General features: G+C 68.6%; 52 protein-coding genes (1 of these 52 running past the window's edge). 26 read left to right on the top strand and 26 right to left on the bottom strand.

What is annotated here, in order from left to right:
- Positions 1–58: 58 nt before the first annotated feature.
- Genes SNE35_RS28200 through fliF form a run of 6 tightly spaced genes read right to left on the bottom strand, consistent with a single transcriptional unit; the run spans position 59 to position 7,072 of the window.
- On the bottom strand, positions 59–1,516 hold the full coding sequence (locus SNE35_RS28200; protein WP_320426384.1) for a flagellar hook-length control protein FliK: 1,458 nt from the start codon (positions 1,514–1,516) through the stop codon (positions 59–61).
- Between the two features lie 28 nt (positions 1,517–1,544).
- The gene (gene fliJ / locus SNE35_RS28195) at positions 1,545–2,036 is read right to left on the bottom strand and encodes a flagellar export protein FliJ (RefSeq protein WP_320426383.1); all 492 of its coding nucleotides are present in this window, start codon (positions 2,034–2,036) and stop codon (positions 1,545–1,547) included.
- A gap of 23 nt (positions 2,037–2,059) precedes the next feature.
- Positions 2,060–3,481, bottom strand: coding sequence for a flagellar protein export ATPase FliI (fliI, locus tag SNE35_RS28190; protein WP_431312798.1), 1,422 nt, complete (start codon positions 3,479–3,481; stop codon positions 2,060–2,062).
- Positions 3,478–4,266 (bottom strand): FliH/SctL family protein, encoded by a 789-nt coding sequence (locus SNE35_RS28185; RefSeq protein WP_320426382.1) that lies wholly within the window; start codon positions 4,264–4,266, stop codon positions 3,478–3,480. The genes fliI and SNE35_RS28185 overlap by 4 nt, the downstream gene beginning before the upstream one ends.
- A 36-nt stretch (positions 4,267–4,302) precedes the next feature.
- A complete protein-coding gene (gene fliG, locus SNE35_RS28180; protein WP_320426381.1) occupies positions 4,303–5,298 on the bottom strand; it encodes a flagellar motor switch protein FliG in 996 nt (331 codons plus the stop codon).
- A gap of 13 nt (positions 5,299–5,311) precedes the next feature.
- Complete coding sequence (fliF, locus tag SNE35_RS28175; RefSeq protein WP_320426380.1) at positions 5,312–7,072, bottom strand: flagellar basal-body MS-ring/collar protein FliF; 1,761 nt, start codon at positions 7,070–7,072, stop codon at positions 5,312–5,314.
- 111 nt (positions 7,073–7,183) lie between these two features.
- Here fliF and fliE point away from each other — a divergent pair, with 111 nt between their 5' ends.
- The gene (gene fliE, locus SNE35_RS28170; RefSeq protein WP_320426379.1) at positions 7,184–7,507 is read left to right on the top strand and encodes a flagellar hook-basal body complex protein FliE; all 324 of its coding nucleotides are present in this window, start codon (positions 7,184–7,186) and stop codon (positions 7,505–7,507) included.
- Positions 7,508–7,522: 15 nt separating this feature from the next.
- Here fliE and SNE35_RS28165 read toward each other — a convergent pair whose 3' ends face one another.
- The 8 genes from SNE35_RS28165 to SNE35_RS28130 form a co-directional block, all read right to left on the bottom strand.
- Complete coding sequence (locus SNE35_RS28165; protein ID WP_320426378.1) at positions 7,523–7,972, bottom strand: hypothetical protein; 450 nt, start codon at positions 7,970–7,972, stop codon at positions 7,523–7,525.
- 184 nt (positions 7,973–8,156) lie between these two features.
- On the bottom strand, positions 8,157–8,954 hold the full coding sequence (locus SNE35_RS28160; RefSeq protein ID WP_320426377.1) for a flagellar brake protein: 798 nt from the start codon (positions 8,952–8,954) through the stop codon (positions 8,157–8,159).
- An 84-nt stretch (positions 8,955–9,038) separates the two neighbouring features.
- On the bottom strand, positions 9,039–9,395 hold the full coding sequence (locus SNE35_RS28155) for a flagellar protein FliT (RefSeq protein ID WP_488803605.1): 357 nt from the start codon (positions 9,393–9,395) through the stop codon (positions 9,039–9,041).
- Positions 9,396–9,431: 36 nt separating this feature from the next.
- Complete coding sequence (fliS, locus tag SNE35_RS28150) at positions 9,432–9,851, bottom strand: flagellar export chaperone FliS (RefSeq protein ID WP_320426376.1); 420 nt, start codon at positions 9,849–9,851, stop codon at positions 9,432–9,434.
- 201 nt (positions 9,852–10,052) lie between these two features.
- A complete protein-coding gene (gene fliD / locus SNE35_RS28145) occupies positions 10,053–11,501 on the bottom strand; it encodes a flagellar filament capping protein FliD (RefSeq protein WP_320426375.1) in 1,449 nt (482 codons plus the stop codon).
- Between the two features lie 99 nt (positions 11,502–11,600).
- Entirely contained in the window at positions 11,601–12,470 is an 870-nt protein-coding gene (locus tag SNE35_RS28140; RefSeq protein ID WP_320426497.1) for a flagellin domain-containing protein, read from the bottom strand.
- A gap of 194 nt (positions 12,471–12,664) precedes the next feature.
- A complete protein-coding gene (locus tag SNE35_RS28135) occupies positions 12,665–13,537 on the bottom strand; it encodes a flagellin N-terminal helical domain-containing protein (RefSeq protein ID WP_320426374.1) in 873 nt (290 codons plus the stop codon).
- A 213-nt stretch (positions 13,538–13,750) separates the two neighbouring features.
- Entirely contained in the window at positions 13,751–14,614 is an 864-nt protein-coding gene (locus SNE35_RS28130; RefSeq protein ID WP_320426373.1) for a flagellin N-terminal helical domain-containing protein, read from the bottom strand.
- Positions 14,615–15,027: 413 nt separating this feature from the next.
- Here SNE35_RS28130 and SNE35_RS28125 point away from each other — a divergent pair, with 413 nt between their 5' ends.
- The 3 genes from SNE35_RS28125 to flhC all read left to right on the top strand — a co-directional run bounded on the left by SNE35_RS28125 (position 15,028) and on the right by flhC (position 16,693).
- A complete protein-coding gene (locus tag SNE35_RS28125; RefSeq protein ID WP_320426372.1) occupies positions 15,028–15,540 on the top strand; it encodes a tetratricopeptide repeat protein in 513 nt (170 codons plus the stop codon).
- Between the two features lie 251 nt (positions 15,541–15,791).
- Positions 15,792–16,115, top strand: a complete 324-nt coding sequence (gene flhD / locus SNE35_RS28120; protein ID WP_320426371.1) for a flagellar transcriptional regulator FlhD — start codon at positions 15,792–15,794, stop codon at positions 16,113–16,115.
- Positions 16,116–16,156: 41 nt separating this feature from the next.
- A complete protein-coding gene (gene flhC / locus SNE35_RS28115; RefSeq protein WP_320426370.1) occupies positions 16,157–16,693 on the top strand; it encodes a flagellar transcriptional regulator FlhC in 537 nt (178 codons plus the stop codon).
- 21 nt (positions 16,694–16,714) lie between these two features.
- Here the strand turns inward: flhC and SNE35_RS28110 are convergent, their stop codons facing one another.
- From SNE35_RS28110 to SNE35_RS28100, 3 genes are read right to left on the bottom strand one after another with little or no spacing between them, the layout of a single operon-like run.
- A complete protein-coding gene (locus SNE35_RS28110; RefSeq protein ID WP_320426369.1) occupies positions 16,715–18,376 on the bottom strand; it encodes an O-linked N-acetylglucosamine transferase, SPINDLY family protein in 1,662 nt (553 codons plus the stop codon).
- On the bottom strand, positions 18,373–19,035 hold the full coding sequence (locus SNE35_RS28105) for a class I SAM-dependent methyltransferase (RefSeq protein ID WP_320426368.1): 663 nt from the start codon (positions 19,033–19,035) through the stop codon (positions 18,373–18,375). The genes SNE35_RS28110 and SNE35_RS28105 overlap by 4 nt, the downstream gene beginning before the upstream one ends.
- Entirely contained in the window at positions 19,032–19,673 is a 642-nt protein-coding gene (locus SNE35_RS28100; RefSeq protein WP_320426367.1) for a glycosyltransferase family 32 protein, read from the bottom strand. The genes SNE35_RS28105 and SNE35_RS28100 overlap by 4 nt, the downstream gene beginning before the upstream one ends.
- A 117-nt stretch (positions 19,674–19,790) precedes the next feature.
- Here SNE35_RS28100 and SNE35_RS28095 point away from each other — a divergent pair, with 117 nt between their 5' ends.
- From SNE35_RS28095 to vapC, 8 genes are all read left to right on the top strand, one after another.
- Entirely contained in the window at positions 19,791–20,861 is a 1,071-nt protein-coding gene (locus SNE35_RS28095; protein WP_320426366.1) for a glycosyltransferase family 2 protein, read from the top strand.
- Entirely contained in the window at positions 20,861–21,625 is a 765-nt protein-coding gene (locus SNE35_RS28090; protein WP_431312802.1) for a class I SAM-dependent methyltransferase, read from the top strand. Before SNE35_RS28095 ends, SNE35_RS28090 begins: the two co-directional genes overlap by 1 nt.
- 27 nt (positions 21,626–21,652) lie before the next feature.
- Positions 21,653–22,510, top strand: a complete 858-nt coding sequence (motA, locus tag SNE35_RS28085) for a flagellar motor stator protein MotA (protein ID WP_320426364.1) — start codon at positions 21,653–21,655, stop codon at positions 22,508–22,510.
- Between the two features lie 22 nt (positions 22,511–22,532).
- Positions 22,533–23,477, top strand: a complete 945-nt coding sequence (gene motB, locus SNE35_RS28080) for a flagellar motor protein MotB (RefSeq protein WP_320426363.1) — start codon at positions 22,533–22,535, stop codon at positions 23,475–23,477.
- A 43-nt stretch (positions 23,478–23,520) separates the two neighbouring features.
- Positions 23,521–23,913, top strand: coding sequence for a chemotaxis response regulator CheY (gene cheY, locus SNE35_RS28075; protein WP_320426362.1), 393 nt, complete (start codon positions 23,521–23,523; stop codon positions 23,911–23,913).
- A 13-nt stretch (positions 23,914–23,926) separates the two neighbouring features.
- Positions 23,927–24,565, top strand: coding sequence for a protein phosphatase CheZ (locus SNE35_RS28070; RefSeq protein ID WP_320426361.1), 639 nt, complete (start codon positions 23,927–23,929; stop codon positions 24,563–24,565).
- Between the two features lie 134 nt (positions 24,566–24,699).
- Positions 24,700–24,933 (top strand): type II toxin-antitoxin system VapB family antitoxin, encoded by a 234-nt coding sequence (vapB, locus tag SNE35_RS28065; protein WP_320426360.1) that lies wholly within the window; start codon positions 24,700–24,702, stop codon positions 24,931–24,933.
- Complete coding sequence (vapC, locus tag SNE35_RS28060; RefSeq protein WP_320426359.1) at positions 24,933–25,343, top strand: type II toxin-antitoxin system tRNA(fMet)-specific endonuclease VapC; 411 nt, start codon at positions 24,933–24,935, stop codon at positions 25,341–25,343. The genes vapB and vapC overlap by 1 nt, the downstream gene beginning before the upstream one ends.
- A 9-nt stretch (positions 25,344–25,352) precedes the next feature.
- Here vapC and SNE35_RS28055 read toward each other — a convergent pair whose 3' ends face one another.
- Genes SNE35_RS28055 through SNE35_RS28045 form a run of 3 tightly spaced genes read right to left on the bottom strand, consistent with a single transcriptional unit; the run spans position 25,353 to position 31,003 of the window.
- The gene (locus tag SNE35_RS28055) at positions 25,353–26,747 is read right to left on the bottom strand and encodes a DUF3999 family protein (RefSeq protein ID WP_320426358.1); all 1,395 of its coding nucleotides are present in this window, start codon (positions 26,745–26,747) and stop codon (positions 25,353–25,355) included.
- A complete protein-coding gene (locus tag SNE35_RS28050) occupies positions 26,744–29,497 on the bottom strand; it encodes a DUF2339 domain-containing protein (protein WP_320426357.1) in 2,754 nt (917 codons plus the stop codon). The genes SNE35_RS28055 and SNE35_RS28050 overlap by 4 nt, the downstream gene beginning before the upstream one ends.
- A gap of 54 nt (positions 29,498–29,551) precedes the next feature.
- Complete coding sequence (locus SNE35_RS28045) at positions 29,552–31,003, bottom strand: vWA domain-containing protein (protein WP_320426356.1); 1,452 nt, start codon at positions 31,001–31,003, stop codon at positions 29,552–29,554.
- Between the two features lie 120 nt (positions 31,004–31,123).
- Here SNE35_RS28045 and SNE35_RS28040 point away from each other — a divergent pair, with 120 nt between their 5' ends.
- From SNE35_RS28040 to SNE35_RS28010, 7 genes are all read left to right on the top strand, one after another.
- Positions 31,124–31,750, top strand: coding sequence for a sigma-70 family RNA polymerase sigma factor (locus SNE35_RS28040; RefSeq protein ID WP_320426355.1), 627 nt, complete (start codon positions 31,124–31,126; stop codon positions 31,748–31,750).
- Entirely contained in the window at positions 31,747–32,574 is an 828-nt protein-coding gene (locus tag SNE35_RS28035; RefSeq protein ID WP_320426354.1) for a hypothetical protein, read from the top strand. The genes SNE35_RS28040 and SNE35_RS28035 overlap by 4 nt, the downstream gene beginning before the upstream one ends.
- A 117-nt stretch (positions 32,575–32,691) precedes the next feature.
- Positions 32,692–33,894, top strand: coding sequence for a flagellar biosynthesis protein FlhB (flhB, locus tag SNE35_RS28030; protein ID WP_320426353.1), 1,203 nt, complete (start codon positions 32,692–32,694; stop codon positions 33,892–33,894).
- Positions 33,891–35,984, top strand: coding sequence for a flagellar biosynthesis protein FlhA (gene flhA, locus SNE35_RS28025; RefSeq protein ID WP_320426352.1), 2,094 nt, complete (start codon positions 33,891–33,893; stop codon positions 35,982–35,984). Before flhB ends, flhA begins: the two co-directional genes overlap by 4 nt.
- The gene (flhF, locus tag SNE35_RS28020; protein WP_320426351.1) at positions 35,981–37,735 is read left to right on the top strand and encodes a flagellar biosynthesis GTPase FlhF; all 1,755 of its coding nucleotides are present in this window, start codon (positions 35,981–35,983) and stop codon (positions 37,733–37,735) included. The genes flhA and flhF overlap by 4 nt, the downstream gene beginning before the upstream one ends.
- Positions 37,736–37,778: 43 nt before the next feature.
- On the top strand, positions 37,779–38,594 hold the full coding sequence (locus SNE35_RS28015; protein WP_320426350.1) for a MinD/ParA family ATP-binding protein: 816 nt from the start codon (positions 37,779–37,781) through the stop codon (positions 38,592–38,594).
- Between the two features lie 38 nt (positions 38,595–38,632).
- Positions 38,633–39,346: an RNA polymerase sigma factor FliA gene (locus tag SNE35_RS28010; RefSeq protein WP_320426349.1), complete on the top strand. Its 714-nt coding sequence runs from the start codon at positions 38,633–38,635 to the stop codon at positions 39,344–39,346.
- A gap of 30 nt (positions 39,347–39,376) precedes the next feature.
- Here the strand turns inward: SNE35_RS28010 and SNE35_RS28005 are convergent, their stop codons facing one another.
- Positions 39,377–40,306, bottom strand: a complete 930-nt coding sequence (locus SNE35_RS28005; RefSeq protein ID WP_320426348.1) for a LysR family transcriptional regulator — start codon at positions 40,304–40,306, stop codon at positions 39,377–39,379.
- Positions 40,307–40,425: 119 nt separating this feature from the next.
- Here SNE35_RS28005 and SNE35_RS28000 point away from each other — a divergent pair, with 119 nt between their 5' ends.
- Positions 40,426–41,169 carry an SDR family oxidoreductase gene (locus tag SNE35_RS28000; RefSeq protein ID WP_320426347.1) on the top strand — a complete coding sequence of 248 codons (744 nt, stop codon included), beginning with the start codon at positions 40,426–40,428 and terminating at the stop codon, positions 41,167–41,169.
- Between the two features lie 5 nt (positions 41,170–41,174).
- Here SNE35_RS28000 and SNE35_RS27995 read toward each other — a convergent pair whose 3' ends face one another.
- Together SNE35_RS27995 and SNE35_RS27990 are read right to left on the bottom strand one after the other, a co-directional pair.
- On the bottom strand, positions 41,175–43,313 hold the full coding sequence (locus SNE35_RS27995) for a prolyl oligopeptidase family serine peptidase (protein ID WP_320426346.1): 2,139 nt from the start codon (positions 43,311–43,313) through the stop codon (positions 41,175–41,177).
- Positions 43,310–44,299 (bottom strand): alpha/beta hydrolase, encoded by a 990-nt coding sequence (locus SNE35_RS27990; RefSeq protein ID WP_320426345.1) that lies wholly within the window; start codon positions 44,297–44,299, stop codon positions 43,310–43,312. The genes SNE35_RS27995 and SNE35_RS27990 overlap by 4 nt, the downstream gene beginning before the upstream one ends.
- Before the next feature lie 130 nt (positions 44,300–44,429).
- Here SNE35_RS27990 and SNE35_RS27985 point away from each other — a divergent pair, with 130 nt between their 5' ends.
- The 6 genes from SNE35_RS27985 (at position 44,430) to SNE35_RS27960 (ending at position 50,924) form a co-directional block, all read left to right on the top strand.
- Positions 44,430–45,191: an AraC family transcriptional regulator gene (locus SNE35_RS27985; RefSeq protein ID WP_320426344.1), complete on the top strand. Its 762-nt coding sequence runs from the start codon at positions 44,430–44,432 to the stop codon at positions 45,189–45,191.
- A gap of 54 nt (positions 45,192–45,245) precedes the next feature.
- Positions 45,246–45,878, top strand: coding sequence for an FMN-binding negative transcriptional regulator (locus SNE35_RS27980; RefSeq protein WP_320426343.1), 633 nt, complete (start codon positions 45,246–45,248; stop codon positions 45,876–45,878).
- Positions 45,879–45,919: 41 nt separating this feature from the next.
- Entirely contained in the window at positions 45,920–48,121 is a 2,202-nt protein-coding gene (locus tag SNE35_RS27975) for a TonB-dependent receptor (RefSeq protein WP_320426342.1), read from the top strand.
- A gap of 3 nt (positions 48,122–48,124) precedes the next feature.
- Positions 48,125–49,168: a histone deacetylase family protein gene (locus SNE35_RS27970; RefSeq protein ID WP_320426341.1), complete on the top strand. Its 1,044-nt coding sequence runs from the start codon at positions 48,125–48,127 to the stop codon at positions 49,166–49,168.
- Positions 49,169–49,207: 39 nt separating this feature from the next.
- The gene (locus SNE35_RS27965) at positions 49,208–50,557 is read left to right on the top strand and encodes a methyl-accepting chemotaxis protein (protein ID WP_320426340.1); all 1,350 of its coding nucleotides are present in this window, start codon (positions 49,208–49,210) and stop codon (positions 50,555–50,557) included.
- Positions 50,558–50,687: 130 nt separating this feature from the next.
- Positions 50,688–50,924: a hypothetical protein gene (locus tag SNE35_RS27960; protein WP_320426339.1), complete on the top strand. Its 237-nt coding sequence runs from the start codon at positions 50,688–50,690 to the stop codon at positions 50,922–50,924.
- A 42-nt stretch (positions 50,925–50,966) separates the two neighbouring features.
- Here the strand turns inward: SNE35_RS27960 and SNE35_RS27955 are convergent, their stop codons facing one another.
- The 3 genes in view from SNE35_RS27955 to SNE35_RS27945 are tightly spaced (at most 60 nt apart) and all read right to left on the bottom strand, a layout consistent with a single transcriptional unit that may run on beyond the window.
- The gene (locus SNE35_RS27955; RefSeq protein ID WP_320426338.1) at positions 50,967–52,673 is read right to left on the bottom strand and encodes a GGDEF domain-containing protein; all 1,707 of its coding nucleotides are present in this window, start codon (positions 52,671–52,673) and stop codon (positions 50,967–50,969) included.
- 4 nt (positions 52,674–52,677) lie between these two features.
- The gene (locus tag SNE35_RS27950) at positions 52,678–54,924 is read right to left on the bottom strand and encodes a putative bifunctional diguanylate cyclase/phosphodiesterase (RefSeq protein WP_320426337.1); all 2,247 of its coding nucleotides are present in this window, start codon (positions 54,922–54,924) and stop codon (positions 52,678–52,680) included.
- Positions 54,925–54,984: 60 nt separating this feature from the next.
- Positions 54,985–55,118 carry the 3' portion of an Hpt domain-containing protein gene (locus tag SNE35_RS27945; protein WP_320426336.1) on the bottom strand. 250 nt of this gene lie beyond the right edge of the window, so only the last 134 of its 384 coding nucleotides appear in the window; its start codon lies beyond the right edge, outside the window; it ends in the stop codon at positions 54,985–54,987.

Genomic DNA, 55,118 nt, shown 5'->3' with positions numbered 1-55,118 from the left:
GCGCGGCCATGCGTTAAAAAGCCCTGGAGGGGTCGCGCTTATCTTTCGCGAAGTAAAGCTAGGCGTACAAATCCACAACGCCGCGCACCGGACCGCCGCGAACGCCGCCCGCGCGGCTGATCGTCGACTGCACATCATCGGCGCCGGTCACGCGCTGAATCCTGCCGGTGCCGCCAGCGGAGGAGGCCGCGCCGTCGCGTGCCTGCTGCTGGAACGAACCGTTGCCGCTGCCGCCGCTGCCGCCACTGGCGGCCTGGAACACGCCGCCACCGCTGAGCGTGAGGCCGGTGTCGCGCAGGGCCGCGGCGAGGTCGGGCAGGCTGCGTTCGAGCACGGCGCGGGTTTCGGCCTGCTCGGCATGGAAGGACACCTGGGCCTGCTGGCCGTCGACGGTGATCCGCACCTGCACCGGGCCCATGTCGGCCGGATTCAGGTGCAGCTGCGCCTGCTGCACGCCCTGAGAGGCGAGCACGCTCAGCCGCGCCGACATCTCGGATGCGAAGCCGGGGTCCTGCAGCGGCTGCGACAGCACCAGCGAGCTCGGCGTGGACGCCGCGGGTGCGGCGGCGGCACCGGCCGCGGAATTCGTTGCGGCGGAAGGAAGGCCGGCCAGCGCAGCCAGCTGGGCCGATGCGCCGTGATCGACTGCGCCCGGGGCGATGCCCGCCACCGGCGAACCCGCGGCGGCCTGCTTGCCGGCGGCGCCGAGCATGCTGGCGAAGCTGGTCTGCGTCGCCGTGGTACCGGTTTGCTGTGTGCTTGCCTGCTGGCTGGCGTCGGCGGCGGCGTCCGCACCGGCGGCCTGACGGGACTGGGTGGCATCGCCGGCGCGGCCGCTCTGCTTGCCGGTGGCGGTACCACCGTCGGCCTCCGCCTGCAGCGCGGCGGCGGCCTTGTCGTTCAGCTGCGTGGCAGCCAGCACGGCGGCCGGGTCGAGCGTGGCGGTGGCGCCGGTATCGCCCGTGGTGCTGCGCGTTTCGGGGGCGGCGCAGTCTTCTTGCGTTGCGTCGGCCGGTGCGGACGAGTCGTCGTCGCCCGTTTTCTTGCCGCCCTTGCCCGATGCAAGCTTGGTGCTGAGCGCATCGGTGGCCGGTGCCGGCGCGCTCGTGGGCTGCGGCTTGGCGGTGGTGGCCTGCGTGTTGTTCGCATCGGCCTGCTGTGCCGTCTCGTTCGCAGCATCGGCGGCGGCGTCGTCGGTCGCGGCGGTGTCCGTCTTGGCCGGCGGATTCTTGACCGGCGTCGTCGTGGTGGTGCTCTGCTTGCGGGACATGCTCAGCCGCGCTTCCTCGCGCTGCATGTCGCTGGGGCCGTCCTTCGGCTGCTCGACCTGAACGATCGCCTTCGGCGGCGACGGCGGGGCGATCGGCTCGGAGCTGATCGACAGCTGCGCCGCGTGGCTGCGCAGCATGCGCTGGAAGTCCTGGTTGGCGCTATCGGCGCTGTTGTTGCCCGCGGCGGCGAGCAGGGCGGCAGCGCTGGTGCCGGTGGTGTTGTTCGAGGAGGCGATGCTGGTCATGTCTTTGTTCCTGCGCGGGGTCGGGCTCTCAGGCCTGCAGTCGGCTCAAGGGGTTGAAGCCGCCGTTGCCGCCCAGGGCGGTGCGGGCGGCCTGTTCGTCGCTCTGCTTCTGCTCCTGGCGGAGTGCGGCGCGGCCCATCTCGGCGCGGCGGCGTTCGATCAGCTTGCCGATGGCGGCGACGCGCATCTCCCTCTCGGCCAGCAGCGCGCGGGCGCGCTCGACGCGCACGTCGGCGTGCTGGGTGACGGCGACCTGGCTGTCGATCGCCTGGTCAAGCTTGCCGCCGAAGTTCTGGTAGCAGCTGACGATGTCCATCGTGCCCTGGCGGGAGAACTGCTGCGTCCAGCGCTGCTGGTATTCGCTGCGGTAGCTGCTCAGCTGTTCGGCCTGCTCGCGGGCCTGGGCGGCGCGCAGCAGCATGTCCTTCCAGGCCTTCAGCGCCTCGTCGCGCTCGGCTTCGGCGCGCTCCAGCAGGATGCCGAGGGTCTGGAGACTGGTCGAATCACTGGTGCTGCTCATCGCTTGTTCTTCCTAACCTAAGCTCAGGCCTGGATCACCGCCTGCAACTGCTTCACGCCCTCCGCCAAGGGCGACGGGCTGTGCATGCCCTGCTGCAGCAGGTGGATCATGTCCGGGTGAAGCCGCACGGCCAGGTCCAGTTCCTGATCGTGGCCAGGGCTGTAGGCACCCAGCTGAATCAGGTCGCGGGCCTTGTTGTATTTGGCCAGCAACTGCCTGAACCGACGCGCCGAATCGACCTGGTTTTGCGGTACTACATTCGTCATCACCCGCGAGATCGATCGCTCGATGTCGATGGCAGGATAGTGCCCCGCCTCGGCCAATTCGCGCGACAGGGTGATATGGCCGTCCAATATTCCACGCGCGGCGTCGGCAATCGGGTCCTGCTGGTCGTCGCCCTCGCTGAGCACCGTGTAGAAGGCCGTGATCGAGCCCTCGCCCGGCAGGCCGTTGCCGCTGCGCTCCACCAGCTGCGGCAGCTTGGCGAAGCAGCTTGGCGGATAGCCTTTGGTGGCCGGCGGTTCGCCGATGGCCAGGGCGATCTCGCGCTGCGCCATCGCGTAGCGGGTCAGCGAATCCATCAGCAGCAGCACGTGCCGGCCCTGGTCGCGGAAGAACTCGGCGATCGCCGTGGCGTAGTGGGCGCCCTGCATGCGCAGCAGCGGCGGGGCATCGGCCGGCGCGGCGACGACGACGGAGCGGGCCAGGCCGTCGTCGCCCAGGATGTCCTCGATGAATTCCTTCACTTCACGGCCACGCTCGCCGATCAGGCCGACGACGATTACGTCCGCCTGCGTGTAGCGCGCCATCATGCCCAGCAGCACCGACTTGCCGACGCCGGTGCCGGCGAACAGGCCCAGGCGCTGGCCGCGGCCGACGGTGAGCATCGTGTTGATCGCCCGCACGCCGGTGTCCAGCGGCGTGCGCACCGGGTCGCGGTCCATCGCGTTGATCGGCCGGCGCACCATCGGCTCGCTGTGCACGTCTTCCAGCGGGCCGCGGCGGTCCAGCGCGTGGCCGTGGGAATCGACGACGCGGCCCAGCAGCCCGTTGCCCATCGGCAGGTGCAGACCGCGGTCTTCGGTGCGCCGCCAGGGGTGGGCCGGCTGGCCGAGCTTGGGCGAGAGCAGCGGCAGGGCACGCGGCACCACCCGCGCGCCGCTGGACAGGCCCTGGACCTCGTCCGTGGGCATCAGGTAGGCGCGGTCGCCGGAGAAGCCGACGACCTCGGCCGTTACCGGCCGCAGGCCACGGCGCGGATTGGCGCCGGAGGAGGGCATGTGGATCTCGCAGACCGAGCCCATCGGCACCTTGACGCCGGTGGCTTCCAGCACCAGGCCGGCCACGCGCACCAGCTTGCCCTGCGATTCGATCGGCACGGTGTTGCCGGCGAACGACTGCAGGTCGTTCAGGTACTGCTGCCAGCGATCGGTGCGGGCGCTCACGGTGCGGGTTCCTCGTCGCCGTGGCCGCCGCGGCGGTCTTCCCACAGCGAGGCCTGGCCCATCGCGGCCGCGGCCTGCTGCCAGCGCGCGGCGAGGCTCGCGTCGACGCTGCCGATGTCGGATTCGACCTGGCAGCCGCCGCGCGGGATGTCGGGGTCGGGGATCACCTGGGCCTCGCGGGCCTGCATCTCCTCGCCGGCGCCTTCGAGCACCAGCGGGTAGTCGGCCGGGTTGACGCGCACGCGCACGTGGCGGGCCGAGAGCTGCAGCGCCTCGACCGCGTCATGCGCGACCTTGGCAATGTGCTCGGGCCGCTGCGTGATCTCGCTGCGCACGACCTGGCGCGCCAGCTCGACGGCGATGCGCGCAAGCGCCACGGACATCTCGTTTTCCAGCGCGCGGAACTCGGCGTCGAAGCTCTTCACCAGCGCGCCGACCTGCGAGGTCATCTGCTGCGCGAAGCTCTGCTTGAACGAATCCAGCGCCGACATGCCGTCGCGGTACCCATCTTGGTAGCCGGTCTGCCGGGCCTGGTGGATCAGCTGCACCGGATCCGGCGCGGGCGGGGCCGGGGGCTCGGCCGGCGGCGGAGGGGGCGGGGGCGGCGGCATCGGCGCGCTGATCGGCGGCCGGGCGATGTTGGGGTTGGCGAAGGAATCCGGCGTCCAGGCCGAGAAGCCGCTCAGCTCTTCGCCCGGGATGAAGCGGGCATAGCTGCTGCGGCGGTCGCCCTCGCGGCGATCCGGCGGCGGGACCTGGCGCGGTGGGGGTTTTGGTGTCGCCACGGGCTGACTCTGGATCTGTACTGCTGAAGCTTGAGCTTAGACGAATTGATCGTCGCCGCCACCGGCCAGCACGATCTGCCCTTCGTCCACCAGGCGGCGGACGATCTTGAGCATTTCCTTCTGCTCGCTTTCGACCTCCGACAGCCGTACCGGGCCGCGCGATTCCAGGTCTTCGCGCAGCGTCTCGGCCGCGCGGCTGGACATGTTGCGGAAGATCTTCTCGCGCAGCTCGGTGCTGGCACCCTTCAGCGCGACGATCAGCGACTCGGACTGCACTTCCTTCAGCATGGCCTGGATGCCGCGATCGTCGATCTTGTCCAGATCGTCGAAGGTGAACATGTTGTCCATGATCTTCTGGGCCAGGTCGGCGTCGGCCTCGCGGATGTAGTCCAGCACCGATGCCTCGATGCTGGAGCCCAGCATGTTGATGATCTCGGCCGCCGTCTTCACGCCGCCCAGGTTCTGCTTCTTCATGCGCTCGCCGCCGGCCAGCACCTGGCTCATCACCTCGTTGAGGTCCTTCAGCGCCATCGGCTGGATGCCGTCCAAGGTGGCGATGCGCACCAGCACCTCGTTGCGCTGGCGCTCGGTGAACGAGCGCAGCACCGAACTGGTCTGGTCGTAGTCCAGGTGCGACAGGATGGCCGCGATGATCTGCGGGTGCTCGTTGCGCAGCAGCTCGGCCACCGAGCCGGCGTCCATCCACTTGAGGCTCTCGATCGAGGAGACGTCGCTGTCGTGCAGGATCCGGTCCAGCAGCAGGTTGGCCTTCTCGTCGCCCAGCGCCTTGCGCAGCACGTTGCGCACGTATTCGTCGGTGTCGGGCACGAGGTTGCTCTGCAGCGCGGCGATCTTGTCGAAGCGCTCCAGCACCTGCTCAACCCGCTCGCGCGGGATCACCTTCAGCTTGGCGATCGTCTCGCCGAGCTTCTGCACTTCCTTGGGCTCCAGGTGCTTGAAGACCTCGGAGGCTTCCTCCTCACCCAGAGACATCAGCAGGATCGCTGCGTCCTCAACGCCATCGTCATCCATCTCGCGGCCTCCGTCAGACTTCGCCCAGCATCCAGTTCCGCATGATGTTGGCCACAGCCACCGGGTTGGTGCGGGCCATCAGGCGGGCGCGCTCGAGCGCCTGGGTGGCATTCTCGCTCGGTCCTTCGAGCATGGGCAGGCCATGGAGGCCACCGCTGCTGCCGATGCTGCCGTTCGCACCACCGGCACCGCCCGCGCCACCGGGCAGTTCGTTCGGGTCGTCGACGATGGCGTCGAGCTCCTGGGCAGCGTCGGCCGCTTCCGGCGGCGGCGGGTTCAGGCTGCGCATGGCCGGGCGCACCATGCCGAACACGGCGATCAGCGCGACGATGACCAGGGCCGCCGGCACCGCCGAGGCGCGGATCAGGTCCAGCAACCAGGGCTGCTTCCACAGCGGTGCTTCGGTGTTGTCGACCTTCTCGGCCACGAAGGGCGCGCTGATGATCTTCAGCGAGTCGCCGCGGTCGGCGTTGAAGCCCATCGTCTCCTTGACCAGCGAGGTCAGCTTGTCGATCTCTTCCTGCGACAGCGGTTCGCTGGCGACCTTGCTGGTCTTCGGGTCCGTCACCTGCTTCTGGTTGATGACGACGGCCGCGTTCAGCCGGCGCACGCTGCCGGTGGCGTTGCGCGTGACGCGCACGGTCTTGTCGAGCTCGTAGTTCGTCGTCGCTTCCTTGCGCGAGCTGTTCTGCCCGCCGCTGGCACCGGCGGTCTGCAGCGGCGCGGAGGCGCCGTTCACCGGCGCGGTGGCCGGCACCGGGGGCTGGTTCGTCGCCGCGCCGGGCACGCCGGTGGGCACCTGCGGCGTGGCATTGGTCGATTCGTGTGTCTGCTGGCTGCGCACGGCCGGGTTGTTGCCCTGGCCCTGGTTCGGCTTGTATTCCTCGGCGGTGGACTCGACCTGATTGAAGTCGACGTCGGCTGTCACCGTGGCGCGCAGGTTGTCGCGGCCGACCACCGGGTCCAGCAGGTCGTAGATACGCTTGTTGATGTTGTCCTCGATCTGGCGCTTGTAGAGCAGCTGCTGGGTGTCGAGGCCGTTGTTGTTGGCGTCCGGGTTGTTGGACAGCAGTGCGCCGGTCTGGTCGAGCACGCTGACCGCCTTCGGGTTCAGCTCGGGCACGCTGGAGGACACCAGGTGCACGATGCCGGCTACCTGGTCGCGGTCCAGCACATGGCCGGGGCGCAAGGTCAGCATCACCGAGGCGCTGGGCTTCTGCTGCTCGCGGAAGAAGCCGTTCTGCTGCGGCAGCGCGAGGTGGACGCGGGCGTCGGCCACGTCGGCCAGCGCGGTGATCGTGCGGGTCAGCTCGCCTTCGAGGCCGCGCTGGAAGTTCAGCCGCTCGTTGAATTGGGTCTGGCCGATCGAGGATTTGTCCATCAGCTCGAAGCCGACCGTGCCGCCCTTGGGCAGGCCGCTGGCGGCCAGCTTCATGCGCAGGTCATAGACCTGCGACGCGGGCACCATGATGCTGCCGCCCGGCTCGTTGCGGTAGGGCACGTTCATCTGCTGCAACTGCGCGATGACGGCGCCGCCGTCCTTGTCCGACAGGCCGGTGAACAGCGGCCGGAAATCGCCCTGGCTGGACCACAGTGTGATGGCCAGCACGGCCGCGGCCAGCACCGCCAGGCCCGCGCCCATCATCAGCTTGGAGCGCATGGGCATCTGGACCAGGCGCTCCCGGTAGGTCAGCGGCGCGACGGCAGCGGCAGGCGCCGTGGCGGGTGCGGCGACCGGCATGCCGGCGGCGGTGGGGCTGAGAGCTGTGTCCATGGTGTCGGAATTATTTCGGAAACACCCCTCAAGAAAGCTGGAAACAAGCCGACCAAGCGAGCGCAGTTCCAGCCTTAGCGCCGGCAGGCCTCACCTATGCTTCGTCCCATCATGGACATGAAGCTGATGCCTTTCGATTTCACCCAGGCCGCCGCCCGCGCCGGCCTGAACGTGAACGGCCAGCCGCTCGCCAAGCCCCAGGCGACCGGCGGCGCCAGCTTCGGCGATGCGATGGCGAGTGCCATGAAGGGTGTCAGCGCCACCATGAACGAGGCCACCGAGATGGCCCGCCAGGTTCAGCTGGACAACCCGAACGTCGGTCTCGAGGACACGATGGTGGCGATGCAGAAAGCCCAGATCGGCTTCCAGGCCACGCTGCAGGTGCGCAATCGCCTAGTCTCGGCTTACTCCGAGATCATGAACATGCAAGTCTGAGGGCCTGCCTCGCTACTAGCAAGGCTTGCTGCCTGGAGAATCTGGTCCGCACACCGCGGCCCGCCCCGCCAGGCTCATCTGCACGCGCAAGTTTTCGCCATGCCGGTTCTTGAACGATGCGCCGCCGGCGCGGGCGACCTGCGCAAGCTTGGCGGCGATCTCCACATCCAACGCCTCGGTCATGCTGACGTCGGGGAAGGCGCTGTTGTCGTTGCGGCCGATGGTGCAGGCTGACGCGTTGGCGCTGCAGTCGCAGGGCAGGCCGTAGCTGAGGCCCCAGCACCACTTGGCGCCGGCCGGGCGGAAGCTGATGAAGATGGGCTGGCTGGATGTGGCGCTCAGCTCGCGCGCGTTGCGCATGTCCTGCGCCAGCGCATCGCCGGCCTGGCGCAGCTCCTGGCGTTGCTGGTAGTTGCTGTAGCTGGGGATCGCCACGGCGATGATGATGGCTGTCACCGCGAGCACGAACGCGGCCTCCAACAGCGTGAAACCCCGCGCTGGCAGTCGCGGCGCGGTGCGGTGTTCCGGGCCGAGCGCCGGGCCGCTCCCAAGCCGGCCCGTGTGGCGATGTGCTTGGGGCTCGATGCCCCAAGCATCGCCGTCCCCTCGGGGGACCGGCCAGCGTACCCGCTGGACGAGGGGCTCCATGTCAGGACTTACGAAGCAGTCGGTTCATCCGCTGCGTCTGGTCGATGAAGAGCTGCACCTGGCGCTGTGCGTCGGGTGACAAACGGGCCCAGGCGAAGCCGAGCTTGAGGCCGGCGGGCATCGCCGCCCCGGCGGACGGCTTCTCGTCGCCGGCGGCGCCGCTGACGTGTTGCAGCTGCAGCAGCGCGCGGAAGTGGTTCTCGCGGTCCAGCTCGACGTGGGCTTCCAGCTCGGTGCCCAGTTCCGGAACCACTCCACCGTCACCCGCAGCCAGCAGCAGCGCGATGCCACCGACGCTGAGGTCGACGATGCGCAGGCGCTGCTCGGCACCTTGCGGGTCGGCGTCCAGCCGCAGGCGGGCCTGCGGCGTGCGCGAACTGGGTTTCACCCGGAAGGACTGACGGCGCTGGAAGCGGTGCAGCATCAGCGGCAGCGGTGCGCGCAGCACGGCGCCGCGCGGGCCATTGACGAGCACCGGGCCTTCAAGCTCGAAGGCCACTCGGATCTGATCGAGGTAACAGGTGGCGGCGATCTCGTCGGAGGCCAGCAGGGGCTGGAGTTCCGGGTCGTGTGCCATCACGTCGACGCCGAGAACGCCCAGGTCAGGGTCGAACAGGCACATGCGGCCGTTCAGCGTGGCGCCTGCAGGGCTGGTCAACGTGATGCGGATCTGCTGCTCCAGCATCTGGCGCAGCAGGGACGAGATTTCAGCGGGTGCCTGAACCCGGTATTCGCCCGGCGCCGGCTCGATGCCGGTCTGCTCGGGCAGCTGTGGCGACTCTCTGGAAACGGTGCTCATGACGCAAGTGTCATTCACCCGGCGGCATAACGCCACCCATGAGCGGAGGGGTCGGGGAGGGTGTGTGGGGACGCGGCGACGGGCTCAGTGGACCGTCTTGCGCTGCTTGCCGGTCAGCACCGTGTCGAGGTCTTCCAGCCAGGGCTCGGCGAGGTGGCGGATCTCGGCGTCGTTGATCAGGATGCGCTGCATGATGCGCGACTTCAGCTTGGCCTCGTCCGGGGCGAGCTGGTCTTGCGCGGCGGCGTTCTTGAGCTGCGAGATCAGCAGCACGCAGGCGCCTTCGAGCTTGACCACCTCGTCCCAGTTGCCCGAGCGGGCCGCGGACAGCATGTCGGCGCTGGCCTGCTCGATCGCCTCGTAGTAGCTGAGCAGGTGGACCGTGTCGTGGTCATCGCCGGTGAGGGTTGCGGCGGCTTCGGTGGCGGGCCAGTCTTTCATCGCTCTCATTCCTTGCTTCGTTGTCGTGCCGGCAGTTCAGGCGGCGTGCGGTTGGTCGACGGCCGGGCCGATCTTGTTCCAGGCCTCCCGCACCGGGGCCATCAAGCTCTGGCACTCCTCGATGGCCTTCTCGTCGCTGCGGGCGTTCGCCTGGGTCAGGCGGATGCTGACGTAGGCGTACAGGGCATCCAGGTCGTTGGCCAGCGTGCCGGCCTCCATGTTCAACGCCGACTTCAGGCCTTCGTCGACGATGCGCACAGCGCGGCACAGCGCGCGATTCTTCAGTGCCACATCCTTGTTGCGGATGGCGGCCAGCGCCTGGTTCATGGCTTCGAACAGGCCGTCGAACAGCAGCTGAACCAGGCGGTGCGGCGAAGCGCCGCTGACGTCGGTCTCCAGACCTACCCTGCTGTACATCGTGGCGCGCTGGGCGCGCGAAGCGAAGGGTGATGCCATGTTGCCGTACATGTGATGTCGTCGCTTTCGAAAACTGTCTGTCTTGCAGATGTTTTCGGCCCGGTGTCACCGAACTTGAGTTGTCCGGAAACGCATAACTTCACAATTGTGCGCGTGAGCGACGCCAAAACAAAACGACGGCGGCCTCGCAAAGAGGCCGCCGTCGTTTTGCGAGGAGCGAGGAGTGTGGCGACGCCCGGCTTATTTGCTGGTGGTGCCGTTCAGCATCGCCATCTGCTGGCTGACGTAAGTGGACAGGCTGTTCAGGCTGGCCATCTGCGTGTCCAGCGCCGAGTACTGCGCCTGCAGGCGTGCTTGCACCTGATCGATGTGAGCCTGCAGCGCATCGGCCGACTTGCCGTTGGCGTCCACGCGTGCCTGCAGGCCGGCCGTGCGGGTGGCGATCGTGCCGTCCACACCCAGCGCCTGCGTCGTGAAGGTGACGAACTGCTGCGCGAAGCCGCTGTTGGCGGCATTGGTCTTGTCCAGGCCCATCAGCATCGACTTCAGGCTCTCCGGGTCGGCGAGCGCGCCGCTGAGCTTGGTGTCGTCCACCTGCAGCGAACCGTCGGCCTGCGGATCCAGGCCGATGTCGGCCAGCCGGGTCATCGCGCCGCCCAGCGTGCTGGTGCCGCTGATCAGGTTGCGCAGGCTGTAGGTCAGGCCCACGGCGGTCGAGTCGCCCTGCAAGGTGCCGGCAGTCTTGGTGTCGGCGTCGTACTTGGTGTCGTCGCGCAGCAGTGAGTTCAGCGCGTTGTAGGCCGTGACGAAGTTGGTGATCGCCGTCTTGGTGCTGGTGGAATCCTGCGTCACGCTCAGCGTCGTGCCGCCGGCCGTGGTGGGCTTGAGCAGCGTGATGCTGAGACCGTCGATCGCCTGGGTCAGCGTGTTGGTGTCGGAGTTGATCGTCAGGCCGTTGAGCGTGGCGATCGCGTTGCCGGCCGATTGCGTCAAGGTGGCGCCGGAAGTCCCGCTGGTCGGATCGTAGGCGAGGGCGGACAGGCCGCTGGCGTCGCTGTTGTTACCGTCCGCATCGGAGGCGGTGATGCGGAAACCGTTGGTCTCGCCGGTGGCGGAGGAGCGCATCACCAGGCGCGAACCCGTGCTGTCGGTGACGACCGAGGCGACGACGCCGGCACCGGAACTGTTGATCTGATCACGGATCGAACTCAACGTGGCACCGGCCGCGACGTTGATCGTCACCGGCGACGCGTCGGTCTTGCTGGTGAAGCTGCTCTTGTCGGTGCTCCAGGTGCCGAGCTCGATCGTCAGGCTGCCGGAGCCGAGCGCAGCGGTGCTGCTGGCCTGTACGGGGCTGGCGACCGATTGCGCGGTGGCCAGTTGTGTGACCTGGACATTGATATTGCCCGCCGGCGCGCCGTTACCTGCGACGACACTGACGCTGCTGGGATCGCTGGAACTTGCCGTTGTGGCGCCCCAGGTGCTCGGGTTCGTCAGCTTGCGGGCGGCGTCCTGGACTGCCGAAAGCGCGCTCTGGATCTGGCCGTACGCCGAGATTTGCGTCTTCAGTCCGGTCGTGAGCGTATTGAGCTGCGTGAGCGGGACCTGCTCGTTGGCCACGAGCTTGTCGACCAGCGATTGGGTGTCAAGGCCGTTGGTGCCGACGCCCAGGGAGGTGATGGTGGCCATGATGGAGGCTCCGGTAATGCTGCGCCAGAGGCGGCAAGCCCGCCCCATCTTCAGTATCGGCCGCCTTCCGCTGAACTTGAGAGCGAATTGAGCGAAAGATCAGCCGCCGCGCAGCAGTGTCAAAACCTGTTGGGGCAATTGGTTGGCCTGGGCAACCATCGCCGTGCCGGCCTGCTGCAGGATCTGCGAGCGGCTCATGGCGGCGGTTTCGGCCGCGAAGTCGGCGTCCATGATCCGGCTCTTGGCAGAACTCTGGTTTTCCACCGAGATCTGCAGGTTCGCAATCACGGCGTCGAAGCGGTTCTGCGCAGCGCCCAGGGTGGCGCGCTGGGAAGAGACATCATTGATGGCCGCGTCGATTGCATCGATTGTGGCAGCGATCGTTGTCGGGTCGGCGGTGTTGTCGATCACCTGGCGGTTTGCGCCGGTGTTGTCGGTGCCGGCAACGGCAGTCAGGATCGGATCCTGCGTCAGATCGGTCGTGACCACGTCGATCGAGTCATTGGTCGTCGTGTTCGCACCCACCTGGAAGGTCTGAGTGCCGGCGTCCGCGCCAAGGATGGACTTGCCGTTGAAGGTGGTCCCGCCCAGCACGCGCTGGATTTCTTGCGCCAACTGGCCGAATTCGGCGTCCAGCGAGTCGCGGTCGGCGCTGGTGTTGGTGGCATTGCGGGCCTGCACCGCCAGTTCCCGCATGCGCTGCAGGTTGTCGGTGACGGTGGCGAGCGCGCCTTCCGCCGTTTGCGACAGCGAGATGCCGTCGTTGGCGTTGCGCTGGGCGACGTTCATGCCGCGAACCTGGGAGTCCATCCGTGTCGCGATGGCCAGACCGGCTGCGTCGTCCTTGGCGGAGTTCACGCGCAGACCCGAAGACAGTCGCTGCATCGACGTTGACAGCGCAAGCTGCGACTTGTTCAGGTTGCGTTGCGCATTCAGCGACGCGATATTGGTATTGATGGTCTGGGGCATTTCAGCACTCCTGGAAATTCCGGTTTCGAGCCTGAACGGATACCAGCCCGATGACCAGATTCTGCGGACGCAGAAGAATTCCAAAAGGCCGATTAACGGCCGAAACGCCCTCCAAACCAAAGCGCTGCGCCCCGGGTTCGACCCGAGGAGCAGCGCTTTCTTACGACTGATTTGTTACGGGAGTAGGGTGGGGATCAGCCGCCACGCAGCAGCGTCAGCACCTGCTGCGGCATCGAGTTGGCCTGCGCGATCATCGCGGTGCCGGCCTGCTGCAGGATCTGCGAGCGGCTCAGGTTGGCGGTCTCGGTCGCGAAGTCCGCGTCCATGATCCGGCTCTTGGCGGCGCTCTGGTTCTCCACCGAGATCTGCAGGTTGGCGATCACGGAGTCGAAGCGGTTCTGGGCCGCACCCATGATGGCGCGCTGCGTGCTGACGGTGTTGATGGCGACGTCGATGGCGTCGATCACCGTGGCGATCGTCGTTGTGTCGGCGGTGTTGTCGATCACGGCTCGATTGGCGCCGGTGTTGTCGATGCCGGCCACAGCGGTGATCGTGCCGTCCTGTGTCATGTCCGTCGTCACGATGTCGATCGTGTCGTTGGTCGTTGTGTTGGCGCCGATCTGGAAGGTCTGCGTGCCCGCGTCGGTCGTGCCCAGGATGGCTTTGCCGTTGAACGTGGTGCCGCCCAGCACGCGCTGGATTTCCTGGGCCAGTTGGCCGAACTCGGCATCCAGCGAATCGCGGTCGGCGCTGGTGTTGGTGGCGTTGCGGGCCTGCACGGCGAGTTCACGCATCCGCTGCAGTGCGTCGCCGACCTTGGACATCGCGCCTTCGGCCGTCTGCGCCAGAGAGATGCCGTCGTTGGCATTGCGCTGGGCCACCGTCATGCCGCGCACCTGGGAGTCCATGCGGGTGGCGATCGACAGGCCAGCGGCATCATCCTTCGCCGAATTCACCCGCAGCCCGGACGACAGGCGCTGCATCGAGGTCTGCAGCGAGTTCTGTGTCATGGACGTGTTGCGCTGGGCGTTCAGCGACATCAGATTGGTGTTGATGATTTGCGGCACGGTCAGTCCTTTCGGGTCGAGGGGGCGGCACTTTTTGCTGCCCGATGAGACCGTTATCGGAGACACCTCCGCAGGACTTGAAGCTTTTCTTTCAAGAAATGTTGCCACCCTCCGCTTTCGCGGGGGTGGTGTCTTCACTTGTCGTGACTGTCGATGCTGGGTTACGGCGCCTGGGCCGTCAGTGGAGCCGCCGTTGCGGCGGCCCCGCCGGAGTCATCGAAGAAGCGTCAGCACTTGCTGCGGCAACTGGTTGGCCTGGGCGATCATCGCCGTGCCGGCCTGCTGCAGGATCTGCGCGCGGCTCAGGTTGGCGGTTTCCGCAGCGAAGTCCGCATCGGTGATCCGGCTCTTGGCAGCCGACTGGTTCTCGACCGAGATGTTCAGGTTCGCCACCACCGAGTCGAAGCGGTTCTGGGCCGCACCCATCGTGCCGCGTTGCGTGTTGATCGTGTTGATCGCGGTATCGATGTTGTCGATCACCGTGCCGATCTGGGCGAAGGTCTGCGTACCGTCGATCGTCGCGCGGCCTGTACCGGTGTTGTCCGTACCGGCCACGGCGGTGATATCGCCGTCCTGCGTCAGGTCGGTCGTCGCGATGTCGATGCTGTCGTTCGACGTGGTGTTGGCGCCGACCTGGAAGGTCTGAGTGCCCGCATCGGAGCCGATGATCGCCTCACCATTGAAGGTCGTGCCGCCCAGCACACGCTGGATTTCCTGGGCCAGTTGGCCGAATTCGTTGTCCAGCGAGCCCTTGTCGGCGCTGGTGTTGGTGGCGTTGCGGGCCTGCACCGCCAGTTCACGCATGCGCTGCAGCGAGTCGCTGACCTTGGACAGGGCGCCGTCGGCGGTCTGGGCCAGCGAGATGCCGTCGTTGGAGTTGCGGATCGCCACGGTCATGCCGCGCACCTGGGCGTCCATGCGGGTGGAGATCGACAGGCCGGCGGCGTCGTCGGCTGCGGTGTTGACGCGCAGGCCGGAAGACAAGCGCTGGATCGACTTGGCCAGCGACGCTTGCGACATCGAGGTGTTGGTCTGTGCGTTCAGCGACAGCAGGTTGGTGTTGATGATCGAGGCCATGTTGCCCTTCCTTTCAGCTCTAAAAAAGTACCGGCGGTAGCGCCGACGACGTTGACTCGGGTGCCGGGTGCTGCACCCGTGCTGGACGTCCGACGCTAGTCAACCGTTTCAAGGCCTTCTAACCGGACCACGTGACTGGAAATTCGGTCGCGTTGTTTTGGGTATCGGACGCGCTCAGCAGGAACTTGAGGTTTTTTGTCAAGACTCTCGATCGTTTGATAAGAGCCTGCCAACTTTGTCACTTCCGCCGATCAAATCCGGGCTTGAGGACGCTATCGGCTGGAATGGGTGCCGGCTTGAGGTCGAGATGCAGGGGCAAGGGCGTGCTTTTCTCTCGAATGGCTTGTGACACGGAGTCCTAAAGTTTGCGGCGCTGTGGCCGATATGCGCCCGCGCTGACCAGGAGAAGCACCATGCCGACGTCGCAACCGTTCAATTCATCCTTCACCTCGGGTCGCCGCGCGAGCAGCGGCGACAAGTCCTCCCCAGCGCGGCCGCCCGTGGCTTCGCTGGAGCCGACGGACGCCGAATTGCTGCTGCATCGCGCCCGCAATGCCGCCTACGCTGAAGCCGCCGGCGGTCGCCTGGGCCGCGGCCTGGCGTTGCTGCAGGACGCACTGGACCAAGAGCCGATGAGCCACGATCTGCTGGCCGATATGGCGACGCTGCTGCTGGCCGCCGGCCAGTACGACCGCGCCATCGGCTACGCGCAGCGCGCCCTGCAACTGATCTCCCACCACGGCCCGAGCCTGTACACGCTGGGCTTCGCCCTGTCGGCCCAGGGCCAACTGATGCCGGCCATCGAAGTGCTGACGCGCCTGACCCGCGGCGGCCCGCGTGAGAGCCTGCTGGCCGAAGCGCCGGATCTGGCACCGCTGGTCCAGGTGGAACTGGATCGGCTGCTCCAGAAAGTGGCCACGGAGTGATCCGACGCGCCAGCATTCGGCGCTGAAACCGACGCTGACATAACGCGTTAGGCCCCTGCAGTCAGACTGCAGGGGCCTTCTCTTTTGGGGATCGGATGACGTCGAGGTAGGAAGTTATCTGACAGACGCTTCGGAAGAAGCGGGACTCAAGCGACGGAACTGGCCTGATGTTTCCGGACAATTTCGAACTTCACAATTCGCTCCAGTTCGATACGAAACCGAAGTCGAAGTTCACCGGAGGAGTTGAAACCATGGACGCAGACCAGATCCTTGCTGAAATCCGCGAAGCCAACCTGTCCTACCTGATGCTGGCGCAGAGCCTCATCCGGGCCGACCGCGAACAGGCGCTCTACCGCCTGGGCATTTCGGAAGAAACCGCCGCGCTGATCGGCATGCTGAGCCCCGCCCAGATGATGAAGATCGCCTCGGGCAACACCTTGCTGTGCCGCTTCCGCATGGACGACGACCTGGTGTGGAGCCTGCTGACCAGCCACGGCAAGACCAGCGCGAACGACAGCGTCAGCCGCCTGCACGCCAGCATCCTGATGGCCGGCCGCCACGCCGAAGCCGCCTGAATCCGATCAAGTAGTACGTTATTCAACCGGAGCCGACCACCATGCGCCAAAAGAGCATCCTCACCGAAGCCCGCCAGATCGAGCGCGCCGTCACCCTGATCAATCTGGGCGCCCGGCTGCAGGTGCTGGAGTCGGAGACGGACCTCTCCTATGAGCGCCTGTTGCGGCTTTACAAAGAAGTGTCCGGCAAGTCGCCGAGCAAGGGCCAGCTCCCGTTCTCGACCGACTGGTTCATGACCTGGCAGCCGAACATCCACGCCTCGCTGTTCCTGAACATCCACGAGTACCTGAACAAGGTGGCCGAGATGGACGAGATCGACACCGTCATCAAGGCCTACCAGCTCTACCAGGAGCAGACCAAGGCGCAGAACCTCGAGGACCTGCTCTCGGTCACCCGCGCCTGGCGCCTGGTGAAGTTCGTGGACAACGGCATGCTGACGATGACCAAGTGCTCCAAGTGCGGTGGTCATTTCGTCACCCATCCGCACGAGATTTCGCGCCACTACGTCTGCGGCCTGTGCAACCCGCCGGCCCGTGCCGGCAAGGGCAAGGCGGCTGGCGCGATCCAGATGCACTGACCGATAGCCGAAACCGATCGGCTAAGCAGTTACTTGAGCGGGCAGCGCTGCCGGCGGGAGGCCGGCCGCTGCCCGTTCCCACATCCTGAGATAGAGCGCTTCCAGTTCGCGGGCGAAGCGGGTGGAGTCGTAGCTGCGCTCGGCGTCAATGCGAGCCGGCGGCTGCTGGCAAGCCTCGACGGCCCGCTCGACGTAGGCGTCCACGTCCTCGGTGACCCATTCCTGCAGCCCTGCGGCCTGCAGGATGCTGGCCGCCACCCGGCCGGGGAACCCGTCGCACTTCAATGTCAGCACCGGCACGCCGGCGCCCAGCACGTCGCGGGTGGTCGTGTGGCCGTTGCAGGGCCAGGTGTCCAGTGCCAGGTCGGCGGCGGCCAGGCGCCGCCAATGGGCGTCCATGTCCACCTTCGGCGCGATGACGATGCGCTCGGGCGCAATGCCGCGGCGCTGTGTCTGGGCCTTCAGCTGCGTGTCCGCCGGCTCGCCGCCGCTGAGCTGCCACAGCACCGCGTTTGGCGCGCGCCGCAGGATCTCCATCCAGGCGTCGAACACGGTTGGCGTGATCTTGTAGACCTGGTTGGCGCTCAGCAGCACGAAGGCGTCCTCGGGCAGGCCGAGTTCGGCGCGCCCAGGCATCCGGGTCTGCAGGCGCTGTGCGTCGCTCGGCTGGTAGCAGCCGGGCAACTGGGCGATCCGTTCGCTGTAGGCGGTCGCGTCCTCCAGCGGCGTGACGACCGGGTCGCCGACGATGTAGTCCACGTAGTCGGCCCCGCAAGTGCCCGGGAAGCCCAGCCATGCGACCTGTACCGGCGCCGGGCGGAAGGCGAGGGCGGCCATGTGGCTGTCGGCGGTGTGGCCCTTCAGGTCGACCAGGATGTCCACGCCCTCGGCACGCACGCGGCGGGCGATGCCGGCGAGGTCCTGGTCCGAGACGTCGATGAACCTCTCGCAGGCCTGGCGCACCCGCCGGCCGAGCGCGGAGCCGTCGTCCACGCCGTGCGAGAACAGCAGCACCTCGAAGCGCTCGCGGTCGCGCGATTCCAGCACTTCGACCAGCAGTGCCGCGGTGGCATGGGCGTGGAAGTCGCCGGACAGGTAGCCGATGCGCAGTCGTTCCTTCGGCCGCGCCGCGACGCGCGGCAGCGGCTGGCAGCCGCGCGCGAGGAACCGGCTGCTGACCTGCGCCGCCTTCAGCAGGTCTGCCGGCTCGTGCGGCAGGCCGACGAGCGCGAAGGGCACGCAGAACTCGTCCGCGGCACCATCCGGCTTGGCGCGGACGGCGGCCAGCAGCGCGGCGAGGTTGGCGTCGAAGTGCTGCCAGTTCGCGCATTTCTGGTCGCCGATCGCCAGGTAGGCCTGCGCCATCACGCTGTCGGGCCGCAACGCGGCCACGGTGCGGAAGCACTCCGCAGCCTCGGCCGGCATCTGCAGCGTCTGCAGAGCGAAGCCCAGTTGAAGGTGCGCGTCGGAGTCGTCCACCTTCAGCGCCAGCGCCTTCATCAGCGCTTCGATGCCCTCGTGCGGCCGGCCGGCGCGGCACAGGGCCTCGCCGTAGTAGCGCTGCAGCACGTTGGACTGAATGGCAGGTGAGGCGGCGTAGGGCGCGAGCAGGGCAACGGCCTCGGCATAGCGCTGGCGGCCTAGCTCTTCTCGTGCAGCGGCGAGGAGGTCGCCGAGCGTCACTGTGCGGCCTCGTCCGCCTGTTCCTCCGCGGGCGCTTCCTTGTGGGCGGCCACCAGCAGCGACATACGGTTGAAGAACCACATGCCCTCGATGGTCCAGGGCGTGTACTTCTTCAGCACGTTGGTCAGCGTGTAGGGCGTGTACCAGCAGTTGTGGTCCGGGTGGACGACCTCGACGAAGGTCTGCGCACCGCTGCTGTAGTCGAAATGCTGGCGCCAGCAGCTCCAGGCGTCCGGTACGGTCAGCACATAACTGGCGGCATCGACGGTGTTCAGGCTCTGCAGGAAGCCCTGCACATCCGGCACGTGTTCAAGTACCTCGGGCACCAGCACCAGGTCGTAGGCCTCGGTGACGTCCTTCCAGCGCGAGAAGAGCCGGCCCTTCAGGTGCGGCTGCATCTGCGTGAAGGCCTCGGTGTTGATGTCGAAGCCGTCCAGCTGGGCGCACAGCGGCTCGAGCTGCAGGTGCAGCGAGTTCTTCAGGTCGGTGATCGGCCAGTCCACGCAGCCGACATGCAGCACACGTTTGCCCTCGCACAGCGGCCCGAACACGTCCATGCGCGAGCGGCCCATCAGCTCCTCGCCGACGGCCACCTTCTGCACGAAATAGGGCGCGTGCGCATGCTCCAGCGGCGAGACCTTCTCTTGGACGGGCTTCATGCGATCTTCTTCTCGTGCAGGTGGTCGTACTTGCCCAGCGTACTGCCCCATTCCTGGTCGGCGAAGACGAGGCCGCCGCCGTCGTAGGTGAGGCCGCTGAAGTGGCGCGGGATGAAGAAATGGCTGGGCCAGATCGTCAGGCCGGTGTAGCGGTGGGTGCGGTGGCATTCGGTGAGGAACAGCGGGCCGACGCTCTGCCAGGCCATGCGGTCGTCCACGCGCGGGGTCTTCTGCAGGTCCAGGATCATCTGGCCGAAGAAGGGGTTCTGCGGCTTCGAGGCGACGTAGCCGGCGGCGATCAGGCCGGGGCGCTTCAGCTCGTTCTCCCAGCAGGCCATCGCCTCGCCTTCGAACAGCCAGGGCTCCAGCGGCCGGCGGCAGATGCTGTCGGCGTCGACGACGAAGCCGCCCTCGTTGTAGAGGATCTCCCAGCGCATCAGGTCCGCCACGCCGTTGAGCTCGCGGCCGGCCATGGCGCGCATGTGCTCGGCGTTGACCCAGCCGTAGCTGCCCAGCTCTTCGTTGCCCCAGACTCGCAGTTCCCAGTCGGGGTTGTGCCGGCGCCAGGTCGCGATGCAGTTGTCGGGACGCTTCGATTCGTCTCCGACCCAGATCACGTGCAGTGTGCGTGGAATCATTGAGTTAGGCAGGATGGTTTCGCCGCGACTGTAGGGCCGAGCCGCCTGAGGCCATGGAAGGATAAGCATGGGCTTTTTTGCCCTTTACCGCAACGCGCGCTGGGCACAATGCCCGGCATGTCACTGCCATCCCCGTCGTTCACGGTCGCCCTCGTCGTCATTGCGCGCGACGAGGCGCCGCGCATCGAGCGGCTGCTGAACAGCGTCCGGCCCTGGGTGGACCGCATGCTGGTGCTGGACACCGGCTCGACCGATGCCACGCCGGCGCTGGCGGCTGCCTGCGGCGCTCGGGTGGAGTCGTTCCGCTGGTGCGACGACTTCTCGGCCGCGCGCAACCATGCGCTGGAACTGGCCGGGGCTGACTGGCATCTGGTGCTGGACGCCGACGAATGGTTGATCGATGGCGGCGCTGTGTTGAACAGCCTGCGTTCGCAGAACCCGGACTTCGTCGGTGCGCTGCAGTTGCGTGACCGCTTCGACGATGCCGGCCAGGCGCGCGAAGTCAGCGCCTGGCTCAGCCGCGTGCTGCCGGGTCATGTCCGCTACGAAGGCGTCGTCCACGAGCAGCCGCGGCATGCGCTGCCGGTGCGCCGCTTGCCGCTGGTCGTCGGCCATGATGGCTACGAGGCGGCGCGGCTGGCCGACAAGCATGGCCGCAATCGCCGGCTGCTTGCGCAGGCGCTGGAGGCAGCGCCGCGCGATGCTTACCTCTGGTACCAGTGGGGTAAGGACTGCGCCGTCTATGACGAGCACGAGGCGGCGGAACAGGGCTTCGCGCAGGCCGCGGCGCTGACGGCGGGCAGCGAATCCTGGTGGCCGGACCTGGTTGTGCGCCGTCTGTTCGCGCTGAAGCAGCTGAAGCGCCATGCCGACGCAATGGACTTCGCCGATGCGCAGATGGCGCGCTGCGGTGATTCGCCTGATTTCTTCTTCGCCATCGGCGACCTGCTGCTGGATCTGGCGGCCGACGCGCAGGCCCAGGCGGCCGAGTTGCTGCCGATGATCGAGCAGGCCTGGGGGCAATGCCTGGCACTGGGCGAGAGGCCCGACCAGCCCGGTGCCGTGGCCGGCCGCGGCTCCTGGCTGGCGGCGCACAACCTGGCCCTGGTGCTGGAAGGCACCGGCCGCACCGACGAAGCGCAGGCTCTGCGCGCCGGGCATCCCTGGCCGGCGGAGCCCGCACGGTGATCTTGCGCTTGCTGCTGTGGTGGCCGCTGCCGGCGCTGCTCAGCTGGGCCTTCGCCTGGGCGCTTTTCGCCGGGCTGCGTGCCATGGGCGCCGCGCCGCTGGTGGCGCTGCTGTTCGCGGCAGCGGCCGGCGCGGGCCTGGCGCTGTTCCACGCGGCGCGCTGGCGGCGGCTGATCGTCGCCCTCGGCTTCCCGCTGTCTCTGCTGGCCGCTGGCGGCCTGCCGGCATGGCTGTGGCTGCTGCCGCTGGTGCTGCTGGCCTTCGCCTATCCGCGCCGTACCTGGGGCGATGCACCACTGTTCCCCACGCCGGCCCAGGCCTTGGCCGAACTGCCGGCCATTGCGCCGCTGGCGGCGGATGCCCGCGTGCTGGATGCCGGTTGTGGCCTTGGCGACGGGCTGGTGGAGCTCCACCGCGTCTATCCGCAGCTCGCCCAACTGGTGGGCATTGAGTGGAGCCGGCTGCTGGCCCCGCTGGCGCGCTGGCGCTGCCGGCCCTGGGCCGAGGTGCTGCGCGGCGACATGTGGGCGCTGGACTGGGGGCGCTACCAGATGGTCTATGTTTTCCAGCGGCCGGAGTCGATGCCGCGAGTCTGGGCCAAGGCTCGTGCGGAAATGCGCGAAAAAGACAGTTGGCTGGTGAGCCTCGATTTCGAGATCGAGGGTCAAATACCCGCGGCATCATGGCAACTTCCCGGCGGGCACAGTGTCTGGGTCTACCGGCCGGCCGCTCAAGCAGTATCAGTTTCGGCCGATATGGGCTGAAACACCTGTAAAGAAAATACAAGCAATATGTTCGTCATCATCGGCTGGCTCATCTGCCTGGGCTGCGTCTTCGGCGTGTTCATCGCGCACGGCGGCAATATGGAGGTCATCCTCCATGCGCTGCCGTTCGAGATGATCACCATCTTCGGCGCGGCCATCGGCGCCTTCCTGGCGAACAACCAGATGAAGGTGATCAAGAGAACTGCCGCGGGCCTGGGCCAGTGCTTCAAGGGCAGCAAGTTCAGCAAGGCCCGCTACATGGAACTGCTGGCGCTGCTCTACGACATCCTGCAGAAGGCTCGCAAGGAAGGCCTGATGTCGATCGAAAAGGACGTCGAGGATCCGCACGCCTCGCCGCTGTTCCAGAAGTACCCGACGGTCGGCAACGACCACCACGTCACCGAATTCATCACCGACTACCTGCGCATGATGGTCTCCGGCAACCTGAACGCGCACGAGATCGAGTCGCTGATGGACAGCGAGATCGACACCCACCATGCCGAGGAGCACGCGGCCGTGGCCGCGCTGCAGCGCCTGGCCGGCGGCCTGCCGGCCTTCGGCATTGTGGCCGCCGTGCTGGGCGTGGTGAACACGATGGGCTCGGTGGGCCAGCCGCCGGCGGTGCTGGGCGGCATGATCGGCTCGGCGCTGGTCGGTACCTTCCTGGGGATTCTGCTGGCCTATGCCTTCGCCGAGCCGCTGGCCGGCCTGCTGGAGCAGAAGGTCGAGGACGGCGGCAAGGAATTCCAGTGCATCAAGACCACGCTGCTGGCCAGCATGCAGGGCTATGCGCCGCAGGTGGCGATCGAATTCGGCCGCAAGGTGCTCTATTCAGGCGACCGGCCGACGTTCTCCGAGCTTGAGAGCCACGTCAAGAAGAAGTAAGGTGCCGTTGAGGTAGGCAGTCATGGCTGGCGATAGCAAAAAACTCCAACCGATCATCATCAAGCGCGTCAAGAAGGGCGGCCATGCCGCCCACGGCGGCGCGTGGAAGATCGCCTACGCGGACTTCGTGACCGCGATGATGGCCTTCTTCCTCTTGATGTGGCTGCTGGGTTCCACCACCGAGGGCGACCGCAAGGGCATCGCCGACTACTTCTCCAGCCCGCTGAAGGTGGCGATGTCCGGCGGCTCGGGCTCGGGTGATTCGTCCAGCCTGGTCAAGGGCGGCGGCACGGACCTGTCGCGCACCACAGGCCAGGTCAAGGCGGGCGACGTGGAGGCCAAGCGCCGCACGATCAATCTGCGCGCGCTGAAGGAAGAGCAGCGCCGCGCCGAACGCACGCGCCTGGAAGAGCTGAAGAAGAAGGTCGAGGACGTGCTGGCGAACAATCCGCGGCTGGCCTCGCTGGGTGGCCAGATCCGCCTGGACATGACCAAGGAAGGCCTGCGCATCCAGATCGTCGACGAGCAGGGCCGGCCGATGTTCGACAGCGGCAGCGCCGTCGTGAAGCCTTATATGCGCGACCTGCTTCGCGAACTGGGTGACGTGCTGCGCGAGGTGCCCAACCGCCTCACGCTGGAAGGCCACACCGACGCGCAGCCCTTCCCGGGCAACGGCCAGGGCTACACGAACTGGGAGCTTTCGGCCGACCGGGCCAATGCCTCGCGCCGCGAACTGATCGCCGGCGGGCTGCCGGAGCCGCGCATGCTGCGCGTGCAGGGCCTGGCGGCGAGCAAGCTGCTGGACGGCAAGGATCCCAATTCCCCGATCAACCGGCGCATCAGCATCATCGTGATGAACCGCGACGCGGAAGACGCGGTGCTGAAGAATTATTCGCCGGATGAGGATGATTCCACTAACGCCGAGTCTGAGCAGGCTGCGAAACCCGCCCAGGCTGCGTCACAATAACGCTGAGTTTGAGAGTTAGCCCTCGAAGAGAAAGCAAGAAGCCATGAGCACAGACATGAAATTCCTGGTCGTCGACGATTTCTCGACGATGCGCCGTATCGTGCGGGGCCTGCTGAAAGAAATCGGCTACGTGAATTGCGAAGAAGCGGAAGACGGCGTCGAGGCGCTGGCGATGCTCAAGGCCGGCAAGTTCGATTTCGTCGTCAGCGACATCAACATGCCCAACATGACCGGCTTCGAACTGCTGAAGGCGATCAAGGAAGACGCCGCGCTGAAGCACCTGCCGGTGCTGATGGTGACGGCCGAGGCGCGCAAGGAAGACATCGTGCTGGCCGCGCAAACCGGTGCGGCGGGCTACATCGTCAAGCCCTTCACCAAGGCCACGCTGGAAGAAAAGGTCCAGAAGATCATGCAGAAGCTCGCGGCTGCGGCCTGAGAAGGAACGCACCATGCAAGCCGAACAAGCTTTCGTCCAGTTGGGGGCGGCCAGCGAGCCACTGATGGTCTCGCCCGAGGTGTTCCAGCAACTGGGTTCCATCACCCGCGTGCTGCACGACACGATGCAGCAGCTCGGCGTGATGCCCAAGCTGCAGACGGCCACCGACGGCCTGCCCGATGCGCGCAGCCGCCTGACCTACATCGCCAACAAGACCGCCGATGCCGCCAACAAGGTGCTGAACTCGGTCGACCAGGCCAAGGCCGAGCACTCGCGAATCTCCGCCGCCACCAACGAGATGGCCAAGGCCATCATGGCCGACCCGGTCAAGGCGGTGGCCAGCGGCGCGGTGTTCAACTTCGTCAAGGACGTGGAGAAGTCCACCTCCTCGATCGACCAGCACCTGACCGACATCATGATGGCCCAGGACTTCCACGACCTGACCGGCCAGGTGGTCGCCAAGGTCGTGACCCTGGCCAACGACCTGGAAGACAGCCTCGTCAAGCTGCTGGTGTCCGTCGTGCCGCCGGAGCAGCGCGAAAAGGTCGACCCGAGCGTGCTGCAAGGCCCGGTCGTCAATCCGGAAGGCCGCACCGACGTGGTGTCCAACCAGGGCGAGGTTGACGATCTGCTGGCGAGCCTCGGCTTCTGAGGCCTCCCGCGCAAGATTGAATGAAAGACCCGCTTCGGCGGGTTTTGTTTTATCAGCGCCTTGACCATGACAAACATAACGCGCTTATGGTGGGATATACAATCGCCATATACGTTTGTCGCAAGGAGCTTGGCATGTCCATCGGAACTGTGTTCGTCAACAACCGTACCCAGGCGGTACGCCTCCCCTTGGATGTTCGCCTGCCCGAGGGTGTCCACAAGGTCGAAATCCGCGTCAGAGGCAACGAGCGCATCCTCGCCCCGCTAGGCCAGACCTGGGACAGCTTCTTTCTCGGTGGTCCCGGTGTCAGCGACGACTTTCTCCCTGAGCGCGCGGCTCAACACCAGTCGGAGCGGGAAGCGCTCTGATGCTGCGCTATTTGCTCGACACCAATATCGTCATCTACGTGTTGAAACGCCGCCCTGTTGAGGTGCTGGCGACCTTCAACGCTCACGCCAGTCGCATGGCCATCTCTGCCATCACCCTGGCTGAACTGATGCACGGTGCGGAGAAAAGCAGCCGCGTGAGCGAGAACCTGGCGGCTGTCGAAGACTTTTGCAGCCGCTTGGTCGTCTTGCCTTACGGCGCCAAGGCTGCCCAGCACTATGGTGCCATTCGCGCCAGCCTGGAAAAGCTTGGTCAACCCATCGGGGTGAATGATCTGCACATCGCAGGTCACGCACGCAGCGAGGGCTTGGTGCTGGTGACGAACAACATGGCGGAATTCGAGCGCGTGCCTGCGCTCGAATTGGAGAACTGGGTTCACCCGAGCAAGTAGCACTCTGCTTCAGGCCGGCGGCAGCGGCTTGATCTGCCGCAGCAGTCGCCAGCTCAGCACGCCGAGGCCGGCCACGGCCGCGACCAACACACCCCACAACAGCCAGCGCCGGTGCGCTTCCGGACCGGCGTCGCTCAGGCGCTGGCGCCAGTCCGGCTCGGGCCGCGGGGCCAGGGCGCCCAGCGTAGCGCGCGGCAGCGCCTGCTCGGCGCCGCTGCGGTAGGCGGGAATGAGGCTTTGCAGCGGCAGCACCGCGGCCGGCGCGCGCTCGCGGCCGACGGCCAGTTGCAGGGCGTCGCCGCGCGCGACGAACACCAGCACCGGCGCCTCCCACTGCAGCGTCACGTCCAGCGGCGCGCGCGCCGGCATGCCGTCGATCGGCACCAGCCGCCACCAGCGTGCCGGTGTGGTCTGCGGCGGTAGTTGCAGCGCCGCCGATTCGCTGTCGCGGCCGTCGTGCTGCAGGCGCCAGGCGACGAAGGTGGCGACCGGCCGCCAGGCCTCGCCATCGCGCTCGCGCTGCTCCAGGCGCAGGTTCAGCACGCTGTTGCGCTCGGGCAGGCGCAGCGCCAGCCGGCGTGGCGCGAGCGGCCCCTGCAGGTCGAGCTGCCAGGCCGCCGCGCTGCCATCCGGCGCAAAGCGTGCGGCGAGCGACTGCAGCGCCGGGCCCGCGCCGGCGCGCCGGATCTGCACGCGGCTGGCTTCCAGCTTCAGCGGCGTGCCGAAGCTCAGGCGCAGGTAGCGCGGCGCCGGGCCGGTGCTGCCGGGCCAGGCGATCGTGCGCAGGCCGGGTGCATCGGCGGCGCTCAGTTCCAGCAACTGCGAGGTGGTGGCGTACTGCCAATCCCGGCCGTCGGTGCTGGCCTCGACGCTGACGGTCGTGCTGAGGCCCTGCGGCTGGCGCGGCCAGTCGAGCTCGATGCTGTCGATCCGCTCGCCCTCGGCCAGTTGCAGCGCGCTGAGGTCGAGCAGCCAGCGTTCGGCGCCGTCGGTGGTGGGCGCCGCTCCCGGCTTGGCGCCGTCGATCACGCTGAGCACGGCGCCGTCGCGGCCCAGTTTCAGCTGCAGTGCCGAGGGCGATGACGCCGCCGACACTGATGGAGCGGGCCAGGCGAAGCGCGACACCGTCTGGTTGCGGCTGCTGTCGGCCACCGCCGGCGGCGGGGCCCAGGCCATCGGCAAGACCTGACCCTGGGCGTCGAACAGCCGGATGTCGGCGAGGCCGGCGCTACGCGAAGCCTGCAGCACCGGCCAGGGCAGTTCGAGGCTTTGCAGGCCCTCGCCACCGGGTGCCAGCATGAGCGGCGCTGCGGCGGCATAGGCGTGGAGATCGTCCGCAGCGGCGGCGACATGGCCGGGCAGGGCGAGTGCGAGCGCTAGGCTCAGCAGCAGATGGGCCTTCACGCGTTCTTCTCCTCTGCACCGCCCGGTGCGTTCGGTGCGGCCGGTGGGATGGGCGCCACGTAGCCGATCACCAGCATCAGCCCGCCCACGCCGAGGAAGGACACGATGCGCGTCAGGCTGCCCAGTTTGGACAGGTCCACCAGGAACAGCTTCAGCACCACCACGCCGAGCAACACCGCACCGGCCAACCAGAGCCGGCGCGCCAGCTCCGGCGCGGCCCGGCGGGTGGCGTAGAGCATGGTCACCAGCGCGCTGGCGGTCCACAGCACGCTCAGGCCGGTCTGGACCAGCGGCGCCTCGAGCGCGCCGTCCAGCCACATCGGCGTGCCGCTCCAGTGGTGCAGGGTGCGCACCAGCAGGCCGTTGAGCCACCAGAAAGCCAGCGCGGCCGCCGGCAGGCGCAGCGGCCGCGGCACGCCCAGCTTCAGCGCGTAGAGCAGCACCAGGCCGTGAGCGAGGTCCAGCGGGTTCAGCAGCGGCAGGTAGGGCAGCGGCGCCATGCCGGCGTCGCACCAGGCGTTGGCGAGCAGCACCCACAGCATCAGCAGGACCAGCCAGGGCTGCAGCAGCCAGCGCCGGTACAGCGCCAGATGGCCGACGCTGCGTTGCAGGATCGCCAGCGCCAGCAGTGTCGGCAGCACGATGGCGGCGGCTGGCGTCCAGCCCTCGTGGCGGGCGACGAAATGGGCGCCCAGCGTGTAGAGGAACACGCCGCCCTGCAGCATCGCGTACCAGGCCGGCAGCAGACGGTCGATCGCGCGCACGGCGGGCGGGTCGCTCTCCTGCACCTGGCGCAGCATCCAGCGGCCCAGGCCGATCAGCGCGAGCGCCTCGATGAGGCCCAGGCCGTGCGCGAAGCGGTGCCAGCCCGCATCGTCCAGCACCACGGCGGCGGACATCGCCAGCGCGCTCCAGGTGAACACCCGCGCGGGCCAGCGCAGCGTCGGCCAGCCCAGCGGGCGGCGGGCCGCCAGGCAGCCCAGCGCGAGCAGCAGGTGCAAGAGGCACAGCCGGGTGGTGTCGTCCAGCCGCTCCTGATTCCAGGCGTCCAGTTCGAGCACGCAGCCCCACCACAGTTGCAGCAGGCCCAGGCCCAGCATCAGCGCCTCCACCAGCGGCAGGGCCAGCAGGCGCGGCGTGCCTTCGCGGCTGGCGGCTGCCAGCAGCAGCCGGGCGCTGGCCAGCGCCGTGGCGGCAAGCAGCGCGGCGGCGAGGAAGCCGCTGTTGAAGAACAGGCGTGTGCCGGCCAGGCCTGGCGCGAAGCGGTCGCTGACGAGCCAGAAACTCGCCGTCGCGCCCACCTGCAGCAGCAGGCCCATGGCCACCGCCCACCAGCGCCGCTGCCGCAACGCGATCCACAGCACGCCCAGGCCCTGCAGGCCCCAGGCGGCGCTGGTCCAGCGTGCGTCCAGCGCCAGCGGCGTCACCAGCGCGAAGAACACCAGCCCCAGCGCCACCATGCCCTCCACGAGCAGCAGCATCTGCCGGCCCGCGCGCTTCCACAGCCACTGGCCCAGCAGCAGATAGATGCCGGACAGCCCGGCCGCGCTGAGCGCCAGCTCCAGCGGATCGTTGTGCAGCATCGCCGCCTGCAGGCCGAAGGCCACGATCGGCGTGCCGAACAGCAGGCTGCCGTCGACCAGCGGCAGCCGGTGCCCGCTCGCGGAGGCAGCCTGCACCAGACGCTGCGTGTACTGCACGGTGATGAACAGGTACAGCGCGAAGTGGGCGAGCAGGAAGGCCTCGGTGCTCCAGAACAGCTCCGGCGTGTAGGCCTTGAAGCCCCAGGCGGCGCCGATGCCGAAGGTGAACAGGAAGCCTTCGAGGTTGAGCAGCTTCCAGGCCTTGTGGCGGGCGATCAGCGCGATCGCCACGTTCAGCAGCAGGTAGTAGCTGAACAGGCCGACATGGCTGCCCTGGCCGGTGGAGGCGAGCACCGGCGCGAGGAAGGCGCCGCCGAAGCCCAGCGCCGCCAGCGGCAGCGCGTCCTGGCGCAGCGCCAGCACGGTGGTGATCGCCGCCATCGCGGCCAGCAGCGCGAAGGCCAGGCCGCCGGGCAGCAACTCGTAGAGCCGGTAGGCCGCGAACAGGGTCAGGTAGACGATGCCCAGGCCCGCGCCCTGCAGGCTCAGGCCGTAGCCGCGGCGCGCTGGCGTCAGGCGCAGGCCCAGCGCGGTCAGCGCCGCCCCGGCCAGTGCCACGCCGGCCAGGCGCAGCTCCAGCGGCACGCGGGTGTGCTCCGCCGCATAGCGCAGCAGGAAGGCCACGCCGATGAACAGGATCAGCACCGCCACCCGCACGATCGTGTTGCCGCCGCGGAACCAGGCCTGCAGCGAGGCGCCCAGCGAGCTGGTGACGGCGATGGCTCGCTCGTCGAAGCCCGTCTCCGGCCGGGGGCGGGGCTGCGCCGGGGCCGGCGCAGGCTCATGCAAGGGCAGCGGGATGGTGTCCGGCTGATCGTCCCGATCGTCCCTCGGCGCCTCGAACGGAGGCGGCTCGGGCACCGGCACGGGCGGCTCGAAAGCGGCGATCGGCACGGGCTCGACCGCCGCGACCGGCACTGCCGCCACCGGCTGCGCCAGCCGCTGCTTCAGCGCCGCCAGCTCCTTGCTCATCAGCTCCAGGCGCTGCCGCTGGTGCATCACCACCCCGGCGATGACGCCCAGCACCAGCGCGTGCCCGAAGCCCCCGAAGGCCGCGCCCAGCAAGCCGGCCGCCACGAGGCCGACGATCAGACCGATCCAATGCATGCGCCAGCTCCCCGCGTGGTTGTTTGCGCGGGATTCTAGAGACCGTGTTTCTGATTATTTCCCGAGGGCCGCCAATTCCTGCGACACCAGCCGCACGACCAGCTTGTCCAGCGTCTCCACCGAGTAGTTCTGCACCTCGTGCACCGTCTCGCGTCCCGGGCCGCTTGAGGGGTTGTGCGCGTCGGCATAGGTCAGGAAGACGAAGCGGCCGCCGGTGTACTGGGCGATCTGGCGCTGTATGTACTCGCCCTGGCGGTCCAGGCCGCTGGCGCCGACGCTGAACAGCTTGATGCCCTTGCCCAGCGCCGACATCATGCTCTGGTCGTACTGCGTGCCGCCGTAGTCCAGGTGCGGCGGCGCATCGGCCAGCAGCACGACCAGGCGCGTCGCGCCGTCGCCGCGCCAGCTGATGTTGTCCACGGTGTCGGCCAGCGCCTCGTTCATCGCCTCGGGGTAGTCGCCGCCGCCGTTGGCCTGCAGCCGGTCCAGCGCGCGCTGGAAGCCGGGCAGGTCGCGGCTCAGGTCGTTGGCCTTGATCAGAAATTCGTCGCCGCGGTCGCGGTAGGCGACCAGGCCCAGGCACAGGTCCGGGCGGCTCGGCAGCGCGGCGATCTCGCGCACCATCGCCTGCATGCTGCGGCGCAGCTTGTCGATCTCGTCGCCCATCGAGCCGGTGGCGTCGACGAGGAAGACCAGGTCCAGCCGCGCCGGCGAGCGCTGCGGCGTCACGTCCAGCCGCAGCTCGACGGCACTCTTCTGGCCGCGCTCCAGCGTGGTCGTCGCCTCGCGGCCCTGGCGGCGGGCCGTCACGCTGTAGCGCTCCGCATGGGCCGGGTCGAAGGCATCGGGATGCAGCCAGGCATGGCCGGCGGTGTCGGTGCGGGCCCACATGGCGGCGCCGGCAGCGGAGCGCACGGCCACCTCGGCGTCCGGCACGCCGCGGCCGGCGGCATCCTTCACTTCCAGCAGATAGCGTTCGCGCACGTCGCGCTCACGGTGCGGCAACTGGGCGTGGCGCTCGCGGAAGGCGAGGTACTCCGAGAAATCCGCGTTGTCGTCGACGACGCCGGCGGTGACCGCGGGCTCATCGGCGATCTGGCGAATCTTGCGATCCAGCGGCAGACGCGGCTGTACCGGAGCGGGCTCGGTGGCGGGGACCGGGGATGGGGCGGTCGCGAAGGAACTCAGCGGTGCCGCAGCCTCGGCTCGGGCGCTCTTTGCGGTGTCGGCCAGCGGCGTCAGTCGACCTTCCTCACCTCCGTCCGGCCTCACCCGGCGCGGACGCGGCTCGTCCTGCCCCCGATAGCCGGGTGCGGGAACGATGCGCTCGGTCACCGGCCGGTCGCAGCTCGCCGCGCTCGGTGCCCGGAACTGCGGTCGCGACGGTGTGGCCGGAGTCTGCGGCTGCGGTTCGGGCCAGAGCACCGTGGCCCGGGCGGGCAGGACCAGCGGCAGGCAGAGCAGGGCGGCGATGGCGCGGCGGTTGAGCGGCAGGGCGGCAGTCATGGCGGAATCCGTTTCGAGTGAATGACATGGGCTCTACGGCCGGTCCGCGGCGATGGGGTTAAAAAGTTTTCGACCCCGTTTGATCCCGCTGGCCGTATCCATCCTGGTGACAATGCACCGATGCCTCTCACCGACGAGATGAACGACGACGAGCTGATGCTGGCCTTCACCCGCGGCGATGCTGCCGCCTTCGAGCGACTGTATGCCCGCCATGAGGCGCCGCTGTACCGCTTCCTGCGCCGGCTGCTGGGCGGCGCGATGGCGGCGCAGGTGGACGAGGTGTTCCAGGAAACCTGGCTGCGCGTGATCGCGGCGCGGGACAGCTTCGTGGCCGGCGCGGGCGAACTGCGCTGGCGCGCCTGGGCCTTCACGATCGCCCACAACGCGGCGATGGATCGGCTGCGCGTCGGCGGCCGGGAACTGAGCGTGGACGGGGGCAGTGACGACGAGGACAGCGGCGACACGCTCGACTGGCTGCAGGCCCAGATCGGCCGCAGCCACCCGTCCGCCGAGGACGAAGCCTTCTGGCGCGCCGCCGGCCGGCAGATGCTGCAGTGCCTGGACGAGCTGCCGCACGAGCAGCGGGCCGCCTTCTTGCTCCACTACGAGGACGAGGACACGGTCGAAGGCCTGGCGCAGCGCCTGGGCCTGGCTTTCGAGACGGCCAAGAGCCGGCTGCGCTATGCGCTGCAGAAGCTGCGCCGCTGCATGCGGCGCTACCTGGTGGAAATGGAGGCGGGCGCATGAGTCAAGAGGAATGGCGCGACGCCCGCCTGAAGAAGGCGCTGGACAGTGCACCGGACGTCGACGCGCGGCCGGCGGAGGCCGTGCGCGAGGCGATCCTGCACAAGGCGCGGCTGACGGCCGCCGCGGCGGCGCAGCCTGCGGTACAGCGCGCGCCGAGGGTGTGGCGCTGGCTGGGCTCGCTGGCGGCGGTGGGCGCACTGGCCGTGGTGCTGATCGGCGGGCGGCAGATGTTCCTGACGAAGCCCAGCCTCGAGGAGGCCGCGCCGCAGGTCGCCACGGCCCCCGCGCCGGTGGAATCGGCCAAGGTTGCCGAGGCCGTTGTCTCCCCGCCGGTCGTCGTCGCCGATGCATCGCCGCCCCCGAGCCGAAAGGCGGCTGTGCAGGCGAAGAAGCCAGTCGTGGTGGCAGCCGCACCGCCCCCGCCGGCCATCGTGGCCGAGGCGACGGCTCCGCCGCCGGCCGCAGCCGCCGCCCCGGCGGCCCCTGCCGTGGCGGCAGATGCCGCCTGGACTGTGGTGCGTATCGCCACCGCCGACGGCCCGGTGCTGCTGCGCCGCGAGCAACTGTCCAGCGAAGCCGCCGGCCGGCTGAACCGACTGCTGGCCCAGGCCGAGACGGGCCAGTTGCGCACGCAACTGGCCGATGAGCGCCAGGCCAACAGCGCGGCGCGCGCGCTCGCACGCGCGCCGGCTTCGCCGGGGCTGCTGCATATCGAGCTGCTGCGCGGCGACCAGCCTCTCGGCAGCCTCGTCCTGTCCCCGGGCGACCCGCTGCGCCAGGAGATCGAAACCGCCGCCGCGGCCAAACCCGCCAGCGCTCCGTAGCCATAGCCGGCGAATTCGCCGGCTTTTCGCCTCCTCATCCGGCTAAAGATTTCCCCGCTGCCCGGAACAATGCTCGGACGGGTCTCCGTACCCGCCGAACTTGACCGTTAGCAGCAAATGGCCGACTCCGCACAGGACAGAAACTTACCGGCCTCAGCCAAGAAGATCCAGCGATCTCGGGCTGAGGGCCAGGTGCCGCGCTCCCGCGACCTCCAGCATTTCGCGATGATGGTGGGTGGCGGTGCGGCGCTGGCCGTGGGCGGCGCCTGGCTGGCCGATGCGCTGCAGAAGATGCTGTCGCAGGCGCTGCGCTTCGACGCCTACACGGTCTCGCACACCGGCCTGATGGGTGAGCGCCTGAGCCAGCTGACCGGCACCTTCCTGATGCTGATGCTGCCCGTCTGCGGGCTGCTGTTCGCCGCCGGCATCGCCGGCGCGGTCGCCTCGGGCGGCTGGAACTGGACGATGAAGCCGCTGATGCCGCGCTTCGACCGGCTGAACCCGCTCACCGGCCTGGGCAACCTGGTCAGCGGCCAGGGCCTGGGCCAGGCGCTCAAGGCGGTGGCCTTGGCGCTCGTGCTGGGCATCGTCGGCGCGCTGGTGCTGAAGGACCGGATAGCGGCCTACGTGGGCATCATGTCGGTGCCGCTGCCGGCGGCGCTGGCCTATGCCTGCCAGCAACTGATCGGCGGCCTGGCGCTGCTGGGCATCGCGCTGGCGGCCTTCGCCGCGGTGGACGTGCCGCTGCAGCGCACCTTGCACCTGCGCCGCCTGCGCATGACCCGCGAGGAAGCCAAGCAGGAACTGAAGGAGCTGGAAGGCAACCAGCAGATCAAGCAGCGCATCCGCGCCAAGATGCGCGAGCTGGCCAAGCGTCGCATGCTGGCCGCCGTGCCCAGTGCCGACCTGGTCGTGATGAACCCGACCCACTATGCGGTGGCGCTGAGGTACGAGGAAGGCAAGATGGCCGCGCCCAAGGTCGTCGCCAAGGGCGCCGACCTGCTGGCCATGCGCATCCGCGATCTGGCAAAGGAATCGAAGGTGCCGGTGCTGCAGTCGCCCATCCTCGCCCGCGCGCTGTACGCGCATGCCGAGGTGGACCGCGAAATCCCCGCGGCGCTGTTCGGTGCCGTGGCGCAGGTGCTGGCCTACGTCTACCAGCTGCGCGCCGCGATGTCCGGCCGCGGCCAGGCGCCGCAGGCGGTGCCGCAGCCGCACATCCCGCCGGAGCTGGATCCGCACAACAAGCCGGGCTTCGCCGCAGCCGAGGCCGAAGAAGACTTCCTGGACGGCCTGCAACAAGAGGGTGACGAACAATGAATCCCGTGATCGCCCGCCTCCAGACGCTGCTGGGCCCGCGCGCCGGCGTCATCTCCGCCCTCGGCGCGCCGGTGGCCGTGCTGCTGGTGCTGTCGATGATGGTGCTGCCGCTGCCGCCCTTCGCGCTGGACCTGTTGTTCACCTTCAACATCGCGATGGCGGTGATGGTGATGATGGTGGCCGCGCACATGGTCCGGCCGCTGGACTTCGCCGCCTTCCCGACCGTGCTGCTGCTGACGACGCTGATGCGCCTGTCGCTGAACGTGGCCTCCACCCGCGTGGTGCTGCTGGAGGGCCACACGGGCTCCGGCGCGGCGGGCCGCGTGATCGAGTCCTTCGGCCACTTCCTGATCGGCGGCAACTTCGCGGTCGGCCTGATCGTGTTCGCGATCCTGGTGGTCATCAACTTCATCGTCGTCACCAAGGGCGCGGAGCGGATCGCCGAGGTCGGTGCGCGCTTCACGCTGGATGCGATGCCCGGCAAGCAGATGGCGGTGGACGCCGACCTGAACGCCGGCCTGATCAACGAGGCCGAGGCCAAGCGCCGCCGCGCCGAGCTGGGCGACGAGGCGGATTTCTTCGGCTCGATGGACGGTGCCAGCAAGTTCGTCCGTGGCGACGCGGTGGCCGGCATGCTGATCCTGGTGATCAACATCGTCGGCGGCTTCATCATCGGCGTGGCGCAGCACGGCCTGTCGGCCTCGCAAGCGGCGGATTCGTACATCCTGCTGGCCGTGGGCGATGCGCTGGTGGCCCAGGTGCCGGCGCTGCTGATCTCGGTGGCGGCGGCGATGGTGGTGTCGCGCGTCGGCACGGACAAGGACGTCGGCAGCCAGATCGGCACGCAGGTCTTCGGCTCGGCCAAGTCGCTGGCGATCACCGCCGGCGTGATCGGCGCGCTGGGCGTCATCCCGGGCATGCCGCACATCGTCTTCCTGCTGATCGCCGGGGGCATGGGCTGGCTGGCCTGGTGGCTGCGCACCAAGCAGCAGGCCGCGGCCGCCAAGGCCAAGCTGCCGCCAGTGCCGACGGCGGGCCCGGAAGCCAACGCCGAGGCCACCTGGAACGACCTGGTGCCGGTGGATGTGCTGGGCCTGGAGGTCGGCTACCGGCTTATCACGCTGGTCAACAAGAACCGTGAGGGCGACCTGCTGAGTCGCATCAAGGGCGTGCGGCGCAAGTTCGCGCAGGAGGTCGGTTTCCTGCCGCCGGCCGTGCACATCCGCGACAACCTGGAGCTGCGGCCCAGCCAGTACCGCTTCTCGCTGCGCGGCGCGGTGATCGGCGAGGCCGAGGCCTTCCCGGGCATGTGGCTTGCCATCAATCCAGGCCACGCCACGCAGAAGTTGATCGGTACGCAGACCACCGATCCGGCCTTCGGCCTGCCCGCCACCTGGATCGAGGAGCGCCAGAAGGAGATGGCTCAAATGGCCGGCTTTACGGTCGTTGATTGCTCGACCGTGGTCGCCACGCATCTTTCACACTTGATGCAAGTGCACGCGGCGAAGTTGTTGGGCCGCGTGGAAACCCAGGCGCTCGTGGATCACCTGACGAAGCAGGCGCCACAACTGATCGAAGACGTGATTCCCAAGATGATCGGCATCGCCGTACTGCAAAAAGTCCTCCAGCTGCTGCTGGAAGAGGGCGTGCACATCCGCGACATGCGCTCGATCGTCGAATGCATCGCCGAACACGCCGCCACGGTGACGGACCCGGCCGAACTGGCCCGCCGCATCCGCATCCAGCTGGCGCCGGCCATCGTCCAGCAGATCTACGGTCCGGTGAAGGAGCTGGACGTGATCGCGCTGGAACCCGAACTCGAACGCCTGGTCACCCAGGCCCTGAACTCGCCGCACGGCGCCGCGCTGGACCCCGGCGTGGCCGATGCGCTGACCCGCAACGCCGCGCAGACTGCCCAGTCGCAGGAAGACCGCGGCATCCCCGCCGCGCTGCTGGTGCCGGACCTGATCCGCGCGCCGATGGCCCGGCTGCTGCGCCGCGCCGCGCCGCGCCTGAAGGTGCTGGGCCACAGCGAGATTCCTGAAACCCATTCCATCCGCATCGGTTCCATCATCGGGAGCACGGCATGAACGTCAAGCGCTTTACGGCTCGCACCTCCCGCGAGGCACTGAACCTGGTCAAGCAGACCTTCGGCGACGAAGCCGTCGTGCTGTCGAACAAGCCTTGCCCCGAAGGGGTCGAGGTGCTGGCGATGGCCTCCGGCGGCATGGGCCAGATCGAGAGCATGGCCAGCCGCGCGCCGCGCGTGGCCGCCCCGTCCGTGGCTCCGCGGGCACCGAGCCGCGTGCAGGCCCGGCCGGCCGGGATGCCGCAGCAGCCGTCCACCGGCGGCCGCGCCCCGTTTTCCGAACGCGTCGGCCGCCAGGAGCCGAGCTTCGGCCTGCAGGATCCGATGAACACGGCGGACGTCGGTGCTGACGTCCAGGCCCTGGCGATGAGCACGCTGTCTTTCCAGGACTACGTGCGCGACCGCGTGCTGAAGCGCCGCCAGGCCGAGCTGAATGCCCCGGCCGCGCAGCATGTGGAGCCGACGATGGAACCGATGGCGCCGATGCCGTCCCCGGCACCCGATGCCGCCACCGTCGCCTCGCTGCAGACCGCGCGCAAGCAGCGCGCCAGCGCCGCGCTGCAGGCCATGCAGCCGCGCCGCCCGGCGCCGGCCGCCCGACCGGAACCGATGCCCGCGGCCGCGCCGCGCCGCGCGCTGCCCCCGGTGCTGCGCGACGAGATCCGCATGCCCGTGGCGCAGCCTCAGCTCGCGCCGACGACGATGCGCGAGGCCGTCGCCGCGCGCGCTGCCGTCGAACCCGAGCCGTCGTCGGAAACCTCGTTCCGCGGCCGCCGCGACCAGCAGGACATGATGAACGAGTTGCGCCAGATGAAGGGCCTGATCGAGGAGCGCTTCGGCGCGCTGGCCTTCATGGAAAAGCTCCAGCGCCAGCCGGTGCAGGCGCGCCTGATCCAGAAGCTGCTGGAAGTCGGCTTCTCGCCCGCGCTGACCCGCAAGCTGGTGGAAGGCTGCCCGGCCGCCTTCGATTCGGCCGAGGTGCCGGACGAGAACGCCTGGGCCTCCATCGTGCTGTCGCGCAATCTGATCACCGACGAGAAGAACCCGCCGCTGGAAGAGCAGGGCGGCGTGTTCGCGATGATCGGCTCCACCGGCGTCGGCAAGACCACGTCGACGGCCAAGCTCGCCGCCGCCTTCGCCACCCGCTACGGCGCGTCCAACCTGGGCCTGATCACGCTGGACGCCTACCGCGTCGGCGCCCACGAGCAGCTGCGTGCCTATGGCCGCATCCTCGGCGTGCCGGTGCACACGGCGCATGACCGCGCTTCGCTGGAAGACCTGCTGGACCTGCTGGCGAACAAGAAGATGGTGCTGGTCGATACCGCCGGCATGGCCCAGCGCGACACCCGCTGCGCCGAGCTGCTGGACATGCTGAAGCACCCCAGCATCCGCAAGCTGCTGGTCGTCAACGCGGCGCAGCAGGGCGAGACGATCGAGGACGTCGTCAACGCCTGGCGCGCGGCCGAGTGCCACGGCGTTGTGCTCTCCAAGATCGACGAGGCCGTCAAGCTGGCCCCGGCGCTGGACACGATGATCCGCCACCGCCTGAAGGTGCTGGCCATCGCCAACGGCCAGCGCGTGCCCGAAGACTGGCACCGCCTGACCGCCCCGGCGCTGGTGCAGCGCGCGATGCGCAGCGCAGCCGTCGGCGCCTGGCGGATGGACAGTGCGGACGTCAAGCTGATCTTTGCAGGCACGCCGGCTGCCCCGGATGCAGGCAGGGCCATGGGCATGGCCGCTGCGGCTTTCTGATTCAATCACTCGTATGCACACGGCAGTACCTCTCGATGATGCGATGAGTGCACAACAGCGTCCGCAGGATCAGGCGGACGGGCTGCGCCGGCTTTTCGCGGCCTCGCGCGTGCGCTTCATCCCGGTCGTCAGCAACCCTTATGTGCAGCGCGGCGAAGTGCTGCTGGAGGGGCTGTGCGCCGCCTTCGCGGAGCTGGGCCTGCACACGCTGGTCGTCGACGCCGGCGAGACCTCGCCGAAGCCGGCTGAGCTGTCGTCGGTGGACCTGGGCAACTGCGTCGAGCGCCTGTCGCGCGATGTCACCTACCTGGCCGCCCGCGGCCTGCCAATGCGCTACATCAATGCGCAGGGTTCGGCCGCGCAGTTCCTGGAGGCCGTGGCCGATGCCGCGCCCCATGCCGACGTGATCCTGCTGCATGCACCGTACACCGAGCTGGCGCGCGTCGTCGCGCTGCGCGAGCTGCGCCCGGTGCTGCTGGCCGACATCGACACGCAGAGCGTCACCCATGCTTACGCGGGCATGAAGTGGCTCGCCCAACGGGCCGGCCTGATGGTCTACAGTCTGCTGATGGCCTGTTCGCCGCAGCTGCGTCTGTCGGAACGCATCGCCCAGCAGATCAGTTCCTGCGGCGAAAGCTTCCTCGGTGCGGTGCTGCGCGACTGGGCCTGCATGGATCCGAGAATGCCCGTCAGCGCCCCCATCACCGCCGAGATGCGCCACATGGCGCGCGAGTTGCTGCAGGTCGCGCCGCCGGGTGCGGCGCTGCTGGCCGCCAAAGGCGATGCCGCGCCGCTGCGTCCAAGCTCGGGTCCGCGCGCGTCCGGCGCACAATTACTTTCCAATCCGGCCCTGCTGTGAGCCGGACATGAACCGATCGTTACGTTAGCCCCACGCCTATGTACACAGCCAAAGGCCAACTCGACAGCTCCTCGATGATCCGGCAGTACAGCCCGCTGGTGCGCCGACTTGCGCACCAGATGATCGCGAAGCTGCCGGCCAATGTCGAGATCGACGACCTGATCCAGGTCGGACTGATCGGCCTGACCGATGCGATGAGCCGTTTCGACAGCGCGCAGGGCGTGCAGTTCGAAACCTTCGCCACCCAGCGCATCCGCGGCGCCATGCTCGACGAGCTGCGCGGCGGTGACTGGATGAGCCGCGGCACGCGCCGCCAGCAGCGCGAGATCGAGGGTGCCGTCCACAAGGTCGAGCAGCGCCTGGGCCGCGCGCCCAGCGAGAGCGAGATCGCCGCCGAGATGGGCATGAGCCTGGACGAGTACCAGGACCTGCTCGGCAAGGTCCGCGGCACGCAGCTGATCTACCTGGAGGACATGTCCGGCGACGAGGGCGACGAGGACTTCCTCGACCGCCACGTGGCCGACAACGCCAACAACCCGATGGCGGTGCTGCAGGACCATCGCATGCGTGAGGCGCTGGTGCAGGCGATCAAGAACCTGCCCGAGCGCGAGCAGTACGTGATGAGCATGTACTACGAGCACGACATGAATCTCAAGGAGATCGCCGTCGTGCTGAAGGTGACCGAATCGCGCGTGTGCCAGCTGCACAGCCAGGCGATCGCCCGGCTGAGGGTGAAGCTGCGCGAGTGGTGATGCCGGCGGGCCAGCCCGCCCTCGTCGCGCTCAGCCCTGCTTGAAACGCGCCGCGTGCCCGCGGGTGCGGAATTCCTCGACCACGTGATCCACGAAGGCCCGAACCTTCGCCGGCAGCAGCTTGCGGCTGGTGTAGTAGATCGATAGCGGCAGGGCCTCCGCAAACCACTGCGGCAGCACGCGCACAAGGTCTCCGCGCTCCAGCAGCGGCAGCACGTGCGGCAGCGGCAGCATCGCGATGCCCATGCCGCTGGCCGCTGCGCGGGCGATGGCCTCCGGATCGTCCAGCACCATGACCGGACGCACGCTGGCCACCACCTCCTGGCCCGTCTTGTTCTTCATCGCCCAGGGCACCAGCCGACCCGTGCTCAGCGAGCGGCGCACCAGCCCGAGGTGGCGCGCCAGGTCCTGCGGCTGCGCCGGGGCCGGCTGCGCCTTCAGGTAGGCCGGCGAGGCCACCAGCACGATGCGCATGCGCGCCAGCTGGCGTGCGATCAGCCCGTCGGTCAGCTCGATGCCGCCGCCGATGGCCACATCGAAGCCTTCGGCGATCAGGTCGACCTGGCGGTTGTCGAAATACAGGTCGGGCAGCACGTCCGGATAGCGGCGCACGAACTCGTCCATCATCGGCACGAAGTACTCGCGGCCCACGGTGTGCGCCAGCGCGATCTTCAAGGTGCCGGCCGGCTTGCCTGCGCCTTGCCGCAACTCGGTCAGCGCATCGCCGATCTCGGTCCAGGGCAGCCGCACCTGGCCGTAGAGGCGCTCGCCATCGGTGGTCAGCGCCAGACGCCGCGTGCTGCGCTGGAACAGACGCACACCCAGCCGCGCCTCGAACTGGCCCACGCCCTTGCTCACCGCCGCGGGCGTGAGGCCCAGGCGCCTTGCGGCCGCCGAGAAGCTGCCTTCGTCGGCGGCCGCGACAAAGGCATCGAGATAGCTGCGAAGTTCGGAAAGCATGGAGTGAAGCTTAAACCAATGGTTGAAGCTGAACGCAAAGTTTCGTGACTACCCCGATCAAGCGCCGGTGCCCATACTGACTCCATCAACACACCACTTCCCACTGAAAGGAAATGATCATGAGCACCACACTGAACGGCAAGGTCGCCTTCATCCACGGCGGTTCGCGCGGCATCGGCGCCGCCACCGCGCGCCGCCTGGCCCGTGACGGCGCGAAGGTCGCCATCGGCTACGCTGCCTCGGCCGCCGCCGCTGAAGCGCTAGCCGCCGAAATCAAGGCCGCTGGCGGCGAGGCCGTCGCCATCAAGGCCGACGCCACCGACGCCGCTGCGCTGACCCTGGCGATCGACAGCGTCGCCGAACGCTTCGGCCGCCTGGACATCCTGGTGAACAGCGCCGGCGTGCTGGCCGTCGCGCCGCTGGACCAGTTCACGCTGGAAGACTTCGACCGCACCGTCGCCGTCAACGTGCGATCGGTGTTCGTCGCCTCGCAGGCCGCGGCCAAGCATATGAAGGACGGCGGCCGCATCATCAACATCGGCAGCACCAATGCCCAGCGCATGCCCTTCGCCGGCGGCGCCGCTTACGCGATGAGCAAGTCGGCCCTGGTCGGCCTGGTGAAGGGCATGGCGCGTGACCTGGGCCCGCGCGGCATCACGGTCAACAACGTGGCGCCCGGCCCGGTCGATACCGACATGAATCCGGAAGCCGGCGAATTCGGCGCCGCGCTGCACGATCTGATGGCGCTGCGCCGCCACGCCAAGGCCGACGAGATCGCCGGCATGGTGGCCTACCTGGCCGGCCCGGAAGCGGGCTTCGTCACCGGCGCCGACCTGCTGATCGACGGCGGCTTCGCGGCCTGAGATCGTCAGCGTTTCAAGCCCAGCTCCTGCTCCAGGAACACCGCCTGGAGCGCCCGGAGCTTGGCCACCGATTCGCGCGAGGCGGCGCCACCGTGGCCGCTGTCGGTGCTTTCATGGAACAGCACCGGCTGGCCCAGTTTGCGCAGGCCCTCGGCGAAGCGGCGGGCGTGGCCCGGGTGGACGCGATCGTCGGAGGAAGAGGTCGTCAGCAGCATCGCCGGGTAGCGCACGCCTTCGCGCAAGTTGTGCAGCGGCGAGTAGGCGGCCAGCGCGGCACGGTCTTCGGGCTGGCGCGGGTCGCCGTACTCATCGATCCAGACCGAGCCGGTGAACAGCTCGTGGTAGCGCAGCATGTCGGTCAGCGGTACGTCGGCGACGATCGCGCGCCAGAGTGCGGGGCGTTCGACGCCCGCGGCGGTGGCGAGCAGGCCGCCGTTGCTGGCGCCGACGAAGGCGAGCCGCTTGGGATCGGCCCAGCCGCTGCGGCCCAGGTCCTCGGCCACGGCGATCAGGTCGTCGATGCCGTGCTGGTGCAGCCGACCCTGCGCGGCCTGGTGCCAGGCCGGGCCGTACTCGCCGCCGCCGCGGATGTTCGCCTGCACGAAGATCGCGCCCTGCCGCAGCATCGGCTCGGCGAGGTCGGTGTGGAACTCGCTGTTCAGGTAGGTCGGCAAGGTGGAGACGCCGAAGCCGCCGTAGGCGCTGAGCAGTGCCGCCGCGCTACCGTCGGCCTTCAGTGTGCGCGGGCGGACGATGTAGTAGGGCACGCGCGTGCCGTCACGGCTGGTGGCGAAGCGCTGCTCGGTGACGAAGGGGCGAGCGTCGAAGGCGGCGCGGCCCTGGGCGATGACTTCCGTCTTGCCGTTGCGCACGCTGCTCTGCGGCGGCTGCAGCAGCGTCTCGGTTTTGACCAACACGGCCGAAGGCGCAGCCTCGCCGGTCAGCAGCCGCACGGCCGCGTGCGCGGGCAGCGGCTGCTGTTCGCGCTGCCAGCCCTCGGCCGTCCGCCAGGTGCGGAAGAGCTTGCCGCTGACGTCGTCCATCACGCCGAACCACAGCCCGTCCTCGGCCACGGCGAGGTGGAACACCGGATCGACGGCCTGCCGAGGCGTCGGCACGAAGACGGGCTCGATCGGATCGTCCTTGCCCGGCAGCGGTAGCGCGAGCAGGCTGCCGGCAGGCAAGTCCTGACCCTTCAGGCTGAACGGCTGGGCGGTCATCGCGATCAGGCGATCGTTGACGATGCCGGTGAGGCCGCGGTAGCGCACCAGGTCGACCGGCGGCGTCCAGCGTTCGGACGGCGCGCCGCCGGGCTCCGTGTGCAGCCACCACCAGCTCGGCGCGCCAGCGGCCTGGTGCCAGACCTCGGCAGCGAAGAAGCCGTGGGTTCCAGCGCGGAAGTTGTGCGGGATGTAGAGCACCGCGTCGTCCGGCGCCTCGAAGATCAGGCGCGCCTCGGCCAGCGGCGTGCCGCGCGTCCAGACCCGCGCCTGCCGCGCATAGCCGGCCTTCGTCAGGCTGCCGGGCCCGAAGTCGCTGGCGATCAGCAAGGTGTCCCGGTCGATCCAGCTGGCGTAGCTGCGGGCCGGCGTGTCGATGCGGAAGCCGCCGTCCTTAGCGTCGATGAAGCGGCCACTGCGCAGATCGATCTCGCGCGCGACGGTGCGGTCGCCGCCGTCCGGCGACAGGTTGACGATGCAGCGCGGGCCGATCGTCGTGTCGCAACTGGGGTTCTTCCACCACAGCGGGAATTTCCAGCGCATGCCTTCCTTGCGCGCCAGGGCGTCCAGGTCCAGCACCGTGTGCCAGCCGCTGCCGATCAGAGCCTTGGCCGAGGCACTGGCGGCCTTCACCTGCCACTGGCCGAGCGGCGCCTTCGGGCTGGAGCGCAGGCGGTGCACCAGGCCGCCGTCGAGATAGTCCTCGCTGTGCGAGGCGCCGCCCTGGGCGAGGAAGCGCCGGGTCTCGATGGTGAAGCGAGGGTCGCGCTCCAGGCGCCGCTCAGTCTCGGCGTTACGCGCGTGGACCCAGGCCTGCGTCTCGGCGCTGGTGCTGTTCTCCAGCCAGAGGTCGGGCGAGGCCTCGTCTGCAGCCGCGATGCCTGCGGTTATCGCCAGCAAGGCAGTGACGAAGAAGCGCTTCATGCTGCATCTCCTTCGCGCAGCCATGCGCAGCATTGCGTGAAGGCCTCGTCGGCCGTCGGCGAGAAGGACACCGCTTCGAGAAAGCTGTGCGGCGCGCCCGCGTGGCGCTGCAACGCATGCGGCACGCCAGCGCCCCCCAGCTTCGCGGCGAGTGCGAGGCTGCTGTCGCGCAGCACGTCGCATTCGGGCACGACGAGGCAGGTGCGCGGCAGGCCGCGCAGATCGGCCTTCAGCGGCATCGCGCGCGGGGAGTCGCGGTCGCCGTCAGGGCCGAGGTAGTCGTTCCAGAAGCCGCGCATCTCCTCGCGTTCGAGCGTGAAGCGCGGGCCGTCGAAGCGAGTGGACGAATCGGTGCTGTCGTCGTCGCTGAAGCAGCCGTAGTGCAGCAGCAGTGCGTCCGGCGCGAGGCCCTGCGAGCGCAGGTCCAGCGCGGTGGCGAGCGCCAGGTTGGCGCCGGCCGAGTCGCCGCCCAGCGCGATCCGCGTGGCGTCGATGCCCAGCACGGCCGCTTGCTCCCGGGCCCATCGCCACGCGGCGCCTGCCTGCTCCAGCGCGACCGGGAAGCGCGCCTCCGGCGCCCGCGCGTAGTCGACGCCGATGACGATGCGGCCGGCCCGCGCGGCGATCTCGCGCATCAGCCGGTCGTGCGAATCGATGCTGAAGAAGACCCAGCCGCCGCCGTGCAGGTAGACCAGCGCCGGCAGGTTCGCGGCGTCGCTCGGGCGATGGACGCGCAGCCGCAGCGGGCCGTGCGCTGCATGGGCCGGCACGTCGATCGAGCGTTCGTCACTGCGCACCATTCGCGGGCCGCCCTGCGCCAAAGGCGCGCGCACCGCCTCGGTGATGCGCCGCACCCCGGCCAGGTCGACGCTGGCCAGCGGCGGATGCGCCGCATAGCCGGCGGCCAGTGTCTGCGCGAAGCGGCGCATGTCGGGCCGCAACTCGTCGTCGTCGGGGTAGTGTGGGGCAGAGGCTTCTTGGATCATGAGCCGAGCTTAGGGCGGCGCCGTGGCCGCCGCTGTTCGCGGCGGGTCGGCGACTGTCGCGCGCGGGCCGGGCACAACATCAGGCATTTCCGGCTTGTAAAGCGCGCATCAATCTTGCAGAGTCATGCGCATGTTGCACAGCCACGATCTCCTCGGAGTGCCGCGTCCGGTCTGGACGCTGGCCGATGAATACCCGGCCCGCTTCGTCGACCCGCGCCATTGCCACGGCCGCGCGCAACTGCTCTATGCGGCGCAGGGCGTGATGTCCATCGTGACCGACGACGCCAGCTTCGTGATCCCGCCGCAGCGCGCGATCTGGATGCCGGCGGGCGTGTTCCATGAGGTGACCTGCCGCAGCGCGGTGTCGGTCCGCACGCTGTACGTGGAGGCCGGGAGCGAGCTGCCGCACGACTGCCGCGTGATCGAGGTGTCGCCGCTGCTGCGCGCGCTGATCCTGGAGGCGATGACCTTGCCGCGCGAGTACGACCCCGCCGGCCGCGACGGCCGCATCGTGCAGCTGATCATCGACAGCATCGCCGCGCCGGCCTCGGCCAGCCTGGCCGCGCCGATGCCGCGCGACAAGCGCCTGCTGCCGATCTGCCAGGCGCTGATCGAGGACCCGACCCGCGCCGATTCGATCGACGACTGGGCGGCCGAGGCCTGCATGAGCCGCCGCACCTTCACCCGCAGCTTCCGCGAAGAGACCGGCATGAGCCTGGCCGAATGGCGCCAGCACGTGCGCCTGCTGGAAGCCTTGGCCCGCCTGGCCTGCGGCCAGCCGGTGACGACGATCGCCTTCGACGTCGGTTACGAGAGCCCCAGCGCCTTCACCGCCGCGTTCCAGCGCGCCTTCGGCGTGCCGCCGAGCCGGTACATGGCCCAGCGCAGCTAGTGCGAGGCCCGCGCTCGCGGGCCGGCCGGGGAGGGTGGCCCTAGCCTTCAGGGCATGGACCTAACTTCAAAATTCGACGCACAGAGCGACCACGATCTGACCGACCTTGTCGCCGGCCATCCGCTCGCGTGGCTGTGCAGCATGAGCGCGTCCAGTGGACTGCAGGCAACGCCGCTGCCGCTGCTGCTGAAGCACGACGAGGCCGGCCGGCTGGTCGCCGTCGAAGGCCACTTCGCGCGGGGCAATACGCAGGTCGAGGCGCTGCGCCGCAACCCGGAGGCGCTGGTGCTGTGGATGGGCGTGCAGGGCTATGTCTCGCCGTCGTGGCTCACCGATCGCACGCAGGCGCCGAGCTGGAACTACGCCAGCGCGCAGTGCCGCGTGCGCGTGCGCTTCCTCGATGACGACGAAGCCGCGCTGAGCGCTCATCTCGACGAACTGGCCCGCCGCTTCGAGGCCGGCCGGCCCGGCGCCTGGAGCGTCGCCGAAATGGGCGCGCGGCTGCAATTGCTGGCGCAGCGGGTGATCGCCTTCCGCGCCGAGGTCGTCGAGCTGCGCGAACGCTACAAGCTCGGCCAGGACGAGCGCGACGACGTCTTCGGCGAGCTGCTCGCCGGCCTCGATGGCTCCGATGGCGGCGACCCGCTGGCCGGCTGGATGCGCCGCTTCAATCCCGGCCGCGGCTGACGAATCCTCCCCCTTCATTCCAACCCTGAGATCGCATCGCCATGATGATGAAGCCCCATACCGTTGCCGCCGCCTGCCTGATGCTGGCCGCCGCGCTGGCCGCCCAGGCTGAAGAAGCCGCCTCGACGCTGGACAATGTCACCGTGATCGGCAAGCGCGCCCGCCAGGCGCGCGACATCGCCGGCGGCGTGTCGGCCGTCAGCGACGAGCAGCTGGAAGCGGCTGGCGCGCAGGACCTGGCCGACTACATTCAGCGCGAGCCGGGCGTGGTGTTCAACAGCTACCAGCCGGGCGTGTCGAACGTGGTGGTGCGCGGCATCGCCACCAGCTCGGGCAATGTGCAGGGCCAGCCGACGACCGGCTACTTCCTCAACGAGATCCCGCTGACCGAGCCGGGCTGGACCATCGTCATCCCCGACATCGACACCTTCGACCTCGCTCGGGTCGAGGTGCTGCGCGGACCTCAAGGCACCTTGTTCGGATCCGGCTCGATGGGCGGCGCGATCCAGTACATCGCCAACGTCGCCGACCCGCGCGGCTTCGATGCCGCGGCCGAGACGACGATCAGCAGCACCAAGAATGCGGACCTGGCCTACACGGCCAAGGCGATGGTCAACGTGCCGATCAAGGAGAACGTGCTGGCCGTGCGCGCGGTGGCCGAGTACCGCAAGGATCCGGGCTGGCTCGACAACGTCGGCACCGGGGAGAAGGGCTCCAACACGACGACGCTGACGGGCGGCCGCTTCTCGGCCGTGCTCACGCCCTCGCGCGACACCACCTTCACCTGGCTGAGCCTGGTGCAGAAGACCGACTCGAAGGACAACGCCTACAGAATGCCGGCGGTGGGCGACCTGCAGCGCGACACGACCATCGCCGAGCCGACCGACACGCGGGTCAGCGTCCACAGCCTGCGCATGGACCAGGATCTCGGCGGCGCCAAGTTCACCGCGTTGGCGGCGACGCAGCAGAAGAAGCAGGGCTGGGTGTTCGACTTCACGCCGGTGCGCGGCGCCTACAACTCCGACCTGCAGCTGGACCTGACGAACCCGCTCTACATCGCCGACGGTGGCAAGAGCCGCAGCAACAGCCTGGAGCTGCGCCTGGCCTCGGCCAGCGGCGGCGCGCTGGAATGGCTCATCGGCGCGATGGCCTTCGACACGAAGAAGGACCTGTACGAACAGCTCGGCTCACAAGGCGCCGACGCGGCCTTCGATGCCTCGCCGCTGTACGGCGCCGGCAGCGGCGCGGTGATCGCGCCGGACGGCTCGGTCTTCAACGCCTTCTACACGAAGGTGAAGGGCCGCGAGTCGGCACTGTTCGGCGAAGCGACCTACGCGCTCTCGCCGCAGTGGAAGCTGACGGCCGGCGGCCGCTTCTTCCGCACGAAGGTGGACATGACCTCCACGCAGGTCGGCTTCTCGACCTACCCGGGCGCGCCGATCGTGACGCCGTCCACCGTCAGCGAACACGGCTTCAACCCGAAGCTGTCGCTGGCCTGGAGCGCGAGCCCCGACCTGATGGTCTACGCGCTGGCCTCCGAAGGCTTCCGCTTCGGCACGCCGAACACGCCGGGCCTGTCCACCTATCCGATCCCGGCCGGCTCCAAGAGCGACAGCCTGCGCAACTACGAGCTGGGCATGCGCTCGCGCTGGGCTGACGGCAAGGTGCTGCTGGACGCCACCTTGTTCCGCATCGACTGGAGCGACATCCAGCTGCGCCTGCAGACGCCGGACTTCTTCGCCTACGCGGCCAACGGCGGTAAGGCGCGCAGTACGGGCCTGGAAGTGTCCTTCCAGTTCAAGCCGAATGCGGCGCTGGACTGGAGCACCTCGCTGACCTGGCAGCACGCCCGCCTCGAGGAAGACCTGCTGATCCTCTACTACGGCACGGCGCCCAAGGGCTCGCAGTTGCCAGGCACGGCCGACTGGTCGATCAACAACCGCATCAGCTACGAGTTCGGCGGCGCCTACCGGCCGACCTTGAGCCTGTCGCACCAGTTCCTGTCGAGCGGCATCAGCGACCTGAACTCGGCCGTGCCCGGTGCGGTGCCAAACAAGCAGGGCAACTACAACCTGTTCGACGCCCGCTATCGGATGAGCTTCGACAAGACCGACCTGACGCTGTTCTGCAGCAACCTCACCGACAAGCGCGGTGTGACGCGCACGGTGGCCGAAGCGAATGGCACCGGCGAAGGCCTGGTCCGCCCGCGCACATTCGGAGTGACCGCGCACTGGCAATATTGAGGGATGCTGATCTTCCATAACCCTCAACATCAGCGGCATGCCGGCCGCCAGGAAATGTTCCGCGGCCGCCTCGTCGACTGCCACGAAGTGCCGGCGCGGCAGGAGCACGTGTTCGAGGCACTGAAGCGCCGCGGCATCGGCACGCTGCAGGAACCCGGCGCGCCGGACATGGCGCTGCTGCGGCGCATCCACGCGCCGCATTACCTCGACTTCCTGGCCCGCGCCTGGGACGACTGGATCGCGCTGGACCCGGCCAACGAGGCGGTGGATGTGCTGCCCTCGGTCTGGCCGGGCAAGGGCCTGCGCTACGACGTCGAGCCGCTGAACTTCTCCGCGCAGGTGGGCCGCTATGCCTTCGATGCCGGCACGCCGCTGACGGCCGGCACCTGGGCCGCCGCGCTGGCCGGCGCCGCCTGCGCGACCGACGCGGCGCGGGCCGTGGCGAGCGGCGAGGCGAGATCGGCGATGGCGCTGACGCGCCCACCCGGCCACCACGCCGGCGCCGATTTCTACGGCGGCTACTGTTTCCTCAACAACTCCGCGCTGGCCGCGCAGGCGCTGCGCGACGCGGGCGCCGCGCGCGTGGCGGTGCTGGACGTGGACTACCACCACGGCAACGGCACGCAGAGCATCTTCTACGAGCGAGGCGATGTGTTCACCGCCTCGCTGCACGGCGACCCGCGCACCGAATATCCGTTCTACCTCGGCTACGCCGACGAACTCGGCAGCGGTGCCGGCCTCGGCGCCAACCTGAACCTGCCGCTGCCCGCGGGCACGGACTTCGACACCTGGCTGCAGGCGCTCGACGAGGCGATCGCCGCGGTGCGCCGGCATGGCGCGGAGGCGCTGGTCGTGGCGCTGGGCGTCGATACCTTCGAGGGCGACCCGATCTCGAAGTTCAAGCTGCGCGCCGAGGACTATCCGCGGGTAGGAGAGCGGATTGCCGGGCTCGGCCTGCCCACGATTTTCGTGATGGAAGGCGGCTATGCGGTCGCCGCGTTGGGCGAAAACGTGGCGGGCGTGCTGGAGGGGTATCTGGCTGGCTAATATCCCCTCCGCACGAAGAGCACGAGGGAGGCAAAGCCGATGTTCGAGTGGAAAAAGAAGAATGACGAGGGCCGTGGAACCGCTCAGGTAACGAGTTACCCGGACGGTGCCGAGCTGCAGGTCGTCAAGCGCCTCTACAAGGCCATCTCCTCGGTCGGCAAGGACGCCGCCGAGGTGCGCGGCGCGCTGGAGGACACGCAACGCGTCGTCGAGGGGCAATCCGCCGCGATGAGCGCGCTCGGCACGCAGTTGCAGCAGGTCAGCGCGGCGCAGGATGCGATCCGCCAGGCCACGCGACAGACCGGCGATGCCGTGCAGCGGGCCCGCGAGGCGCTGGGCGGTGTCGGCGATGAAGTGGGCGGCATCGTGCAGACCCTGCGCCAGGTCACCGACGCGGCGAGCGACATCACCAAGATCGCGCTGCAGACGCGGCTGGTGGCTTTCAATGCTTCCGTCGAGGCCAAGCGGGCCGGCGAGGCGGGCCGCGGCTTCGGCGTCGTCGCCGACGCGGTGAAGGATCTCGCGGGCCAGGTCGAGCGATCGTCCAAGGCGATCATCGGCGCCATCGCGACCCTGGATGAGCGCGTCGAGCGTTTCAGCCGCGAACTGCGCAGCGATGCGGCCGACCAGCAGAAGCAGAGCGCCATCCACCAGGCCTTCGCCGATGTCGAGGGCGACGTGCGGGCCATTGCCCATTCCGCCGACCAGAGCGGCAGCACGGTGCTGGCCCTGAACGAACGTGCCGGTGCGCTGGAGCGCGAGGTGCAGCACGCGATGCGCGGCCTGGGCACCGCCTTCGCCTGCAGCGACCGCTTCTTGCGGCTTTCGGAAGAGCTGATCGAACAGATCGCCGAGACGGGACTGGACATCGAGGACTCGCCCTACATCCGCGGCGCCCAGGAGGCCGCCGCCGAGATCGCCGCGCTGCTGGAGCAGGCGCTCGCCACCGGCAAGATCGACACCGCGCGGCTGTTCGACGAGCACTACCGTCCGGTCGAGGGCACGAGCCCCGCGCAGCACCTGAGCGCCTTCTCACCGCTGGCCGAGCAACTGTTCCCGCAGGTGCAGGAGCGGCTGCTGCAGCTCAGCGACAAGGTCGTGTTCTGCATCGCCGTCGACCGCAATGGATACGTGGCCATGCACAACCGCAAGTACAGCCAGCTGCAGCGCTCAGGTGACGTCGTCTGGAACACCGCCAACAGCCGCTGGCGCCGCATCTTCAACGACCGCACGGGCCTCGCCTCGGCGCGCAACCAGCGACCTTTCCTGCTGCAGACCTATCGCCGCGACATGGGTGGCGGCAGGTTCGTGCTGCTGAAGGAAGCCGCCGCGCCGATCGTCGTGCGCGGGCAGCACTGGGGCGGCTTGAGGTTGGCGTTCAATTTCTGAAACCGGCTTGTATACCTGTGCGTAGGACGTATCGGTGTGGTCGCACTGCTGGTCTGCCCCAATGGGGCGTGGGCATGGGTCGCCGCTAGTATTGGGCGCTTTACATTCAGCAACTCAACGAACCGCCGCCATGAAGTTTTCCTGCATTGCCTTGCTCTTGCCGCTGATCGTCGCCGGCTGCGCCTCGACCCAGACCTCGGAGCCCGTCGTGGAAGCCAAGGCCGAGTGCGGGCTGACCTACCGCGTTGGTTCCAACATTCCGAGGAAGGAATGCCTTCCGCCGCAGACACCTGAAGAGCGGCAGCGCATGCAGGAAAATTTGCGCAACGAGATCAAGCTCGATACCGTCAACGAGATCGGCAGGTAAGAAGAACGCCTATGCCAGTGCCGGGTCTCGCCCCGGCGCGCCTCACGGCGCCACGCAAGCCTTGTTCTTCCCCGTGTGCTTGGCCTCGTAGAGCGCCATGTCCGCACGGTCCAGCGCCGCTTCGAGCGTCTCACCGGGGCGGTACAGCGTGACGCCGGCGGAGAAGGTGACGAACACGTCCTTGCCGTCGTGGTTGAACAGGCTCTTCGTCAGTGAGCGCTGCAGGCGCAGCAGCACGGATTGCGCCTCGTCCAGTGGCGTGGCCGGCAGCAGCAGCACAAACTCCTCGCCGCCGTAGCGGGCGACCATGTCGCCCGGCCGCAGCAGCTGCGTGCAGCGTTCGGCCAGCATCTTCAGCGCGACGTCGCCGGCCGCGTGGCCCAGCGTGTCGTTGAGCTTCTTGAAATTGTCGATGTCCAGCAGTGCCAGCGCGATTCGGGTGGCGTCACGGCCGGCCTTGGCCTGTTCGGTCTCGAAGGCGGCGATCAGGCCGCGGCGGTTGGCGATCTGCGTCAGCTGGTCCGTCTGCACCTCGTTGGACAGCTTGCGCAGCTCGTCTTCCAGCCGCGTGACCTTGACGGCGAGCTCGCTGGCGCGGTCGTGCTCCATCGTGAGCCGCTCCTGCGTCTGGTGGACGAGGCTCTGCACGCTGCGGCTTTCCTCGACCATCTCACGCACGGTGCCGGCCAGGCTTTCCAGCGAATCGGCCTTCTCGACCGCCTCGGCATAACGGCCGACGTTGTTCTGGAAGCGGTCGGTGTGCTGGCCCAGCTCGCCCAGCTCGGCCAGCATGCGCTGGATCAGCAGCTTCAGAGATTCGCGCGCGCGGCTGCGCTCGTCGCGCAACTGGCGCTGGCGGGTGCGCGTGCCCAGCAGCATCTCGGAGACGGTGCGCACGCCGCGGCCGCTGAGGCCTTGCGACAGCGTGTCGTTCATCACCGCGGCCTGGCCCTGGGCCCAGGAATCGTCCTCGGCCAGTTCGACGATGCTGGCGCTCAGCTCGCGGCACAGCGTGCCCAGCTCGGCGAACAGGTGCTGGCGATGGTCCAGCAGATGGCGCGCGCGTTGGCACAGCAGCTCCATCTGGGCGGCGCGCTCGGGTGTGGCGCCCTGGCTCAGCAGTTCCCGCTGTGCGGCATCCAGTTCGGCGATCAGGTCTTCGCCGTGGCCGACCGGATTGCGCAGCGCGTGCTGCACCGTCGTGTGCAGGCTGGTCTCGATCTCGGGCCAAGGTGGCTGTTGTGACGACTGTTGCGTCGGCTGCTGCGATGGCTGCAACTGCAGCAGCGGTGCGGGTTCTTCTTCGAGGAAGCGGCTGGCCGGTCCGAACTCCTCGTCCACGAAGAACTGGCTCGGCGTGCCGCCGGGCTCTTCGGTGGTGCCGATCGGGGCGCCGTCGCTGTCCCAACTTGAGACCAGCTGCGAGAGCCGCGCGACCATGCGCTGGATGTCCGAGCGGTTGGCGGCCAGCACGCGGGAGACGCCGTCCTTTTTGCGGGCCAGCGTCCAGGAGCGGCCGCCGCGCTCCAGGCCGCGGACCATCCGTTCGATCACGCGCGACAGTTCCTCGGCCTGGGCCTTGTTGCCGGCAGCGGGGTCAGGCTGGCGCGCCGGGGCGGCATCCTGCCCGCTCTCCAGCGCGTAGGCGCGGGCGTAGTTCTCGGGTGTCGGTTCCTGCTGGGCCTGGGCGAGGCGGCGCAGGGCCTCCTTGGCGATCTGGGCCGGCGTGCGGCGCTGTCCGTCGACCATGGGCTCAGCGCAGGCCGCGTTGCAGGTCGCCGCCGGATCCCTCGCCGCCGAGCATCAGCTCGGCATTGGCCTGGGCGATCCAGGGCGCCTTGCGCGGCAGCACGGTCTGCGCCAGCCACTGCTCCAGGTCATCCGGCATCAGCGGCTTGCTGAACAGGAAGCCCTGCATCAGGCTGCAGCCGAGGCGGTGCAGCACTTCCATCTGGCGCAGCGTCTCCACGCCCTCTGCGATCACGCGCAGGCCCAGCGCGCGAGCCAGCGCGATGATGGCCGTGACGACGGCGGAGCTTTGCGGCGTGATGCCGAGGTCGCGCACGAAGGTGCGGTCGATCTTCACCTCGGAGATCGGCAGCGTCGTCAGGTAGGCCAGCGAAGAGTAGCCGGTGCCGAAGTCGTCGATCGAGATCTCGACGCCGACCTCGTTCAGCCGGTGCAGCGCCGGGATGACGTTCTGCAGGTCCTTCATCAGGTTGTTCTCGGTGATCTCGAGCTGGATTGCGCGGTGCGGCACGCCGTAGGCGCTGACGCACTGGTGGATGTGCTCGACCAGGTCCGAGCGCTCGAACAGCCGGCTCGGCAGGTTCACCGCGATCGAATCGGAGAAGCCGAAATTGAGCTGCCAGACCTTGGCCTGGCGCGCCGATTCCTTCAGTGCCCATTCGGACAGCGGCACGATCAGGCCGGTCTCCTCGGCCAGCGGGATGAAGTCGCCGGGCGGGATCAGGCGGTCGCCGCGCTTCCAGCGCATCAGCGCCTCGGCGCCCACCATGCGGGCGGCGCGCACGTCGATCTTCGGCTGGTAGTGCAGCACGATCTCGCCGCGCTCCAGCGCCTTGTGCAGCGCCGATTCCAGCTCCAGCTTCTCTCGGCCCTGGCCGGCCAGCATCGGCGTGTACAGCGCCGCGCCGTTGCGGCCCTGGGCCTTGACGGCGTACATCGCCACATCGGAATTGCGCAGCAGGTCGGCCATGGTCTCGCCGTCGCGCGGATACAGCGCGATGCCGACGCTGGCGGTGACGAAGCATTCCTGCCCGGCGATGAAGATCGGCTCGCGCATCGCATCGAGCACGCGCTGGGCGACGCGCTCGGCATCGCTCTCGTCGGCCACATCCGGCAGCAGGGCGACGAACTCGTCGCCGCCCAAACGGCCCACGGCCTCCAGCGTGCGGTGCGAGCGGCCACCCACGGCCTCCAGCATGCCTTCCATCACCTGGTCGGAATGGCGGACGCAGCCGCGCAGGCGGCGGCCGACCTCGATCAGCAGCTCGTCGCCGGCGGCATGGCCCAGCGTGTCGTTGATGACCTTGAAGCGGTCCAGGTCGATCAGCAGCAGGCCCACCTCGTGGCCGCCGCGGCGCGCCTGCTCGATCGCCCGCTCGACGCGCCAGATCAGCTGGCGCCGATTGGGCAGGCCGGTCAGCGCGTCGAACAGCGCCAGCTGGCGGATGCTGTCCTCGGCCTGGTGGCGGTCGGTCACGTCCTGCAGCACGCCGGTGTAGCCGCTGGCGCCGCCGTGGTCGTTGAACTCGGGCTCCGCCTCGATGTGGACGACGCGGGAGCGGCCGTCCAGCAAGGTCACGGGCAGGTCGGTGATCAGCACCGAGTTGTGGCCCATCACGTCGCGCAGCAGGCGCAGGAACAGCGTGCGTTCCTCGCGCGGCACCATGCGCATCACGCCGATGAAGTCCAGCCGCTCGGCCGGTCCGCGGCCGAATACGCGCAACGCCTCGGCGGCCAGCACGAAGCCGGTGGTGCCGCGATGCCATTCGAAGCTGCCCATGCGGGCGAGCTTCTGCGCGCGGGCCAGCTTGGCCTTGCTGCGCTCCAGCTCGATGCGGGTGCGCGAACTGCGCAGCAGGTAGCGCAGCCGGCCCGCCAGCAGGCTCCACTGCGGCGACTTGACGAAGAAGTCGGTGGCGCCGACCTGGTAGGCGCGGGTGATCGAGGCTTCGTCGTCCAGGCCGGTCAGCATCAGTACCGGCGTCGACTCGAAGCCGGGCATGTCGCGCAGTCGTGTGCAGGTCTCGAAGCCGTCCAGCTCCGGCATCATCGCGTCCAGCACGATCAGGTCCGGCGAAGCCTGGGCCAGCAGCGACAGGCCTTCGGCGCCGCTGCGCGCCTCGGTCACCTCGAACCCGCGCTCGCGCAGCGCAATGGCGGTCAGCAGCAGGTTCACCTCGTCGTCGTCGACGAGCAGCACCTTGGGCTGGCCGGGCAGATCAGTTTCAAGCAGAGGGCCGACAGCGGTCATTTAGGAGTGTCTCGTCTGGTTCCGTCGTGCCGGCGATGCCTGGTCGTCATCGTCGGTCAGTCAGTTCAGCAGGGCCTTCAGGGCCAGGCGCACTTGGTTGATCTCGGTCAGCATATTGTCCAGCAGAGCATCCAGTCCCTCGGGCTCGCCATTCCGTGCTTTTGTCTCGATTTCGGCACATAAGGAAGCCAGAT

The sequence above is a fragment of the Roseateles agri genome (assembly GCF_034043675.1).
Classification (GTDB): Bacteria; Pseudomonadota; Gammaproteobacteria; order Burkholderiales; family Burkholderiaceae_C; genus KK5.
This window is presented reverse-complemented; position numbering and strand designations above follow the sequence as displayed.

What these genes read in the sequence shown, in the direction of transcription:
- SNE35_RS28200 (WP_320426384.1), bottom strand. Translation starts at nt 1,516, where the DNA reads ATGACCAGCATCGCCTCCTCGAACAACACCACCGGCACCAGCGCTGCC.
- fliJ (WP_320426383.1), bottom strand. Translation starts at nt 2,036, where the DNA reads ATGAGCAGCACCAGTGATTCGACCAGTCTCCAGACCCTCGGCATCCTG.
- fliG (WP_320426381.1), bottom strand. Translation starts at nt 5,298, where the DNA reads ATGGATGACGATGGCGTTGAGGACGCAGCGATCCTGCTGATGTCTCTG.
- fliF (WP_320426380.1), bottom strand. Translation starts at nt 7,072, where the DNA reads ATGGACACAGCTCTCAGCCCCACCGCCGCCGGCATGCCGGTCGCCGCA.
- fliE (WP_320426379.1), top strand. Translation starts at nt 7,184, where the DNA reads ATGGACATGAAGCTGATGCCTTTCGATTTCACCCAGGCCGCCGCCCGC.
- SNE35_RS28160 (WP_320426377.1), bottom strand. Translation starts at nt 8,954, where the DNA reads ATGAGCACCGTTTCCAGAGAGTCGCCACAGCTGCCCGAGCAGACCGGC.
- SNE35_RS28155 (WP_488803605.1), bottom strand. Translation starts at nt 9,395, where the DNA reads ATGAAAGACTGGCCCGCCACCGAAGCCGCCGCAACCCTCACCGGCGAT.
- fliS (WP_320426376.1), bottom strand. Translation starts at nt 9,851, where the DNA reads ATGGCATCACCCTTCGCTTCGCGCGCCCAGCGCGCCACGATGTACAGC.
- fliD (WP_320426375.1), bottom strand. Translation starts at nt 11,501, where the DNA reads ATGGCCACCATCACCTCCCTGGGCGTCGGCACCAACGGCCTTGACACC.
- SNE35_RS28140 (WP_320426497.1), bottom strand. Translation starts at nt 12,470, where the DNA reads ATGCCCCAGACCATCAATACCAATATCGCGTCGCTGAATGCGCAACGC.
- SNE35_RS28130 (WP_320426373.1), bottom strand. Translation starts at nt 14,614, where the DNA reads ATGGCCTCGATCATCAACACCAACCTGCTGTCGCTGAACGCACAGACC.
- SNE35_RS28125 (WP_320426372.1), top strand. Translation starts at nt 15,028, where the DNA reads ATGCCGACGTCGCAACCGTTCAATTCATCCTTCACCTCGGGTCGCCGC.
- flhD (WP_320426371.1), top strand. Translation starts at nt 15,792, where the DNA reads ATGGACGCAGACCAGATCCTTGCTGAAATCCGCGAAGCCAACCTGTCC.
- flhC (WP_320426370.1), top strand. Translation starts at nt 16,157, where the DNA reads ATGCGCCAAAAGAGCATCCTCACCGAAGCCCGCCAGATCGAGCGCGCC.
- SNE35_RS28105 (WP_320426368.1), bottom strand. Translation starts at nt 19,035, where the DNA reads ATGAAGCCCGTCCAAGAGAAGGTCTCGCCGCTGGAGCATGCGCACGCG.
- SNE35_RS28100 (WP_320426367.1), bottom strand. Translation starts at nt 19,673, where the DNA reads ATGATTCCACGCACACTGCACGTGATCTGGGTCGGAGACGAATCGAAG.
- SNE35_RS28095 (WP_320426366.1), top strand. Translation starts at nt 19,791, where the DNA reads ATGTCACTGCCATCCCCGTCGTTCACGGTCGCCCTCGTCGTCATTGCG.
- motA (WP_320426364.1), top strand. Translation starts at nt 21,653, where the DNA reads ATGTTCGTCATCATCGGCTGGCTCATCTGCCTGGGCTGCGTCTTCGGC.
- motB (WP_320426363.1), top strand. Translation starts at nt 22,533, where the DNA reads ATGGCTGGCGATAGCAAAAAACTCCAACCGATCATCATCAAGCGCGTC.
- cheY (WP_320426362.1), top strand. Translation starts at nt 23,521, where the DNA reads ATGAGCACAGACATGAAATTCCTGGTCGTCGACGATTTCTCGACGATG.
- SNE35_RS28070 (WP_320426361.1), top strand. Translation starts at nt 23,927, where the DNA reads ATGCAAGCCGAACAAGCTTTCGTCCAGTTGGGGGCGGCCAGCGAGCCA.
- vapB (WP_320426360.1), top strand. Translation starts at nt 24,700, where the DNA reads ATGTCCATCGGAACTGTGTTCGTCAACAACCGTACCCAGGCGGTACGC.
- vapC (WP_320426359.1), top strand. Translation starts at nt 24,933, where the DNA reads ATGCTGCGCTATTTGCTCGACACCAATATCGTCATCTACGTGTTGAAA.
- SNE35_RS28050 (WP_320426357.1), bottom strand. Translation starts at nt 29,497, where the DNA reads ATGCATTGGATCGGTCTGATCGTCGGCCTCGTGGCGGCCGGCTTGCTG.
- SNE35_RS28045 (WP_320426356.1), bottom strand. Translation starts at nt 31,003, where the DNA reads ATGACTGCCGCCCTGCCGCTCAACCGCCGCGCCATCGCCGCCCTGCTC.
- SNE35_RS28040 (WP_320426355.1), top strand. Translation starts at nt 31,124, where the DNA reads ATGCCTCTCACCGACGAGATGAACGACGACGAGCTGATGCTGGCCTTC.
- SNE35_RS28035 (WP_320426354.1), top strand. Translation starts at nt 31,747, where the DNA reads ATGAGTCAAGAGGAATGGCGCGACGCCCGCCTGAAGAAGGCGCTGGAC.
- flhB (WP_320426353.1), top strand. Translation starts at nt 32,692, where the DNA reads ATGGCCGACTCCGCACAGGACAGAAACTTACCGGCCTCAGCCAAGAAG.
- flhA (WP_320426352.1), top strand. Translation starts at nt 33,891, where the DNA reads ATGAATCCCGTGATCGCCCGCCTCCAGACGCTGCTGGGCCCGCGCGCC.
- flhF (WP_320426351.1), top strand. Translation starts at nt 35,981, where the DNA reads ATGAACGTCAAGCGCTTTACGGCTCGCACCTCCCGCGAGGCACTGAAC.
- SNE35_RS28015 (WP_320426350.1), top strand. Translation starts at nt 37,779, where the DNA reads ATGAGTGCACAACAGCGTCCGCAGGATCAGGCGGACGGGCTGCGCCGG.
- SNE35_RS28010 (WP_320426349.1), top strand. Translation starts at nt 38,633, where the DNA reads ATGTACACAGCCAAAGGCCAACTCGACAGCTCCTCGATGATCCGGCAG.
- SNE35_RS28005 (WP_320426348.1), bottom strand. Translation starts at nt 40,306, where the DNA reads ATGCTTTCCGAACTTCGCAGCTATCTCGATGCCTTTGTCGCGGCCGCC.
- SNE35_RS28000 (WP_320426347.1), top strand. Translation starts at nt 40,426, where the DNA reads ATGAGCACCACACTGAACGGCAAGGTCGCCTTCATCCACGGCGGTTCG.
- SNE35_RS27995 (WP_320426346.1), bottom strand. Translation starts at nt 43,313, where the DNA reads ATGAAGCGCTTCTTCGTCACTGCCTTGCTGGCGATAACCGCAGGCATC.
- SNE35_RS27990 (WP_320426345.1), bottom strand. Translation starts at nt 44,299, where the DNA reads ATGATCCAAGAAGCCTCTGCCCCACACTACCCCGACGACGACGAGTTG.
- SNE35_RS27985 (WP_320426344.1), top strand. Translation starts at nt 44,430, where the DNA reads ATGTTGCACAGCCACGATCTCCTCGGAGTGCCGCGTCCGGTCTGGACG.
- SNE35_RS27980 (WP_320426343.1), top strand. Translation starts at nt 45,246, where the DNA reads ATGGACCTAACTTCAAAATTCGACGCACAGAGCGACCACGATCTGACC.
- SNE35_RS27975 (WP_320426342.1), top strand. Translation starts at nt 45,920, where the DNA reads ATGATGATGAAGCCCCATACCGTTGCCGCCGCCTGCCTGATGCTGGCC.
- SNE35_RS27970 (WP_320426341.1), top strand. Translation starts at nt 48,125, where the DNA reads ATGCTGATCTTCCATAACCCTCAACATCAGCGGCATGCCGGCCGCCAG.
- SNE35_RS27965 (WP_320426340.1), top strand. Translation starts at nt 49,208, where the DNA reads ATGTTCGAGTGGAAAAAGAAGAATGACGAGGGCCGTGGAACCGCTCAG.
- SNE35_RS27960 (WP_320426339.1), top strand. Translation starts at nt 50,688, where the DNA reads ATGAAGTTTTCCTGCATTGCCTTGCTCTTGCCGCTGATCGTCGCCGGC.
- SNE35_RS27955 (WP_320426338.1), bottom strand. Translation starts at nt 52,673, where the DNA reads ATGGTCGACGGACAGCGCCGCACGCCGGCCCAGATCGCCAAGGAGGCC.
- SNE35_RS27950 (WP_320426337.1), bottom strand. Translation starts at nt 54,924, where the DNA reads ATGACCGCTGTCGGCCCTCTGCTTGAAACTGATCTGCCCGGCCAGCCC.